Here is a 57671-nt window from a genome sequence, read left to right on the forward strand (position 1 = left end):
GCTGCTCCAATGAAAACAACAGATGAAAGTATTAGGCTAATGATAATTTCAAAAATTAGCTGGATAAAAAAACAACAAAATAAGTTCCAATCACAATTGCGACAATCTCAAAGAGAATATGTATCTGGTGAAAGTCATTATTTGTGGGGAACTCGTTATTTGTTAAATGTGATCTATCATAAAGGTGCAGCAAAAGTTATAATACGGAACAAGAAATTCATTGATTTATACGTTAGAGACGGGACATCAAGGGACCAACGTGAAAGAGTTATGACGAATTGGTATCGTGAACAAATTAAAGCTGTTATTCCTGACATCATACAAAAATGGGAACCACTAATGAATGTAGCAGTTGATGAATGGAGAGTAAAGGCTATGAAAACAAAATGGGGTACTTGTAATGTCAATGCTAAACGTATTTGGTTAAACCTTCATTTAGTTAAAAAGCCCCCACAGTGTATTGAATATGTAGTTGTTCATGAAATGGTACATTTAAAGGAACGTACACATAATTCACGGTTTGTTTCTTTAATGGATAACTATTATCCTAATTGGCGTACAATTCGAGATGAATTGAATATGTTTATGTTAGATTTTGTTGAATCATTTAAAGAATAAAATATTATGTATTCGGTTTAGTAATAAAGATAAGTCAATGTTACTTTAAATTAACTACCTTTATCGAAAAGGTAGTTAATTTTTTATTTCAGCTCAACACAAATGAATGAATCGCCTGTTTTTTCAATTCAAAATCAACATGTGTATATATTGAAGTTGTTGCTAAAGATTCATGTCCTAATAATTCTTGTAAGGTTCTTAAATCAACCTTTTCTTTTGCTTCTTGTAAAAGAAGTGTAGCAAAGGTATGTCTTAAGTGATGAAGTGAAAAGCGGGTAGGAGGTAATCCTGCAGCTTCTAATGATCTTTTAAATAAAACATGTAAACCTCTTGGATTGAACTTTTCTTTTCTAGAATTTAAGAAAATTGGCTCTGTAGAATGCGTTTGATTTAAAAGTAATGAATCATGATATTTTTTAAATAATGGAATAACAATCGGATGAAGAGGTAAAAGACGTTCTTTTTTACCTTTCCCAAAAATTCTTATTGTTTGCTGATGGAAATCAATTTGCTGCCATGTTAAATCAACTAATTCTTGTCTACGCATTCCAGTTGTTGCAAATAACTTAAAGATTAATTCATTTCTTAATGAAGAGGGGCGATTATCTGATTCCAAATACTTAAAAAGCATCTTTAATTCGATTAACGTCATATAAACAGGTAACAACTTATCATGTTTAGGTGCTTCAATTCCAGCGGTAAAATCCTTTTCAATAAATTGGACCTTCATAGTAAACCGACTAAAAGACTTTAAACTAGAAATACGTCTTTGAATAGTTCTAGGTTTTACATGTTGTCTGGTTACTTGATCCTGAATAAAGCGACGTATTAAGATTGGTGAAAGATCATCTAGTATTTTAGAGCGGTTATTTTCATTCAGAAAATTTAACAAACATTGAAAATCATGGTGATAACTATCTATAGTACATAAAGAGTAATTTTTCTCAACTTGTAAATACAGTAGAAACTCATCAAAAGCATCAATTAACTTCAAAATTAAAACCTCCTATAAAAAGTAATAATAAAATTATAGTCAACAAAAAAAAGGGAAGTTGACCATAGCATTTATTATGTGAACACAGTACAATGAAGCTGCTTATGATTATGTTTGTTGCTAGTTTACATAATATATATTATAGGAAGTTGTAATAAAATCACTATGTTTCATCTCAATTAGCAAGTATTCTTAGTGTTTTGAGACGAAACGAGAAAAATCATCAATTTCAGATCAAAAAAATGAATTAAGTCTAATTACTAACTAATTCATTAAATAACAAATTCTATATAGTAATTGAATCATTTAACGAATGAGTAAAAATGAATTATAAAAATTCTTCAATAAAAAAATCAAAATTGTTTTAGTTAATTTGTTTTAGTTTTTACAACAATTCATACTTTTTATTGTTTATTTCACTCACTGATTGTGTTGATTTTTTATATGATTTCAATTTCCGTTACAGCATTAAAAAAATTTATGTTTTAAACCCCTTAATAAACTCTAAATCATATATCCTTATTTTTACTAATACTCTTTTTTAAAATTTTTCATGTGATTTCCCTCACAATATATTTCAATAAAAAACATCACGATTTAAGCGATGTTTTTTTAAAGTTAGTTTCTTATCGATCCGTTTCAGTATATGTAATTCCTAAGTATCTTTCTGTTCTTGTTTCAAATTCTACATTTACATATACCCCAAATTCCCTACTTCCATCTTTTAATCTTAACCATAGTTTGAATTTTTCTACTGAGACCACTGGTGTTTTTCGTTCTCTTCCTATGTGTAAATAATCTATTACATCGGATTGCGGGTATCGTTGGATTGTTTTTTCAACTGCAATTTTTCCCCATTTTGCATATGGAGGCTCATAAACTGGTTGTGCAGCAGCTGGGTTTACTTTGCAAAAAATACTACAAAATAAGAATGAGAAAATGAAAATGGCTCTAAATGTTCTTTTCATAATACCTCCTCCTTTTTGCTCCTTTCCTTACTATTCGACCCGTCTACTCTATCTATCCGTTTCTTGTTTGTGCAATTTATATCAGTTTTTACGCTTTTTACTAATAAAAAGAAATTTTTTACAAATAGTAATCCTATATGTATTTGATTAAGGAGGATTTATTTTGCAAAAGAATTTTCACTTTAAAACTGCATTTATTATCTTATGCATAATATGTATTTCACTGATTACTTTAAATATTTACTTACCAAAAAAAGAAGTTGATGCCTTTAGTAGTCAAGTACTCAGCCGTGGTTCAACTGGCGATGATGTTAAGGAGCTTCAAGAGCGACTTATTTTTATAGGGTTTCTGGACGATCAAGCTGATGGAGTTTTCGGCTGGAATACATACTGGGCTCTTCGTAATTTTCAAAAGAAATTTGGTATGAAAGTTGATGGTGTCGCAGGAACAAAATTAAAAGAAAAGCTGACAAAAGCAACTAAGAATTATAAAGGTAGTACGGCCAATAATACATCAAATAATAATGCTTCCAACAATAAGCCGGCTAAGCCGAATACAAATAAACCTAATAATTCGAATGCAAAACCAAATAATAAACCAATTGCGAATGCACCAAACGGTTATACAGATAATGACATTAAACTAATGGCAAATGCTGTATATGGGGAATCACGTGGTGAGCCATATATCGGGCAAGTTGCTGTTGCTGCAGTCATTTTAAACCGTTTAACAAATGCATCTTTTCCTAATTCAATCGCAGGTGTTATTTATCAACCAGGTGCTTTTACGGCAGTAGCTGACGGTCAAATTAATTTAACACCTAATGCTCAAGCTAAAAAAGCAGTAATTGATGCAATAAATGGCTGGGATCCAACGACTGGTTGTATTTATTATTACAATCCTAAAACAGCAACAAACCAATGGATTCGTGGCCGCCCTATTATTCTTACAATTGGTCAACATATTTTTTGTAAATAATTGTAGTGAGGTGTAAATATGAAAGGTAGTTGGATTGTTGCAGGTGCTTTAGTAGCCGCTCTAATCGGAACTGGTTATTGGGGATATACGCAAAATCGCGAACTGAAAGAAATGAATTTAAAAGCCGAAAATAATTATCAAAGAGCTTTTAATGAACTAACATTTGATATGGATTTATTACACGATAAAATCGGTACGACATTAGCAATGAATTCAAGAACGTCTCTCTCCCCTGCTTTAGCAGATGTGTGGCGTCTTTCGATTCAATCTAAATCGGATATTGCACAACTTCCACTAAAATTTGTGCCTTTTGATAAAACGCAGGCCTTTTTAACTGGAGTAGCAAACTTTAGCTATAAAACAGCGGTTCGAGATTTAAATAAAGAACCTTTAACTGCAAAGGAATATGAGTCTTTACGTAATATTTATTCAACAGCTGAAAAAATTCAAGATGGACTAAGGAATGTACAAACAAACATCATGGATAAAAACTTAAGCTGGATTGATGTTGGTCAAATGTCTGAAGAAAGAAAAGCACCACGAGACAATAGTATTATAGATGGTTTTAAACATATAGAACAAGTAAAAGCAACTACAGACAATGATTTCGGTCCAACGTTTTCGAATGGTCAAGAAGAATCTAAAGGTTTAAAGAAGTTAACCGGTAAAAAAATTGATGAGAATGAAGCTAAAAAAATTGCACAAGACGCTGTACCGCTCAAAAATGTTACTAAAATTCAAGTGACTAGAAGCAAAACCGATAATAATCGATTTGAACCTTTTTACTCAGTTTCTATGGCTCATAAAAACCCAGTAGCTGATACATATATGGAAATAACAGAAACTGCAGGTTTGCCAATCTTCTTTATTACAAATAGACCAATAGCTAAACAGCAAATCAGTTTAGACGATGCAGTGAAAAAAGGTTTAAGTTATTTAAATTCAAAAAACTATAAGAACATGGTATTATATGATAGTTCACAATACGATACGATTGGCGTACTTCAAATGGTTAAATCAATTGATGATGTGCGCATCTATCCAGAAGCAATTCAATTAAAGGTTGCATTAGATAACGGGCAAATCATCGGTTTCAATGCTAAAAACTATATTACGTCAAACCATGTACGTAAAGTCCCTACTCCTAAGCTTACACTTGAGCAAGCACGAGCAAAGCTGAATAAAAATGTAAAAGTTGAAGAAGAACGATTAGCTGTCATATTAAATGATTTTAATAAAGAAGTTCTTACTTATGAATTTTTAGGTACATATAATCACGATACATATGATATCTTTATAAATTCAACGACTGGTGATGAAGAAAAAGTTAAAAAACTTTAAGTAATATCATAAAAAGCACAGGTTTAGTACTTCCTGTGCTTTTTTATGTACAAAATCATTACCTATACTTTAATTTTTATCGAGTTTAAATTAAAATATCTTCAAATATTGAAGCACTACAATACTAACTCCTAAAAAAATAACATAATAGCCAAAAATATTCAGTGATTGTTTTTTCAATAAATTGATCATCCAACTAATGGCTAAATAACCAAATAGGCTTGCGGCTAATGTTCCAAGAAATAGTGGGAAAAACGCAATTTGCTCAGCGTTTCCACCAAGTAGATCTTTACCTTGGAATACGATGCCACCTAAAATTGCAGGAGTTGATAGTAAGAATGAAAAATAAGCTGCGCTTTTTCGTTCCATTCCTTTAAATAATGCTGCAGCGATTGTTAAACCCGATCGTGAAACCGCTGGAAATATAGCAAGTGCTTGAAATGAGCCGATAAATAAAGCATCAACCCATGTAAGCTCCTCCATTGTTTTCTTCCCTTTTCTCCTTTTATCAGCAATAAATAAAATAATACCAGTAAAAATAAATTCCCATCCAATCGTTTTACCCGAAACAGAAATCTCATCAAAAAAATCTTTAAATAATAAACCTACAATTACAGCGGGTAATGTTCCTACAAATAGTAATAAAGTTAATTTTGAAAAAGGTTTTTTGATCAAACCTTTCCATTCTTTACTGTAAAAAACAAACACCGCTAATAAAGTACCAATATGCATTAACGTATCTAATAATAAGCCTGCCTCATCTAATCCAAATAAATGTCTACCAATATATAAATGACCGGTACTACTAATTGGGAGAAATTCAGTTAACCCTTGAATGATGCCTAATATTATTGCTTCAAAGTTAGACATAAACAATTCTCCTTTCATTCAAATTAGTAAATTATATGCAAAAAAAATTCAATTCTTGTCCAAATTATTAAAAACAATAAAAAAGCATCATGTTAGATGCTTTTTGGATGGTAATCTTGAAAATAACTTACTAGTAGGCTCTTCTTTTAATTGATTTGAAATATAGTTTGTCGCGTCTAGTAGTTTTACTTCGTCAACATCAGTTTGAAGATCAAGTCGATGTAAAAATGATATTAAATCTTCCGTTTCAATCATTCTATTTTGTTCATTAGATGGAAAACAACCTCCGAATCCTCCATTTGCTGATTCAAACCGCTCAATCCCATATGAAAGTGATGTATGGATGTTAGAGATGCCGTTCCCAAAAGTATTATAAAATTGCATCGAACAACGCTCTTTCGGTATTTTTATTAATAAATCCTCTAAAAATAACTTAACTTGTTTAGGTTTTACTTTACCTACCGTATCTACAAATGATAATTCCTCCACGCCATCATCTAATAATTGCAATGCCAAGTCGATTGCTTTTTGATGACTTACTTTTTCATCATGACAGCCAAATACCGTAGTAATATAAGCACGCGTAATCTTTTCATAATCTTTCGTTACTTTTGTCATCTCTTTAATATCTTTCAATGATTGATTGATCGAGCAATTTTTAACTTTAGCATTATATGACTCACTTGTTGCGATAAAAAAGTTAATTTCATCCGCATCTACAACAAATGCTCTCATTAAACTTCTTTTATTTGGTACTAATACTCCATATGTTAGGTGATGATCTCTTTTTAGTTTCAATACTAATTCGGTAGCTTCACTAAACTGTTGTTTATTCGGAAAATTCATTAGAGTGGAAACTTCGATGTGATGTAATCCACTATCAATCAGATGGTTAATCCATTGTAATTTTTGGTCAATAGATAATCGTGATCCATATTGAAAATTAATACGAGGTCCAATTTCTTTTATATATACAGACTTTGGCAGATTCAATATGATCGACTCCTATTCTACTTTTTATTTTTTTAAACAAGCACCTCAGTAAATATCCTTGTATAAATTCTATTGAGTCGAAAGTTATTTATGATAGACAAAGTAGAATCTTTAAAATAAAAAAAGCTCTCGATAAAAATATCAAGAGCTTTTTTGAAAGCACGTCTTTAATTCTTAACTAAATAAATTAGTGAAACTTCCATTTTTTGCATAAATAACCAAATCCAAAGATACAAACTCGGTATTTTATGGAAGAATATACATTTATTTGGAATTTTATACTTCTAAATCTTCGCCTTCTTCAATTACATGGAATAATAGATGAACTAAATGATGAATTGAACTAGAAGCATCCAGTTCAACTTCCTCTTCTTCAGAGGTTTCATCAACGAATTCTAAATCATTTAAATATAAAGCCATAAATTCATAAAAATCTTTCATTGCAAATGAATAGCAAGCAACTGGATCTTCATCTTCTTCATTATATTGAAGAACTAAATGAGATACATTTCCTTCATTATCCTCTGAATCTAAAAACACAAAAAAGCCTATATTCGTATCGATTTCAAATAAATGTCTAGTTCCACCTTCAGTAGACTTATGGTATTCCTCGTCATTCAATTTTTGGATTAACATATTATCTACATTATCTTCTTTGTGAAATGTTACATTAAAAGATTTCATCATCATTCTCCTTTTATATATAATTGATCGACGCATGTCTTCATTATGTAACATTCCCTATTTTATAGCAATTATTTCCATAATTAAAAAAATCAATATACGGGAAATCTACGACTAAAAGGAGTGGGTTTAATGAGTAGAAAAAATAAAATCTTAGTTCCTGAATCTAGAAAAGCATTAGATGCTCTAAAAGCTAAAGTTATGCATACATCTAATCCTGAAGATGCTAAGTTCGAAGCTGCCGAAGAAGTTGGAGTTCCTTTAACGAAAGGATATAATGGCAATTTAACCTCTCATGAAAACGGTAAGGTTGGTGGACGGATCGGTGGGAATATGGTGAAAGAATTAGTTAGAATGGCGCAGGAGAATTTGAATAAACGGTAATGAATTAAACTTACTTTTTAAATGAAGGTTCTTTTTGAAAAGAGGTCATTTTGGTGATCTCTTTTCTAGAAAAAGTTTCTGATATTACAATACACAAAGAAAAATTAGGAAATGTATTCCGTATGTTTTTATAAAATTAACTACATCATTATTTCTAAGTGCTAATTTACGAGTTTTTTACCTCTATCCTATTAAGTTTGAATAAAAAAAAACCTGTATCCAAAAAAGGAAACAGGGATTTTTTTACGATATAATGTCTATATAAAAATGATTAGAAAAGTCCATGAACAATATATTTCAAAAAATCAGTAAACCCTTCTCCTACACCTGTAAAAACCATCTGGTGATAAGCATTGGTCATGCTTAATGCAACTGATATAATAATAAGGATGGGGACTATAATCATTACTTCCTTTTTCATATATACAACACCCCTTAACGTCACATTTGATTTTTAATTTTCTAACTTATATAGAAATTGTATACAATGTGTATGTATTATTCAATTGTGAATTATTTCCAATTAGAATTATTATTTTGAACTATATAAAAAATCAGATTGTAAGAAGTAGCTTGCTTTAGCAATCTTTACAATCTGATTTTATTTTAATCTTTTAGAACTTGAAACTGAATCTATTTTCTAAATTCAATTGTATTTTATATTTGATAGTTAAAATAAAAAAATAGGAGTGTGCATAGCACGCCCCTATTTCAACTGATTAATCATTTAGAAAATGTATTTTTGTTTTTATGCTAGTCGTTTTTCCATTTCCTCAAATTGCGTTTCTACTTTTGGATTTGAATTTGAAGTTAATAGACTAACTACAATAACTGCTAGTAAGCTGAAAAAGAAACCTGGAACCATTTCATATAAGTTAATCGCTTCTTTAATCGCATCCACGCTGGTCCAAATGATAACAGTTGCTGCCCCTACTACCATGCCTGCAAGTGCACCCCAGCTAGTCATTCTTTTCCAGAATAAACTTAATAAGATAGCTGGTCCAAATGCAGCACCGAAGCCTGCCCAGGCATTACCAACGAGATTTAGAATCGTATCATTCGGTGTCAACGATAAAAGTAATGATACGATCGCAACGATTAATACAGCGATTCTACCAATACGAACTAGCTCTTTATCAGATGCATTCTTTTTACCAAAGATACGATAAAGATCTTCAGTTAAAGCACTTGCAGTTACTAAAAGTTGAGAAGAAATAGTACTCATAATTGCTGCAAGGATAGCAGATAACAAGAATCCCGTAATTAGTGGATGAAATAATGTTTTTGAGAAAAAGATAAAAATTGTTTCTGGATCATCTAATGTTAAGTTGTTAACTGAAATGTATGCAATTCCAACTAGTCCTGTTAATGTTGCACCAACAATTGTAAATATCATCCATCCCATTCCAATACGACGCGCTGGCTTTAATTCCTTTACAGTTGAAATCGCCATAAATCGAACAATAATATGAGGTTGTCCAAAATAACCTAATCCCCAAGCAAGTAAAGAAACAATTCCAATAAATGAAGTTCCAGTAAAGATATTTAATAACTTAGGGTCTATATTTTTTATTTCATCGAAAGCAGGCTTTACTCCACCTACATCTGTAAAAGCAACAAGTGGTACTAAAATTAATGCAATAAACATAATTAGACCTTGAACGAAATCTGTTAAGCTTACAGCTAAGAACCCTCCAAATAATGTATAGGCAATTACAACCCCAGCTGTAACAATTAATCCTACTTTATAATCGATTCCAAAAGCTGACTCAAATAATGTACCTCCAGATACGAAACCAGCTGAGCAATAAAGTGTAAAGAAAATGATAATAACAACAGCTGAAGTAATTCTTAAAATTCGAGTTGAATCTTGGAATCTTTTTTCAAAGAAATTTGGTATTGTAATTGAATTATCGGCTACTTCAGTAAATACTCGTAGTCGGGGTGCTAAAAGTAAATAGTTTAAATATGCTCCAATCGTTAATCCAATAGCAATCCATGCAGATGAGATACCAGTTGCATACATTGCACCAGGTAATCCCATTAACATCCATCCGCTCATATCGGCTGCACCAGCTGAAAGAGCAGTAACAGCAGGTCCAAGACCACGATCACCAAGCATATACTCGGATAAACTATCAGTAGATTTTTTATAAGCGTAAAAACCTATTGCTAACATAAAAATAAAGTAAATAGAAATTGATATGAGTACTTGCGAATCCATTTTATCCCTCCGTTATAGAAACCTCTTACAATCTGATTTTATTTTAGTCTTCGTCCTTTACATCTATATCTTCAGGAATGGGTTCGTTATAATAATCAGCAATCATTTTTTTTGCTTTTTCCATTTGTTCTAAATGATGATTAAATTGCTCTTTATAGATTAAATATTGTTCACCATCATGGACTGCTCTTATTTTTCGTTCTTTAATTAATTGGTGAATATAAGATTCATCAAGATCTAAATATTCCGCTGTTTCTTTAATTGTTAAATACATTTTGTTCTCCTTGCCTACTCATTCTTACATTATCTTACTATTGATTTGAATATGTTTTTGTGATTGTTTTCCTTATACAATACCTAATACTCTGTTGGTGTTCCCTGATGAAAATACATTTTCCATTGACCGTCTTTAAACTTCCAAATTGAACTACGTAAGGAATGTTGTTTTTTTATTTCATTAAATATTCGGTAAGTCACTAGTGTAATTTCCTCTGATAATGGATGAATTTCAAAATCACTTAATGTCATTTTTACGATTCCAATGCCATTTTCTAATTGATCATTTTTATATAAAACCCTACCTGAACTCCCGAATTCAAAAAATTCATCAGCTAGTAGATTTTTTAGTTCAATTTGTGAGGAGCGAATTTCAGGTTTAAGTAATTTTTCTTCTAACAAACGAAGATGCTCTTTTAAAAAAACTAAGTCGACCATCATTCGCTCACCTTCTCCGTTTTATTTAAATTGATTTTAATTAGTAAGCTTTACCCCAATACACCATTACATCCGTTTTCTTTCCACAGCATACACATGTATCAGCAAGTTGTTCTTGTTCAAATGGAATACATCTTGAGGTTAAGCCAACTTCTTCTTTTATTTGTTCTTCGCAGGCTAGATCCTGACACCACATTGCTTTAATAAAGCCTTGTTTTTCTTCACTGATTTGTTTTAGCTCTATCATTGAAGTAGCTTCATATGTTTTTTCTGTACGATTGTTTAAAGCTTTTTCGTAAAGAGATGTTTGGATTTCTTCAAGTAATTTTGTAATATTTTCTTCTAAAGCATCTAATGAAACAATCGTTTTTTCTCGCGTGTCACGTCTTACTAAAACCACTTGATTCTTTTCAATATCTTTTGGACCAATTTCAACACGAACTGGAATTCCTTTCATTTCATATTCGTTAAATTTCCAGCCTGGCATTTTGTCAGAAGTATCAATTTTTACTCGAGCAATCTTTGAAATACGGTTTTTTAATTCAGTTGCTTTTTCAATAACGCCATCTTTATGTTGAGCAATAGGAATAACCATGACTTGAGTTGGAGCTACTTTTGGAGGTAATACTAATCCGCTGTTATCACCGTGAACCATAATTAAAGCCCCGATTACTCTTGTTGTCATACCCCAAGAAGTTTGATGTACATATTGTCTTTTAGAGTTTTTATCTGTGTATTGAATATCAAATGCTTTTGCAAATCCATCTCCAAAGTTATGTGATGTACCACTTTGTAATGCTTTCCCATCATGCATTAAGCTTTCAATTGTATACGTAGCTTTTGCACCTGCGAATTTTTCTTTTTCTGTTTTTTGACCTTTTATAACAGGTATTGCTAAAAAGTCTTCTAAGAAATTAGCATAAACATTTAGCATTTGAATTGTTTCTGCTTGTGCTTCTTCAGCGGTTGCATGTGCTGTATGACCTTCTTGCCATAAGAATTCAGTTGTTCTTAAAAATGGTCTTGTTGTTTTTTCCCATCGAACAACAGAGCACCATTGATTATATAATTTTGGTAAGTCATTATAGCTTTCAACTGTTTTTGAGAAATGCTCACAAAATAGAGTTTCTGAAGTAGGACGAACTGCTAATGGTTCAGCTAATTCATCATGTCCACCATGCGTTACCCAAGCAACTTCAGGTGCAAATCCTTCTACATGATCAGCTTCTTTTTGTAATAAAGATTTTGGGATAAATAATGGCATATATACATTTTCATGATCAGTTTGTTTAAATTGAAAATCTAATTCTTTTTGGATATTTTCCCATAGTGCATAACCATAAGGTCTTAAGATCATACAACCTTTCACACTTGAGTAATCGACTAATTCTGCTTTTTTTACGATGTCTGTGTACCATTGTGCAAAATCAACATCCATATCTGTAATTGCTTCAACAAATTTTTTTGTAGTCATTTTCTCTACTCCTCATCATTTTTAGAAAATAAAAAAACGCGCGAGAATAATCTGAAAGGGACCATTCTCGGCGTTACCACCCTAATTACTATATAGATCCTACGAAATAAGCAGATGATAAACAAAAAACGCCATGAATGATCAAAAGGGACCATTCATGGCGTTACCACCCTACTTATTATGTAGAAGCTCTACATAATCTCTTAACATCTTTAACGGGAAAACCGCTGTAGCCTACTTTTATTTCGGTACAGAGACTCCAAGGCTGGTTCAGTTTACTCACTTTAGGAATTTGCACCAACCATTCCCTCTCTAAAAAGCTTATAAACTTACTATTCCTTTTCTAAGTCGCTTATTAATTTAAAGTTATAATACGTGAACAAATTGTATCTGTCAATGTGTATTATACCCATTTTTTTAAAATTTCTTATATTTCTTACTATATTGCCTCATTTTTTACTTCTTTAGTTCGTTTCTTTGGTAAAGGTACTTCAGATAGCAGCATGCCACCTACAATAAAAGTCCCACCGATAATTGTTTGGATCGATAATGTTTCATTTGCAAAAAGTACTGCTGTAAATGCGGCGAAAACTGGTTCAAAAATAAAAATTAATGCTGCTTTCGTTGAAGAAATATGTTGTTGAGCAAACATTTGAACCCAAAACGCGATACTCGTACAGAATACTGCAGTCACAATCACTGCAAAAATAAATGTCGGGTTCACCCACAGTTCTTTCGAAAATGAAACGGAAGTATCTTCAAAAATTAAAGAGAAAATCGTACTACTAATGCCAACTGTTGCTAGTTGAATCGTTGTAAAGGTGATTGGATCCATTTGCTTTGTATACTTTCCTGATAAAATAATATGGAATGCAAAAGCAACCGCCCCTATAAGTGTAAGTACATCGCCAAGATTTACTGAGAATGAATCACCTAAAGTTAAGAAACTTAATCCTAGTAATGCAATTAAACATGCGATTATGGTAGACCAGTTGGACCGCTCTTTATAGACTAAATATAAAAGAACAGGTACTAATACAACACATAGCCCAGTAATAAAACCTGATTTTGATGAAGTTGTATACTTCAATCCAAATGTTTGAAGTAAATACCCTAAAAACAACATGAATCCAATACCACTAGTAATAACGATTTGTTTAACCGTTAATTTAGTTTTTTGTTTTCTTTTAACTAAAAATGGCAAAAGGACTAAAGTTGCGAGGATAAATCGAAATGCGTTAAATGCAAACGGTTCAACGTATGCAATCGCATTTTGGACTACTACAAATGTTGTGCCCCAAAGTAATGTTACGATAATTAATGAGATGGTAGCTATTTTATCTATTCTCAGGTCTCTCATCCCCTCTCCATATAGTTGGTCCCATAAAATTGCAAGTAAAGAAAACTCGCTAAATGACAAGCCTAATTGGCGACTCGTTGAAATTAATACTCTGCTACCAATTTATTTCCCACTTAACGAAAAAAAGATGTGAAATTACCACATCCGAGTACTTTAATTTTTATTGGTACCACATTAAATTATATCTTTATTTTATCATAGTGTGTAATCAATTTGTCTCATAACTGTAAAATTTCTCTATCTTATGATAATTTTTATGGAAATTTTGACCAAAACTTGATTAGTTCTTGATTGACTCAACGAATCCTCATCCATATACTTAAATACAGAAAAATAGGAAAAGGTGATTGGATGGATTTTGAAATTACATATTTATCGTTTTATGTTGTTACTGTAGAAGGTAAAGGTGAACAATCCGATAAACGATATAAACATTTCCAAACATTAGATGAATCAATGTTTGAAGAAAGCGCATTGAAAGGCTTTTTAGAAGGTGAACTTGAAAGAATAGTCAATCGAAAAGTTGAAAAACATCCAAAATCTGATTCTGTACCTACAAAATTAGGTCACTTTATTGTCGAAGAAGGCCATTCTTTAGACTCAAATCCAAATTATAATTTATTCCAGCGAATAAGAGATGCAAAATCAATTGAAGATTTTAAAGCAGCAAATGAAACGTTAGTCATAAATTACATTGATACAAGTGCAGTTCGCGGTGGAGCATTTCTAGTTATTCAAGCGAAACTAAGAAAATATTTTGATGATCCATTCTTATTTGTACTAAAATGTGATTTTGAACCAAAAGTAGCCTCCATTTCTGATGAATCTACTCTCATTAAAACAGTTGAAATGGCGATTACAACAAAAAATATGAAATCGATTCAATACCCTTATATGGAAGAATTAGGGATGATCTCAGAGAGTGAATTAAAAATCCATCAAGCATCTCACGCAAGATATTTTGAAGACTTTTTAAAATTTGTTTCCTATTCTGAATCAATGCCTGAAATTGTAAAATCTCAAGTAATGGAAATGGTTTATGACAAAATTGAAGACGTTTTTGAAGAGGAAAGTGTTGAAAGACAACAATTCGATGCAGCAATGGAAGTATGGGCAGCAAGCCCTAAACGTGAAATTCAAGAGCATTTTACACCTAATGAAGTAATCGAAGCAGCTGCACAAATCGTGGAACATACACCAGAAATTGAATTATCTTTTAAAGCGGATCACTTTTCTGTAAAAGGATTACTTGCTGATTTTGGTGATAGCCTCCATATTGCGAAAGTAAACGGTCGATATGTCGTAATTTTAGAAGCGGATACATTGCAATTTGAAAAGGGATTTTCACCGATTGAGTTTTTGAAGCCAGATGAATTGGATGATGTAATTGAGCGAATTGGTCAGAAAGTAAATACTCCAGGATATTAAATTATCGAATAACTCATATAAAAAATTAAAAGACAGTCAGCTATTACTAGCTCACTGTCTTTTCGTATACAACTAGATTACTTAGGGTGTCAACTTCTAAGTGAATACCTTTAGAAAGTTGGTAAAAACTTTTTTCTACTATAATTTTACTTTGCCACCGATCTATAAAATCTTCTAATTCCTACTCTCATCTTTAAATGTGTCTTCTTAGATTTTTTAAGTTTTCTATCTTAATATAATATATGTTAACTAAAATAAAAATTTAGTTGACATATAATTTAAGTTTCATTATTATGATAATTGTTATCAGAAAATTAACAGTAGGAGAATTAAAATGAAAATCAAAGAAATTACATTTGTAGCAATGTTTGCAGCAGTTATGGGTGTTCTTGGACAAGTTCCTCCGATTATGTTATCCTTTACGCCAGTTCCAATTACTTTACAAACACTTGGTGTTCTTCTAACTGGTGGTGTTTTAGGTGCAAGATTAGGTGCACTAAGCCAAACTATCTTTTTATTACTAGTTGCAGTTGGCATGCCGCTTCTACCCGGTGGTCGTGGTGGTTTTAGTGTATTTGCAGGACCAAGTGTTGGTTATTTAATTTCTTGGCCTATTACGGCTTTTGTAATTGGGTATTTATTATCTCGTTTTAAAACATTAAAATTAAAACATGTCTTATTGATTAACTTGACTGTTGGAATTCTATTAATCTATTTAATTGGGATCCCAATTCAAGCGGTTATGATGGGAATTCCTGTTATGACAGCAGTTAAATTAAGTTTAGTTTATATTCCAGGTGATCTATTGAAAGCGATTCTTGCTTCAATTTTAGTATTCAAACTAAGACAACAACCAGTTTTTTCTAGCTCATTGACAAAAAACTATTCAAATCAATCGACAGAAAATATGTAAAACTTTTGGGACACTCTTGTTGTGTCTCTTTTTTATAGAGGTGATTTAAAATGGCAAATATTACAGAAACCTATCAGAAAAACGCTAGATTGTCACCTGACAAAATTGCGATACATACGAATAATAATCAAATCAGTTATAAGGAATGGAGTCAATTAATTAATCAGACGGCAAATTGGCTACACTCTTATCTATTAAATTCGAAAACAATTGGTATCCTTTTACCAAATGGTATCCAGTTCTTGCAGATGTTTACAGCAGCGTCTAAAGCGGGTTGGATCGCTGTTCCGTATGATATGAAATGGAATGTAGCGGATTTGGAAAAAAGGGTAAAGCTGTCGAATCCTTCTATTATTGTTACAACAAAAGAAATGTACAATAAGATTCATTCGATCCATCCAAATCTGAAGATTTTAGATGATATCTTACAAGAAATTGCTCAATTTGATCCCTTACCTTCTATGGAAATAAATGAAAACCTTCCTTTCTATGTCGGATTTACTTCAGGTACAACCGGTAGTCCGAAAGCATTTATCCGTTCTCAAGATTCATGGGTTGCTAGCTTTGATTGCAATCGCTTCGACTTTGGATTAAATGAAACGGATCAAATTCTTATACCTGGAGCCTTGATTCATTCTCATTTTTTATATGGTGCAATCAGTACTTTATATTTAGGAGGAACAGTTATTCTTTTAGAAAAGTTTTCTCCTATAAATGTAATATCACGAATCAATTCTTTCCCTATTACGACTATTTATGTTGTTCCGACGATGATCGAAGCATTAATAAGAGAAGGTATTCAAGTCGATCAAGCGATTAAGATCCTTTCGTCTGGTGCAAAGTGGACCGAAAAATCTAAAATTGAATTTCGTCATTTGTTTCCTGCTATAACAATTTACGAATTTTTTGGGGCTAGCGAATTAAGCTTCATTACCGTTTTGTCGGATCGAGATGGTGTCCATAAGGCAAAAACGGTTGGAAAGCCTTGTTATGGTGTGGAGTTACAAATTCGTCGACCAGACCAAGAGTTAGCTAAACCAAATGAAACTGGAAAAATATATGTGAAAAGTAAGTATTTAATAAATGGATACTTTGAAGAAAATGAAAAAACCATTTATTCAATTCAAGATAATGACGGCTGGGCTACTGTTCATGATATGGGCTTTATTGATGAAGACGGTTTTTTAACAATAAACGGGCGTGAAAAAAATATGATTTTATACGGAGGTATTAATATATTTCCTGAAGAAATTGAAAAAGTTATTTCTCTTCATCCAGATGTTGAGGAGGTTGCAGTTGTTGGTCTTTCAAACCCGTATTGGGGCCAAATTGTTGCAGCAGTGATCAAAGGTAAATCAAATTCGGTTGAGTTAAAAAGATTTTGTAAGACACACTTATCAGCATATAAAATACCACGTAAATGGTTTTTTCAAAATGAAATGCCGTATACGACTAGCGGGAAGATCGCACGCGCAGAGCTAATTAAACAAATCGAAATGCAGGTGACTAACAATTAAACGAGCTGTCATTGTCAAAGCAAAGCGAACACCTATCGGAAAAAAAGGTGGAATTTTAAGAGATTTTCTACCACATGAACTTACTGCCCCTCTGTTTAAGTATTTGGCAAAGGGGTTAGATGAAAAGATTGATGACATCATTATAGGAAATGTTGTTGGCCCAGGGGGAAATGTCGCTCGGGTTTCTGCATTAGAAGCGGATCTTCCTCTAACAGTCCCGGGGATCACAATTGATCGGCAATGTAGTGCTGGTTTAGAAGCGATTCGTATGGCTTGTTACTTAGTCCAAGGTGGTGCTGGTAATTGCTATCTTGCTGGAGGAGTTGAGAGTTCTAGTACCTCCCCATTTCCTGCTAGAGCTAGATTTGCACCTGACAAGATTGGTGATCCTGACATGGGGATTGCAGCAGAAAATGTAGCTGAAAAATACGGTATCTCAAAAGAAGCTCAAGATCAATATGCATTATTAAGTTATACACGAAGCTGGGAATCTCAATATAATGGACACTTCAATGAAGAGATTATTCCAGTTGGTGATTTCGACCAAGATGAAGTATTTTACAAAAAAAGAAAAATGGAAGAACTTTTAAAAAGAGCAAAACCTGTCTTTAAAAAGAATGGTACGGTCACAGCTGCAAATAGTTGTGGCATTCATGATGGAGCCTCGGCTGTACTAATCATGGAAGAAAATGAAGCGATAAAAAACGGTTTAAAACCAGTATTACGATTTGTGGATAGTCAAGTTTCTGGTGTTCATCCTAATTATCCAGGTGCAGCACCGATCCCTGCTATTCGAGATTTATTAAGTATAAACAATTTAACAGTTTCAGATATTGAACTTTTTGAAATAAATGAGGCTTTTTCTTCAAAAGTATTAGCCTGTTCAAAAGAACTTTCCATCCCTACTTCCAAGTTGAATTGTAATGGTGGAGCATTAACGATCGGTCATCCATATGGGGCTTCTGGAAGCATCATGGTCACGAAACTTTTTTATGAAGTACAAAGAAGAACAAATTTAGAATCAAATTATGTAGTCACTGCAATTGGAAGTGGTGGTGGAATCGGATTAGCTGTCTTATTCGAAATCGTAAAACAAAATTAAAAAATGATAATGTAATAAAAAGTATAAAGAGAGGTAAACGTATGAAAGTAATTGGTTCAATTGATCTACATACACGCTGTAAACATTACCATACAGCAAGAGATATCATTGCCATCAAATTCAAATGCTGTGATACATACTATGGATGTTATTATTGCCATGAGGAAAACACTAATCATGAACCAAAAGTCTGGGGTAAAGATGAATGGCAAACAAAAGCAATTCTTTGTGGTAATTGTCATGAGGAATTAACAATTCAAGAATATCAAGATTGTAACTATAAATGTCCTAAATGTGAATTTGATTTTAATCCAGGGTGTAAAAACCATTACCATTTGTATTTTGAATGAATAGAAACTACTCGAATAATTTATGTATACGGAGCTGAATATGCAGCTCTTTATTTTTGTTTAATCTTTGTTTATATCCCTTAATATTGTAGCTTCATCTTCAGTTTTCTTGCCATTTTTTACTTTTTTATCTATTATTTCATGTAAAAGAAAAAGGATGCCAGTCGGCCTCCTTGTTTAATGAACATTATTAAACTTTTATGATTGTGTTTGAAGAGCAACTCTCAAACCTAACCCAATATAGACTAACCCAATCGCTTTCCCCATCCATTTTGGTCCTTTTGTTTTTTTACTAAAGATTTTTTTACCGATTACACTTGATAAAAGCACTAGTAAAGTTGTGTATAAAATACTAAGTAATACAAATGTCAAACCAAGAGTTAAAAGTTGAATGAATACCGGATGTCCATTATGTTGAACAAATTGAGGTAAAAAGGCTAAGAAAAATAGTGCAGTTTTAGGGTTTAATACTTCTATTAGCACTGCTTGACGAAAAGAAAGTTTACTATTTACTTCTTTTTGTTCTGTTGAATTTTTACTGTTTTTCGACTTTTTTATGATTGCAGTGATTCCTAAATAAAATAAATAAGCCGCACCTAAATATTTGACGATTTCAAAAGCAAATGCAGATGTCATTAAAATTGCAGAAAGTCCAAATACGGATGCACATGTATGAATTAAATCACCGACAGCAATCCCAATACCTGTTAAGATACCATTCCATTTCCCACCTTTCATTGTTTGGGATAATGTTAAAAGTACAGCCGGACCTGGTATTAAAAATAGCATTAATACAACTAAAATAAATGAAAACATGATCATCATCTCCTCTCGTTATGTATTTTTAGAATATTATACAACATAATTTTGCAGTAATTGCCTTAATTGTCATTTATTTCAAAAAAAAATAAGCCGATTTTCTCATTTGGAAATCGGCTTTTGTATTCAACAATTATAATATTTCAATATATCCTTCTGTTCCATTAACACGAATTCTTTGCCCATCTTTTATCAGTTTGGTAGCATTCTCTACACCTACCACTGCTGGTAAGCCATATTCTCGTGCGATGACCGCTCCGTGTGTCATTAGTCCACCAACTTCAGTGACCAGTCCTTTTATTGCAACAAACAATGGTGTCCAGCTTGGGTCAGTAAATGAAGTAACTAATATGTCACCCTCTTCTAGGTTTGCATCTTCCATATTTAAGATAACACGTGCTCTTCCCTCGATTACACCTGAAGAAACAGCTAAACCTACAATCGCTTCAGGTGGAAGATCTTCCCGTTTGTATTCACCTACAATGATTTCACCATCAGATGTTATAACTCGTGGAGGTGTTAGTTTAGTATATAATTTGTACTCGTTTTTTCGTTTATTAATGATTTGATAATCTAGTTTACTTGTGCGAACGACTTCGTAAAGTTCTTCAAATGTAAGATAAAATATATCTTCTATTTCAGAAATGACATTCGTTTTAACGAGTTGTTCAGCTTCTTTCAATAAAGCTAGCTTATACACAAAATAGCGACTAATCATTCCATATTTTGGATATTCACGATATCCAATGAAATTCCTGATTAGACTAATAACTTCCTTTATTTCTTCTGCTTTTTGTTTACCATCCGGTAATTGCAACAATTGTTCTACAAGCTCTTTTTCTTTTTGCAATGCTTTTTCTAGCCCTTGTTCAAATTTTCGTCTACTTTCATGCGGCTTAAAGTTTTTAATGTTACTAAGAATCATTGATACGAGTATAGTTGGTTTTTCGCTCCAACGTGTTCTAGTTAGATCAATTTCACCAGTACAACGCATTCCATATTTTCTCAGATAATCATCAATTGCATATTTTGTTTCCTGTCCACCTTCAAATTTAATCAATTCATCCAAAAAGTTATCATCTTCTACATGTTGCAAATAATTGATTACTTCTGGATAAGGACGAATTACATCGGCAACATCCATTAGTGCTAGACCCATTTCTGAAGTAATATTATTCGGTACAGATTGAGAAATCGTATCTCCTACATTCTTCTCATCTAACCATTCATTTATTTTTTCATTAATCCATTCTGTCGCATTCATAGCAGACATAAAAACTGCCGAACTTCGCGGGTCAAATAATAACTCCCGTAATTTCTGAAGATCTTCTGAAATAAAATCCATTAAATCTGATCCTGATTTCTTTTGTATGTTTTGTTTTAATTCTTCGATTGATGCTTCATTTTTCTTAATCAAATCAGATACAATTGTTGGATCGTTTTCAATTAGTGCTTTAAAACTCGACGACGATTGTGCTTGATCATTTCTAGTTGGGTTCGGCGCTTGATTAGCAGGAGATGATTCGATAAAATCCTCTCGCCCTACAATCTTTAATAGAGCGTCTTTTAAGAGCGGATCAGATTTTCCAATGGCTTCTATAAACATTTTTCTTCTGTCTGGTGAAGCAAGATGTTGAGAGATATCTACAAATAATCTACCTCCAGCTTTACGCATAGGTGCTCTAGACGTTAACATCCAAAACGACAATCCCAATGGTTTAATTGGATCGGTCATCATTTGTTGATGTCCGACAGACAGATAGACATGATCTTCTTGATCATCCACTTCAGGAATTGGATATAGAGTTGTGATTGGACGACTTTGAACAATATAAAATATACCTTCTACTAAACACCATTCGATATCTTGTGGACATCTGAAATAATCTTCTATTTGTCTACCAATTTGTGCTAGTTGTAAAATTTGTTGATCAGTAAGTGTTTGAGTGATTTGTTTTTGTGGATCAATCTGCTGTGACTCAGTGCCGCCTTCTTTCAGACCATAAATAGCCAATTTTTTTGTTGTGATTCTCTTATCAACGATTTTATTATTTTGTACCTTATAACAATCAGCCGATACTAAGCCAGAGACTAGTGCTTCTCCAAGTCCAAAGCTTGCATCAATGGATACTATCTTACGATTAGAAGTAATGGGATCAGCAGTAAATAATATCCCTGAAGCCTGTGGGAAAACCATTTTTTGAATAACAACAGATAGATAAACTTGCTTTTGGTCAAATTCATTTTGCATACGGTAGATTACTGCGCGATCTGTAAATAAAGAAGCCCAACATTTACTGATATGTTGTAAGATATTTTCCTTACCGATAATATTTAAATAGGTGTCTTGTTGGCCAGCAAAAGAGGCATGTGGCAAATCTTCAGCAGTTGCACTAGATCGCACAGCGTATGCAAGTTCCTCACCGAATTTGGAGAGATAGGTAGAAACTGCATTCACAACATCGGTAGGGATCGCTACTTCCAATATAATGTTTCGAATCCTCTTGCTAATCTCACTAATTTGATCTCGATCTTTTACATTTAGCATATTTAGTTGATTCAACAAAGCATGATATGATTCGTTATGTTCGATGGCTTTTTGAAACCCCACTGTTGTAATACAAAATCCTTCTGGTACTTTTATATCTGGAATTTTTGATAATTCGCCTAAATTTAACCCTTTACCGCCAACGAGTAAAATTTGGTTTTTATCTATCTCCTGGAAATCGAGAACTAAAGAATTCATTCCACATCTCTCCTATCTTTTAATGTCTATTGATTTTATCAGTAGAAAATAAGAAGATAAAGTCTATTTTGGCCATTTTTTTTATGGTATAATTAAAGTAGGAAAAGTTCGTCAAAAATTAGCAAATGAATATACTTATATATAATAAAAAAAGCACAGACATTAATCTGTGCTTTTTTCTATTCTATTGATGCTGTTGCTTTTCTTCCAAATTGTTTATTATATAATTCTTTGTATAATCCATTTTGCATTAACAACTCTTCATTTTTGCCTTCTTCAACTATTTGACCATCCTTTAACACAATGATGTGATCCGCGGCCATAATGGTTGAAAGTCGGTGAGCAATAACAATGGACGTTTTATTTTTTAATAAACCTTGTATTGCACTTTGAATATAAAACTCAGATAAAGTATCTAATGAAGAAGTTGCTTCATCAAGAATAATGATTTCAGGATTTTTTAATAATACACGAGCGATTGAAATTCTTTGTTTTTCGCCACCTGAAAGTTTGATACCTCGATTACCTACAATTGTCTCATAACCATTTGGTAAATCCATTATAAAATCATGAATATATGCAGCCTTACAAGCATTCGTAACTTCTTCATCTGATGCATCAGGACTTGCATATAGTAAATTTTCTTTTATCGTTCCATTAAATAAGTAGCTATCCTGTGTAACAAGTCCAATATGAGACCGTAATGATTCTAGTGTAAATTCTCTAATATCACGACCGCCAATTTTAATTGTGCCTGAAGTATAATCATACAAACGAGGAATTAAATTAGTAATGGTTGTTTTACCAGCGCCACTAGGTCCAACTAATGCAGTCATTGTACCGGATGGGGCAATAAAGGAAATATTGTGCAAAGCTGTTTTATCTTTTTGATAAGAAAATGATACATCGTTAAATTCAATATCTAAATGAGTAACATTCATTTCAGTCGCATCATCACGATCTTTAATTGTTAATTTCATATCGAAATATTCAAAAATACGTTCAAATAACGCGATTGAACTTGTAATATTGACATAAAGATTTGTTAATTGTCCAACTGGTCCGTATAAGCGCCCAAGTAAAGCAACAAAGCTAATAATAGCCCCAACTGTAATCTGATCGTGAATAAATAAATATCCACCATATAAATAAATGAGCATTGGGCCGATGCTAGTAAAGGTTGATAAAATCATCATAAACCAGCGACCTGCCATAGATTCCTTTATTTTAAGATTAGTAGCCAGTACATTAATGTCATCAAAATTTTTAAATTCCCGTTGTTCCTTTGTAAAAAGCTTCATTAATAAATAACCACTAATATTTAATGTTTCTTGTATAATATGATTTTGCTCACTTGTTTTTTCCTGTGTCTGTTTTGCAATACTCCAACGAACATTCCCCATTTTACGAGTCGGTAAAATAAATAATGGTACAATGATTAATCCTAGTATTCCAAGCCTCCAATTCACTATTAACAAAGTGGCGGCTGTAGAAATTAGAATGAATAAATTATTAGCAAAACTCACAATCGTATTATCAAACACAGCTTTAACACCTGAAATATCACTCGTCATTCGAGTGATCACTTCACCTTGCTTTACATTTGAAAAGAATTGCAGTGGCATTTGTTGTAAATGAAGATACATTTGGTTTCTCATATCATAAATAATTTTTTGAGAAACATAAGCATTTAAATAATTTTGCCATACACCCAATAACCCTGAAATAATCGTAGTACTAAGTGAGGCAAGTACTAGATAGATTAGTAGACTTAAATCTTTATTTGGTAAGGCAGTATCAACAATACGTTGAATGATGATAGGCGGTAAAATGCCTAATACCGAGGTAACTAATAAAATAAGCACAATAAGTGTTGTTTGTTTCCAATATGGAATAAAATATTTTGCAATTCTAAATAGTATTGCTTTTGATATATTTGGTTTTTGTGCGTTTTCATCAAATTTCATTCGCCCAAAACCATGGGGACCCATCGGAGGTCCACCACCCCATCCTGACATAATTAAACGTCCTCCTTATTTCGAACAATTAGTTTGTTCATTTGATAAATCAGTTAAAATTTTTTTTTGCATGTCTATAAGTATATTAAGCTCATCCTCTGAAAATTGTTCCAGTGAATTTGCCAAACTCTTATACGCTTCTGATTCTTCGCGATAGCGTTGACATAATTCTTCACCCTCGGACGTTAAAAATAATTGAGTTTCTCGGCGATCAATAGCTGACGTTTCTCTTTTTACATAATTTTTCTTCTCCAACTCATCAATACTAAGACTTACTCTGCTTTTAGCAGTTCTAATTCGTTCAGTTAGTTCTTTTTGTGATAGCCCTTCATTATTGCGAATTGAATTGAGGATAATTAACTGTTGGAAGGTTATTCCAAGTTTAGTTGCAGTTTGTAAGTTTATTCTTTTTAGTTGGCGCGCAATTGAAACAAACGAATTTGTTAAATCAATTGCTTGTTGAAAATCTGGCATCATTTACCCCTCACATTAGTTTACTTTATAAACGGTTCACTTAGTAAACTAATAATAAAACTTTATTGCTCAATTGTACAATTAAAAATTATTAATAAAAAAGACAATAGGATATTTTCTACTGCATTTCTTAAATTATTCAGTAATTTGGTTTATCATGATCAGAATGAATGAATGGAAATTAGGGATAGTAGATAACACTCCAATTAATGATTCAGTAAAGATGCACTTTATGCTAAAATCTATTCCCCCAATAACAATTTTTCAACAGGACATGACAGATGAAGAACAGAATATTATGGGAAAAACATATTGCTTATTGGACAAAAAAACAAAACCAGGGAATTGCTCTAGTGTTTGGATCGGTTCGAAATCTTTCTTCACCTCATGGAATTGAATTGCGATAATTGAAGTTGAAAATGCAGCGAAAGTCCCAAAACTTATCGAAGAAGATCCAGCCGTGATTGGTGGGATTATGTCTACGGAATATTATCCGATGCTCGCAGTACTCCCTAAACAAATTACATGACGTAGTTGTTGAAAAAATTGAACTAAATTAAAAAAAGCAAACGGATCAGTGATGAACTGTCCATTTGCTTTTTTAATTTCATTTAATGATTACATCCACTATATAATTTTAGTCACTCAATTTAAAGTATGTATTCTTAAAAAAGACCTGCTTCTTTTGCTGCTTCAAAACTACCTCTTGTAAATTCAGCTGGATCCAAATTAACATTCTCCCATTGCATATACATTAAACGTGGTTTATCAAACAGCCAATGGTTATGAACTGCTGTCACGATAATTCCTCTTTTTCGTAATGCTGTCATTAATGGGTTAATCTCTTTCTGACGTACAACAGATTCGCCAAGGTTTAAACTATTATCTTCAAAAGATAACATGAAAGGAAGTGCTAATGGAGAACGAGTCCTACGACCTAAAATAGTCGCATTAATATCACGAAGACGCATAATTACGTATACAGGTGTAGCTTGAACGACTTCCTCCCCGATCATATCCGCAAGCCTTTGACATTCTGACATATTCATCACTCACTTCATTCTCTTTATATTTTACTCAGTATCTTATGAAGAAAATGAAGGGCGAGTGCCTATGTTAATCCTTAAATTATCATCGTAAATAGCTTCTACCATCCAATAATTTCTAATTAAAAATAAGGAAAATCCTTTAATTTCCAATTTAATATGTGAAAAGACCTATTTTTTTAGCAAGACAATTTGATTATCTTATTTTAAATTGTTATTATATAAACATTAAATGTGTTCAAGCACATAAGGAGGAAACAAAAATGGAACATGGTAAAGTAAAATGGTTTAATGCAGAAAAAGGTTTTGGATTCATCGAGCGTGAAAATGGTGATGATGTATTCGTTCACTTCTCAGCAATTCAATCTGAAGGATTCAAATCATTAGATGAAGGTCAAGCAGTTACTTTTGATGTAGAACAAGGACAACGCGGACCACAAGCTACTAACGTTAAAAAAGCATAATAAAAATAAAAACCCTCTATTCATTGAATAGGGGGTTTTTTAACGTGGAGTTCGGGTAAAGAAATGGTTTAAAGTATTATAGCCTATAAAAAATGATTATACAACATTCACTTGATAGCTTTTTATTAATCCTATAAATAATTTGGAATTTAATTGAAATAACTTGGAAAATGATACATATATGATTGAAGAATAAGCTAAGGACCTAGATGGATTAAAAGGAGTGCACTAAGTTAAATGATTCACTCTTTTTAAGCGGAATATTTAGATATGCATCACATTCAAATAAATTGGCTGCTTTTTCGTCGTTGAACAAATTGAAGATGAAAAAGAACTCAATTTCAGTTCTTAAACTTAAATAATGGTTTATTTTTAAATTAGCAACATTATTTTATTAATGGAATTTAAAAGGAGGAACAATATCATAGATGGAACGGGCCTAATGCCTTATATATGGGGATTCTTTTCATACACGATTTGAAAACTTGAAATTTTATAACTTCATTAATGTAAGTGATTTGAAAAATTTTTACCCAAATAATAGTTCTTTGGCTTGAATTTCATTTATTCCTTTAACTAACTCTAGTTCGCTTATAAAAATTTTACTAGCGTTACCTAACATTTGTTTTTCACTTGAATTAAGTGATTTTTCTTTATCTATACGCATTAAATCACGTACTACTTCTGCGCCTTCTTCAATATTACCTGTTCTCATTTTCTCAGTATTTAGTTTAAATCTTTGTTTGTATGAGAGAGAACGATCAGATTCTCCATAATGAAAATTTTTTAATATATTGTCGAGTGTATTTGAATCAACGACCATTCGAATTCTTGAATTACTCATTTTTGTAATTGGAATCATTAATTCCATCTTATTAATTAGTAATCTTATAATAAAATACTGTTTTATCTCACCTTGTACTTCTTTTTCTTGAATAGATTCGATTATACCTGCTCCTTGCATCGGATAAAAAATGTTATCACCAACTTCAAACATAATCTACACCTCCATTTAATTACTAACCTATCTAAGCATAACACTTATTATTTTTTTGTCAAAATAAATATTTTATCAGTAATAAATATTCCATGTCAATAAGTAAATGAATTTTTTAGTTAGTGTTTTTAATTTTATCATTAATGACTAATTCTTAAGTTAAAATTGATCATAAAAAATAAGTATTGCATTACTATTTAAGAAAATTTGCTTATCTTTACTTTTAATGTTACTATTAAATTATATCAATGTGTGTAATGCGCACTAGGAGGAAACAATAATGGAACATGGTAAAGTAAAATGGTTTAATGCAGAAAAAGGTTTTGGATTCATCGAGCGTGAAAATGGTGATGATGTATTCGTTCACTTCTCAGCAATTCAATCTGAAGGATTCAAATCATTAGATGAAGGTCAAGCAGTTACTTTTGGTGTAGAACAAGGACAACGCGGACCACAAGCTACTAACGTTAAAAAAGCATAATTAAAAAAGTCCGATTCTATTTGTAGAATCTGACTTTTTTTATCTAAAAAAATAAAAATAAAAACCCCCTATTCATTGATTAGGGGGTTTTATAAACGTGGAGATCAGGTAAAGAAATGGTTTAAAGTATTATAGCCTATAAAAAATAGATATACAAATTTTATTCAAAAAGAATACTCTTAGCAATTATCCTCTTTTCGTTATTATGTTACTATTTAAGGGAATTAGATACATTCGAGTCTATTTCCAAATTATTTTGTTTCCCAATCGGTTTCGCAGCTTTTGAAAGCAATCCAGAAATCGTTACGGCAATAAGTACAAAAATCAGAGCACGTAGTAACCCTACATGTTCACCAATAATTCCTAAAAATGGTGGTCCTACTAGAAATGCAAGGTAACCAGCCGTCGATACTGCACTTACTCTTGCAGCTACTCTATGAGGATTGTCACCTGCAGCGGACAGTCCAACTGGGAAACCAAATGCTGCCCCAAGTCCCCAAAAAACAATACCGATCGTTGCTACCTCGAAACTACTGCTCATTATAACAATAATCAGTCCAACAAAAGCCAATAGTGCTGATGCACGCAAAACGATAACTCGACCAAAACGGTCTAATATTTTATCACCTATTGCACGTCCAAAAGTCATTGAACCGACAAAAATGCCATATGCAATAGAACCCATAGCTGGCGTAACATTGTAGCCATCAACCATAATAAGTGGTAGCCAGTCATTAGCAGAACCTTCAACGAAAGCCATTCCAAGTACAATAATTCCAATCATTACTGTACGCCTCTCTTTCCAAACAGCCATATATTCCTTCGTTCTGTATACTTTAACAGAGTCACTAGCAACTTCTTTACCAGTGTCAGCAGGTATGAAACGGTATAAATACAAAACAGTTAGAACGATCATCAAGACTGTCAGTGTCAAGTGAATAGGTACAGAGATACCCGACTTAGTCATTGCTGAACCAACTAATGCGCCAAGAAGCGTACCCAAGCTGAAAGCAGCATGAAAACCGGTTAAGAGCGACTTTTGAGCAGCTTTCTCAACTACGGTTCCTTCTACATTCATCGCTACATCGCATATTCCTTGCCCAAAACCAAAAACGAAAAGTCCTAAAAATACTATCATACTATTTGGCAGCCATGAACCACTGATTCCAACAATTAAGAGTCCGAAAGAAACTACTAGCAGACCAAAAAACATGACAAAACGTCCACCCTTTTGAGCAATAAGAATACTAGCACTTGTCAATCCGATTATCGATCCTACGGAAAGCCCAAATATGATTACACCCATCTCTGCTGTTGTAGAACCAAGAGCATCCCTAATTGCAGGCGTGCGAGATACCCATGATGCGAATGCAAATCCAGTCAGTGCAAAAATGAAATAAATTGCGACCCGCCATAATTGTATTTGGCGGCTATTTAATGAAGTATCCATCCTTAACCTCCTAGTTATTAAATTAAAAACTTTTTAAACGCGTTTAAAAAGTATAGAAAAGAAATACTTATTAAACATATTTAAAAAGTGCCGAATCAAATACTAATTTAAAATCTTTAATATATTATACAGTCAACTCAATAAGATTCCCTTCAGGATCTTTAATAACACTCTCATAGTACCCATCACCAGTCATACGAGGACCATTAATAGGGGAATAACCTCTAATTTTAAATTTGGCACTCATCTGATTGACGGCTTCTTCACTTCCTAAGGAGATTGCAATATGAGCCCAACCAATTTGATCATCAGGATTCGTCATAACAATACCCTCTTTACGCATAATCTCTAAACGTGCACCAGATTCAAAAGTAAGAAAATAAGATTCAAATTTCTTTTCACTATTATGATATTTATTGTTTGACTTACAATTAAAAAAAGTTTCGTAAAACTCCCTCATTCCTTCCAAATCCTTAACCCATATAGCAACATGTTCAATTTTCATTAATTTATCACTCTCCAATATTATTTTTTTCTAAAATTTTAGTATGAAATGAGGATCACCACCCTAAATGACTATCTTTTCAATATTCAATCAATCATAAGTTTAAGACAAAGACTTTGTAATCCAACTAAGTAATCTTGTTTCCAATCACTCGTCGTAAGTACAGGAAGATGTTCAGACGGAACATAATTTGAGCTAGCCATTCGAATTTTATCTAATATTACGTTTTCAACTTCATCCTTACAAAAAATGATGATATGAGGGTTAATAATCGCTACAAATGAAGCCACTAGCCTACTGATTGCATCAATTTCATAATCCTCACATATGACTAGGTTTTTAAGCTCTTTTCCATTAACTAATGCCTGCCCAAAATTTCTTTTATCATACTGAGGTACAAATGAAACCTCGCCTGAGAAAAAAGTACTACCTCTAACAACATCACCGTTTACCATAATTCCTGCACCTGGACCGTTTTGTCCTGAATACAAATAAACTAGAGATTGTTTATCTTTTATCTCTCTATTATTATGAAAACCTAAAACAGCTGCATTCATATCGTTCTCAACTATGACAGGGATCGAAAAATGTTCTTCATAATATTCTTTTAAATTAATGTTTTGAAACTGCTCATATCCTGGTATATAAAACATTTTCCCATTATCAACCGCTGCTGGTACTCCAATCGACATTGAACTGATTTTTGGATATTTACTTATTATATTTTCTAGGGTTTTCGTTAAGAAATGTAAACTATTATCTATTAATGCACTGGGCACTTTTCCTTGTTCCTTTATTTCACCTACACAATTAAAAATTTTATAGTTCGTTTCCGTTTTTTCTAAAAATACTACTAATCCTAACATATGTTCAGGATTGTAAGAATATCTTTTTGCCCTTCTTCCACCACTTGAGTTATCTAATCCAACTAAAAGAACTTCACCTTCTTTTTCCATATTTGTTAAAAACTTACTAATTGTCGGAAAACTAATTTCTAGCCTTTCACTTAATTCAACTTTAGTTGCACTTCCTAGCTTTAAAAGTGTTGTACGAATACCACGAAGCACCATTTTCTTCATCGTGCTTGGAGTTGCTAAAAATTCATTCACTAAATTCACCGCCTTAAAAAACTTATTAAACGTATTTAATAAGTTAATGACCTTAATTTACCATATACTCTTTATTAAAACAAATGAAATCGAATAGTTTAAGATTTATAGATTTTGATTTTTCAGTAGTACGAAAAAAATAAGAGTAGCAAAAAGCTACTCATAAACTTTAACAAAGCATTATTTTAAGAATGTACTGGGCATTACAACAAGAACTACCTCTCCACGAGCACAAAGAACATCATTTGCGAATAATTCTGTATGAACTTGCCATTTTTTCGGATGGATTTCTTCAACTGTACCAATTGCTTTTAGTGGGATATCTTGTGGGGTTGGTTTAAGATATTCCACATTGAGCGAAGCGGTTACAAATCTAGGTGGTACTGAGCCATCTCCTATCTCGTTCCCATTTTTACGGTGTAAAGCAAGTGAAGCAGAACCTGTCCCATGACAATCAATTAACGAAGCGATTAATCCGCCATAAATAAAACCTGGAATTCCCATGTACTTTGATTCAGGTGTAAAGATCGTTACCGTTTTATCACCTTGCCAACCAGTGCGAAGATGATGACCATCTTTATTTAATCGACCACATCCATAACACCAAGCGAAATCTTCTGGGTAGATATCTTGAATTGCTTTTTCAATTACTTCTTCCATCATTCATCCTCCTTAATAAGTTTTTAAATAAAAATTCATCATAATATGAACAATCGTTCAATCATATTGTACTTTAAATATATACAAGGACTTTCTAATCCACAATAGTTTCCTGATAATTCCGTTAATATTAACTATACTTTTAAAGTAAAGTAATATTTTTCAAGTTTACAATTAACTAAAAATTAACTACACAAGTAGAATTACTGGCGAAACAACCTCTTATTGTTTTATCATTTTTTGGATAATTAGTTGAATAATTTTATTATTTTTTCATATGTATCTTCATAGTTCAAATTAGTATAAAATTCATTATCTAATTCATTAAGTTCATCACTTTTTTCACCCAAGACAAAACATTTAATACAAAAAAAGAATACTATTACACAAAGTCCCCAAATAAAAAAGAGGAAAATTCCTCTTTTTTTTATTTGACATCCAAAATTTATATTGTTTTCATCACATCAATTACTTTATCAATATCATTTTTTGTAATCCAATAATGTGTAGCAAAACGCATTATGCTGTCTTCTTCTGGCGCAAAAGTGATGATTCCATTCTCTTTAAAAATTCGTTCAATTTCTTCAGGACTTCTTCTCATATTTGTCATTTGGAAGAATACTAAATTGATATGAAGTTGAGATGTATCAACATTAATTCCTGGGATTTCACTTAGTTTATTGGCTAAATATTGAGCATTTTCATGATCTTCGTGTAAACGCATTGTCATTTTTTCTAATGCGATTATTCCAGCGGATGCTAAAAATCCAGATTGTCTCCAGCCTCCACCTAGTAATTTACGTTTCTTTTTTGCTTTTTCAATAAATTCTTTACTTCCAGCAAGTATTGAGCCTACAGGTGCACAAAGTCCTTTTGATAAGCAAAACATTATTGAGTCACTATATTGAGATAATTCTTTAACGTCCGTTTTTAAATAAGTAGCAGCATTAAAAATTCTTGCGCCATCTAAGTGCACAGGAATATTTGCCTCTTTTGCTATGCTATAAACTTGCTTCATATAGTCGATATCAACTACAGATCCATTTGAATAGGCATTTTCTAAACAAATTAATGAAGTTTCTGGATAATGGATGTCATCAGGTCGGATAGAATGTTTAATTCGGTTAATATCCATTTTTCCATGATTTGTTTGTAAAGTTCTTAAGTGAACTCCTGCAATAATTGAAGCAGCTCCTACTTCATGTTCGAATATATGACAATCTTCTCCAAGAATGACTTCAGTACCACGATCACAATGTGTAAACAATGCCAGCTGGTTACCAAATGTTCCACTTGGTACAAATAAAGCAGCTTCTTTTCCAACCATAGAAGCAGCTAGAGTTTCTAATTTTTGTACAGTTGGATCATCCCCATAAACATCATCGCCGACTTCGGCTAAAAACATAGCTTGTCTCATTTCATCTGTAGGAGTTGTTACAGTGTCACTTCTTAAATCGATAAACTTCATTTTTTATTCCCCTTTTTTACTATTTTCAGAATTATCTAAACTAGTTTAATAGACGCATCGATATTTGATTTCTAATACAAGTACCCACCTCATTGTCGGAAATTGGCGGGTAAATTTAGTCATTAAATGAGTTATTTTTTTCAAATTCCTTTAAACCCATAAGTAAAAGCTTTTCAGTAATATCCTCAATTCCAGTATGATGATCTAGTGCAATTTGTTTAATCTTTTCTTTTATTGAATCTTTCACAAAAATAGTTAGTTGTTCTTGATTACTCGTAAACACAATAAAATCTGGTCTAGTAGAAAGCTTACCATCAATTAAACAGTTTTGTAAAATTTCAAAATCTTGTTCAATTTGAGCATCAAGATATGGTAATTTAATTGGTTTTATTTCGACCTTAATAGAGTTGTCCTCTATATAAAGATTCATATTTTGATGTCCAATGTGTTTATAAAAAGAATCGATAATGCCAAAAATCGGGGCACTAATTGACTGAGGAATTGGAAATTGAAAAGAAATTATGCCTCTTTTCGTACTATGACTGGCTTTTTTCATTTCATAAGCTTTTCTAAAACCACGGTTTGTTAGTTCTTCTTTATTTAAAAGTTCACCCATATTCGTTTTTGCTACGATTTCAGATGACTCATTAAGCTCGATAATTCGGGCTTTTTCGTTCGAGTTGGGAATTTCATATAGTCCAAATAAGTAAAATCCTAAGTCCTTTGTAAAAAAAGATTTTTTTCTTAATGCATTTTTTTGTGAGAATTTTAGATTTTCAATTTCTTCTTCTGGAATAAATACAGTTAGTCTACCTTTAAAATTTACTTTACTTGCGTTAATTTTCCCAGCTTTTATATATTGGTGGACTGCTCCTTTTGATACTCCTAATATATTAGCTGTTTCAAGAACAGTTAGTCCTACCGGTTTTACTGTTTGGGACTTTAAATGATTAAGATCCTCTAGGTAAAACCTCATTATCCCATCGATTTGCCAATCTTCATAAGCGAGATTCAGTTTCCCAGCCTTTACATAATTGTAAATCGTTTGTTTCGAAACACCTAACAGCTCTACAGCCTCATTTGTTGTAACAATCTCTTTCGTTTTTTGATCTTGTTCTAACATTTGAATTCTTCCTTTTTCGTTTTTTTATAGACTGATTATATCATAATTATTTCCAACAAATGATTAAAAAGTAATTAAATAGATACAATTGAATCGATTAATTTATAAATAATAAATTATACGTACTTTTTTTAAAGTAGAATAATAGTGTATTTTTCTACCTAAATCATTTTATGAGTTTTAATATTTATAAAAAATACAAGTTAATTTTTTAAATGGAAAAAGTATTCGAATTAATACTATAAATAGATTGATTTATGTATAATAGAGAATGAGGTGAGTAGTATGTTAGTAAAATCAAACCTACTTATTACAAATTCAGTAAATTTACCAAGTACGAATCTAAATGAATCCAACATTATTGAGTATTTAATAGATGAAACATACTTTCCTATTCTTCTACAAACAAAGTTTGAAAATGAAAAAAATCATCGTATGATCTATGAAGATTTTACCGATTTAGATATGATCTACTACTTTGTTCATCAAAGAAAAGATATTCAAAAATCGAAACAACGAAAAGATAGTACAAAGATGGAATACATACGAGAGTTAATGCAGTTTTTTCGATATTTGATGAAGAGTGAAGAATTTTTGCGTCAGGATGTAGAATCTTATATAGAGACTTCATTTTTTAAAAATTTAAAACAAAGACATATCGATTCATATCAACAATGGCTATCTACTTATCAATATGGTTCCAACAAGCAACAATATCGTGTTACAACTCTTTCAAGAAAACTTGTCATATTAAAAAGCTTTTTCAAGTTTTTATTTGATAGTCATTATGTTCAAGTACCTTTATATACTCGAATATTGAATGCCAAAATTACAAAGGATGATTTACCAAATCGCGATTTAGAAGAAAGTGAAGTTAAAGCATTATTGAATTTTTATAATGGAAATATTTTAAAAACGACTATAATCAAATTACTAGCTACAACTGGTATGCGAATTCGGGAACTAGCAGAGGCAAATTGGGGTAAAGTTACAAAGGATTCAAACGGCTATTGGTTAGAAATTGTTGGAAAAGGAAATAAAAAACGTGAAGTTAAATTATTAAATCATGTATTCGTAGATTTATGTAAACTAAGGAGTCGACGTGGTCTATCAAATCTCATTTCAAAAACAGATTCAAGTCCATTCTTTCCAAATAAACTGAATCAACATTACTCGTTTAAATATTTATCAAAATATGTAATAGAAATCATAAAAGATTCAGAGTTACCTTTTGTAAAAGAACATAATCGATCGAATAATATTAGTCCTCACTTTTTTCGACATCATTATGCATGTCGTTCAATTGAAAAAGGTGCGAGCATTTATCAAGTTAGCCGAAGTTTAGGTCATGAAAGTATTCAAACGACTGAACTTTATTTAGCAAAAATGATGAATCGAACTCAAAATGCAAGTAATGTTTGGGATGATGAAAATTATTAATAAGAAAAACCCCATTTTTATAAAAGGGGTTTCTTTTTATACTTTTCTTTTGTTTACATAATATTATTATAAAAAACTTACGTGAAACAATTTAGAAAGTAGGAAAATAATAATTCGTGTCAAAAAGAATCAACTTTAAAGCTTTACAATTACCTCTGTTCCATCTTTTAATTTCGTATCAACAAGGATTAGTCCACTGTTTTTTGGAAGCCCCTGTAGTAATGGCTTCAAATCTTTTCTATCAATTTCAGGGAAATTGAATTGACTGCCATTTTTTTTAATAGCTTTATTTATTAACCGATTAAGAAATTTAGATGTGATGATCAAACTAGCTAAATTTAAAAATGCATAAGGAACGGGTATGGAGAATCGCTTACCTTCTATTTTCAACTTGACCTTTATCATACTCTACTCGATTACAACAAAAACTTTATCGCCGTTAGATGATGTGATGTCAACGATTTGTCCGACCATTTCGTTTTCGATTGCTTCGATTAGCAGATCAACGTTAATATCTTTTACATATTTTTCTGCTTCAGGAATTTTTTCAGCAATATTTGTACCTACTTTTAAAACAGCTTTTACAAGATTAATCGGTACATTAACATTAACATTATCTCCTACTTCAGAGTTCACACGAATTTTTAATATTTTATTTCCATATGGTTCTTTTTTTAAAGATACGCGTTCTGGCTGATCTTTATCTTGTAAAATATTAATTAATTCACTTGCCTTATCCTTATCAATTTTTCCTTCTTCCATCAACGTTAGGATTCTTGAAATCTCGTCTTTCATTATAAGTCCCCCTCTTTTAATAATTGAATGGCTTTCTCTGCAGTTATTTCGCCTTTTTCCAATAATGTTACAATTTTTGATTTATCTATTTCTGGTTTCTTTTGAGTGGAATAGCCAAGATTTGAGATGATTTCATCTAATTTTCCTCTGACGGTCGGATAAGAAATTCCTAGTTCCTTTTCGACCTCTTTGATATTTCCACGACATTTAAGAAAAATCTCAATAAAATGAAGTTGTTCTTGGCCAAGAGCCGCTAATCTTGATACTTCAAATTCATTTTCAATCGTTGTCTGACAATGGTTACAATGTAGCTTAGTAATTTTAAGTGCCCTGCTGCAAACAGGACAATTAGTGAGTAAAGGATACGACATACTGTTCTCCTTTCTTTTATTTAATCATATCATACACTATATATTTAATTTTTTAAACAAAAATTTAAAATTATTTATAAATATTTATAGTTTTATTAAATTATTAAATATTTATATTAAGAAATTTAATTTACCAAACGCAAAAGTTTAATTTTTATATAATTATTTACCTTTTTATTCAATAATTTAATTTGTATATTAAATAATTTTATTTTTGAATCATAAAAGTAAAAAAAGACCCTAAAGGAGTCTTTCTAAAATCTTCTATGAGCTTTAAAAATCATATTTTTTGTCTGTTTATTCTCTGTCATCATCGACCAATACTCTCATTTCAATCAAAAATTCTTCTTTTTGATTCGGAGAATAATTAGTATGAATTAACGACTCATATATATCGCTTTTAATCGTTATTTGATGTTTGTCTATATAGTTAATAAGTCTTTTTAAATTTGTAAAATAATCATCAGATGATACGCTTTTATATGTAATGCATATGTATTTTCCTTCGGGGATGATTGAAAGCTCGGTATCCGGTAATAGTAGTTTAGTTTGTTTTTTTGTTAAAACGGGTGTAAATAAATATTGATATGTTACTTCACTAACATGTGTATAGGACTTATATGGCACAATAGCTCCATAACCATTGTTCCTAAAACCCTCTGTAGATGCAGCAAATTTCTTTAATTTACTGTATGAAGCATTTAAAATATTTTTCGGGTCAATCCCATTAGCTTTCGTCTGAATGATTTGCATTTCTTCTTCATACGAAAAAAACACTTCACCAAATTGTGGATAATCCTTTTGTTTTTGTAAACCCTTTTTTGCGTTTGCGATGATTTTTTCAATTTCGATTAATGAAGCTATTTTTTCTCTTACAATTTTTTCTTGTTCTGTTAAAAAGGAGAAAAATTCATCTCTCTGTAGTCCCTGTACTTCTTTCATCTCTTCTAATGGAGTACCAATATATTTGAGTGATTTGATTAAATCGAGAAGATGAATTTGTGAGTCTTTGTAATATCGATAATTCGTATCTGGATCGACATAAGCTGGTTTAAATAAGTTGATTTTATCATAATATCGGAGTGCTTTAATCGAAATATTAACTAACTTGGATACCTCTCCTATTGTATAAAGTTTTTCCTTCACTTTAATCACCTCCACAATCTTATTTTAGCAAAAGAAGCATAATCTTTATTCGTAAATATAGAATACGCTTTTTTGAATTATTATGCTGTTCGATATACTGGCATTTTCCAAGCAATTGTTAAACCAACACCACTTGCTAATAAGACTGTTGCAAAATAAAATGGATAGTTTAAGTCTAGATCGAATAGGATTCCACCTATTATTGGTCCTATTACATTCCCAAAACTAGTAAACATTGAGTTCATCCCACCTACAAAGCCTTGTTCATTACCTGCAATCTTAGATAAATAGGTTGTAACAGCTGGACGCATTAAATCAAAGCCTAGAAATACTGTAATCGTCACTAGTAAAATCATAAAATATGAGTTAACAATTGTCATCATAAACACTAGAATTGTAGACAGGATTAAACTAGATCGAATTAATCGAATTTCTCCCATCCATTTTGTTAATCGATCAAATAATGCTATTTGAGCAATCGCACCAACAATCCCACCACCAGTAATCATGATTGCTATGTCTTTGGGTGTAAAACCAAATTTATGATTTGTGAACAATGAAAATAATGATTCAAAAGCTGACAAACCAAATTGTGAGATCAAAATAACCATGAACGAAATAAAATACATCGGAGCGAAAATACGTTTAAATCCTGGTTTTTGTCCTTTTTCTTCAATACTGTCTTGATTTCGTTCTGGCTCAGGAAGGACAGTAATCGATAAAACGCCTGCGAAAATCGCCAATCCTGCTGCAGAGAAAAATGGTATGCGTTGGCCAAATTCTGCTAAAATACCTCCAACACCTGGACCAACAATAAAACCTGTTGAAATAGCAGCCGACATATAGCCGAGTGCTTTTGCTCTTGTATCCACGGTTGTAACATCTGCTATAAATGCTGTTACAGCTGGCATAATAAATGCCGCACTTATTCCGCCTAGCATACGTGATATAAATAGAACCTCAATCGTTTTACCCATTCCGAATAAAAACTCTGAGATACTAAAAATTAATAATCCAGTAATAATCATTTTTTTACGTCCGAACTGGTCTACCCAGCGACCTGCAATTGGTGAAAAAAATAATTGTGTAATAGCAAATGCAGCTACCATATAGCCCACAATTGTACCAGATATATTTAACTCATTCATAATTGAAGGTGTAACTGGAATAACTAACCCAATTCCTAAAAAAATAATGAATAAATTCATTAATACTAAAAATAACATTATGTTTTGTTTTTTCATCTTAACTCAACTCCTTATAAAACTCTACAAAACATAATGTAAAGCCTCCTCCGAGGGGAGAGTCAATTGTTTTTTTATCATTTTTGATTCTTTATTTGAATTCTCTTTCAATTCATTGAAATATAAAAAGAGCCTCTTTTTAGAGAAGCTCATAGTTATTCGGACAGTCTATCTAAAATGATTGATAGCCTTTAAAATGTTCATAAATCTAATGGTAATCTTATTTAACGTGACGAGTTTTTTGAAACATTCCGAGAATGCTCGATGTGACAAAACCAAGGATTAGAGCGAAGGTTATATGTGGGTATAGCCCAACATTGTCGTCTGGTCCCATGCGATGCCAAATGTCGTTTGGTAACGTTTTCCAAATATACCACAAGCATGATGTTACGATAACTGTAATAATTGGGATAGTGAGGCGTTTCCCAAGTGATGAAGCAATAAACATCATTAAAGCTAAACCAAGAATCGGTGTACTACCAAAAAACCATTGAAGTATATGAAAATCGATGTTCTCCATCCATATCCCTCCTCATTTTAATTGTATGAGAAGATTTTGTTAAAAAGTAACGAAATACCTTTTAAGTTAGAAATTCAGATGGCATTTCTTTATCAATACATAAATAAAGTCAAGGCCAAATGGCCTTGACTCTATTTTACGATTACTTTCCCTACCATACCTACATTGAAATGGTACTTACATGTAAGATCATATGTATTAGCTTGTTTTGGTAACACTGAAATGGTTTTTTCAGTTCTTGGTTGAACTTCTACATCAATGTTGAGCATTTTCACAGTAAAAGTATGTGGTTTACTCCCTTTATTTTTTAATAATAAAGTTGTTTTTGTACCATTTGGAATCGTAATGTTTTTCGGGTTAAAATAATCATCATTTAACTCTACTACGATTGTTTGTGCTCGATTATTTGCATCTGAAACCTCAGATTCAGCAAAAGCTTTGAAATTACCTGCTGTTGCCATTAACACAATCGTTACCAAAAAAACAATTAGCCCTGATAGCCTATTTTTTATTAACACTCGCATTCCCTCCTTTCCTATGCAATATTCTTTTCCATTTGATGGAATATTATCACGATTTTTTATTTGATCGAAATAAAAAAACTGTTCTCATACAGAAAACAGCTTTTAAAATATATTTTCTGAATTTTAAGAGTATAATAGAGTATTGCAATTACTTCTATGTTCACCTTCAAATTCTAATCAAAAAAATATTATCCAAAGTAGTGAGAAAGGAAGTTTAAGTATGAATAAAACTAAACCAACTGAAGTAACAGTTGATGGTTTCTTTAGACGTCAATTAAATCATTTTTCTACACCATTTGGAAATAAACCAGGAGAACTTCCTGTTGAAGCATGTCGATATTGTCTCATTTGGTCAGCTGCTTGTCCATGGGCCCATCGTTCTGTTATTGTACGAAAAGTTTTAGGCTTAGAAAATGCAATCAGTTTAGGAACCGTCAGTCCAATGCGTCCAAGATTGCCTCATGTGGATTGGGAATTTTCTTTGGATACAGGACGAGTTGATCCAATATTAGGCGTTCGCTATTTGAGTGAAATCTATCATAAATCAGATCAAAACTATTCAGGACGCCCAACAGTACCTGCAATTATCGATATTAGCTCGGGTAATGTTGTCAATAATGACTATTTTAGGCAAACAAATTATTTCGAAACAGTTTGGAAGCCGTACCATAAAAGGAACGCACCAGATTTATACCCAGTTTCCATCCGACAAGAAATTGATGCGCTAAATGGAATCATATTTACTGATGTAAACAATGGTGTATACAAATGTGGTTTTGCACAATCTCAGAACGCTTATGAAGATGCTTATGAAACTTTATTTAATAGATTAGATGAGTTGGAAAAGCGATTATCCAAACAACGTTTTTTATTTGGTGATAAAATTACTGATACTGATGTAAGGTTATATACAACACTTGTTCGGTTTGATGCTGCTTACTTTACAGCTTTTAATACGAATCGAAATTTAATACGCGAGTATAAAAACTTATGGGGCTATGTACGAGATTTATATCAAACACCAGGGTTTGGGGATACAACTGATTTTGATGCGATTAAACGACATTACCATTTATCAATTACCATTTCACCCGATAAAGAAGAACCAAAAGTCTTACCAAAAGGTCCAGAACTTACGATTTGGAATTCGAAGCACAATCGCGAAGATTTAAGTGGACAAAAAGAAAAGTTCCTCATTCATTAAGGCATAAGGAGTTGCAATTTAAATGGTCAAAATAGATATTTGTAATGCTGAAAAAGAGATGTTTCAGTCAATTCGAGAACAAAGAATTAACGCTTATTATGAATACGTCAACTTGTTACCTGATAAACATTGGAATGCTTTAAAGAAGTCCCTCTTATCGAATGTTGATGAACAAGAAGGTGTAGAATTAATTGTTGCCACGGTTTTAGGAAAAGTTGTCGGTAGCGTCGCCTTATTCCCAGCCAAAATAAATGCCTATGGAGATTATATAGACGAACTTGATTATCCAGAAATCCGAATGCTTGCTGTAGAATCAGACTGCCGCGGTCAAGGAATTGCTTCTGCGCTAATTTCAGAATGTATTAATCGCACGAAGGTAAAAGGATTCGATGCAATCGGATTACATACCGGTGAATTTATGAAAAATGCCATAAGTTTATATGAAAGAATTGGATTTAAACGTTTACCAAAGTTTGACTTTGAACCAGCAAATGATGGGATAATCGTCAGAGCTTATCGACTGAGAATTTAAACCTTATTTACTACTCTTTAGTAAATTTAATTTTATACAGTAAAAGGGCTGTCCGAAGTTTTCCAATTTCAAACAGCCCTATTAAAATTTTCTTATTACTTGAATGAATATTTGTTATAAAACAGTTTACGTGATAAGAATATCATCTATTTAATTTGTGTTATTTAATTAGAGATATCGTCTTCACTTCAGAATACTATCTTAGTATGATTCTTTTTAATATAAATTTGGAGTGTATTAATTGTCAAAAATAGATGAATCAAACATTTTAATCGAGCCTTGGAACGAAGCAGATCTTAATTTACTTCTGTCATCGAATACGAATAATATGATGAAATATCTTGGTGGTCTTGAAAGTTTAAACCAAATTATGAGTCGGCACAAGCATTATCTTGAAATGAGTCGACTAGGTACAGGACAAATGTTTGTAATTATTTTGCTTCCATATAGAATAAAAATAGGAACTGTTGGCTATTGGGACCGCATATGGGATGGTAAATTTGTTTATGAAATTGGTTGGAGTATTTTACATCAATTTCAATGTAAAGGTATAGCAACAATTGCAGTAAAAAAAGCTATTAAGAAGGCCCAAAAAGAATCGAAGCATAAATATATTCACGCTTTTCCTTCCACTAATAACATTCCTTCTAATAAGATATGTGAAAAATTAAATTTCAAGTTTATTAAAAAATGTAATTTTGAATATCCAATTGGTAAATTTATGGTATGTAATAATTGGCGACTAAAGACAAAGAAGAAAAAATGAAGTTAAGTCTAAAATGGCTTAACTTCATTTTTTGAACCAAATTCCCAATCCGACTTGTAAAGTCTGTCTAAAATTCTAGTATTCTAACAATTTTTTTCAATAGAGTAAGTAGGTGATTCGATACAAAAAAAAGCCGATTCCAATAGATATTGGCTCAGCTTTATGGATATTTTATTCAAAATAAAATAATGAATCGTGAGAAGTATTTGTCTGATAGTAATTTACTAAATCTTCTACAGAGATTCCTCTAATTTCAGCGATATCATTAAAACTCATATCATAATGATAGGATAGTTCATGTAAAGATAATGCTGGATTATTCGCTAATAATTCATAATCAGGTATATTGTCAAATTGTTGTGACATACTCTTCACTTCCTTTTACAGTTTCTTACTATCCTTTCCTAAAATTTACAAATTTAGTCAAGATTCGTAAAAGATTTGAAAAGTACATAAAATGTTTAGTTAGGTAGGTCTATGATTCAAACAATTTTTACACGCTAGGAATTGAAAATATTGCTTTCTCGATAACTTGTATTGCAGTTTCGTGGATTTGGTTTTTGTCACTCGCTATAGCAGGAAGAACGGCAGGAAAACTAGATTAATCTGGTAAATGTATGTTTGTTGTTAATAAAATATAAGCAATCATCATTTGGTGTATTGCTATTTACCAAATTAGAGGCTTAACAGATGAATTAAAAAATGCATGTCAAAGGAGTAATCTTGAATCCTGCATTTTTATTTATTCTATATAATTAGAAAAAGTGTAATGAAGACAATGTTAAAAAAGCTTCTATTAACCTCAACAATTTCTCTTTTTCTTCATTGTTTAGCATTGAATTAGCTTTGCGTATGAGGTTCATACCTTCTATCCAATCATTTTCATCTATTGGCAAATATCCACCTATTTGAAACAATTCAATAACAGGAACACCGAGTGGATCTGCCAACTTTCGAATAATTTCTGTTGACGGAATACCTCTTTTGCCATTTTCAATTTGTGAAATATATGAATGGGATACATTTGCTTTTGTTGCAAGGCACTTTATTGATAGATTTTTTTGTAATCGTGAATGTCTAATAAATTCAGCAAATATTTTTGAACGATCCTCATCATTTTGCTCTTTATAGACGACATCAAATTTTAGATTACTATTTATTTTTTTCTGTGAATTGAATACTTCTTCTGATAAATTTCGTAAAGGAGTTTTCAATCTTTCAGGTGCATTAATAATATAAGCACACCAAATTAAATCTTCAGCATTTCCACCAGTCACTTTTGCAATCGCTCTAGTTAATTTTTCTTCTGGTGGAGTCAATTTCGCATTTTGTAATTTGCTTAAATAGCTTTTGTCTTTTGAAAAGCCCAACTTATTTAATTCTTTGGCTATTTCAGTCAAACTTAAATTTGAATTTTTAATATATTGCTTTAATAATTTGTAGTACATGCTCACACCTTTTTCTTATTTTGCTCTATTTTTATTTTTATGTGTACTACATGGACTTTGACACCGTTCTAATTTGGGTTAATTTGGAAATATTTATATTCATGAGGAAGTACTTAGAATCTAACCGTTCCATAAGGTAAAAAGAACTAAACCCACTCTTTTAGCTGAGTGGGTTCTTTATAATCTAATATATAATTTTTTTCGATCTTCTTTTTAAATGTTTTTTCTCCATTACAAAAATAATATTTACCCAACCATCATATAAGTGGAAAATTTTTTCTGCGGTGGGACTTCTCCATTGATTTTTGCTACAAATAAATAATAATTTAATTGTTTTTCACTAAATAAATATGAGCCAAATGATGTTCGCTATGCCAAGCGTATAAAGCTAAGATGAAATCTATACTAATATTAATGTTAAGCTCAGGGTGATAACAAGTGCGCTTAAACTCTTCCTCTGTTAGTGATTCAAGTAAAACTGCGTAACGTTCGTGAATACCTTCGATTATTTTTAAAGAACTATGAAAATCAAAATTGGAATCACTTAATGAAATCCACGCATTTTCATCATACGCTTTGATTGTAGGATTTTCTTCAGTTAAAGCTAGTTTAACTCTCATGAGGCTATTCATATGGCTATCAGCAACATGATGGATAACTTGTTTTGGTGTCCAACCACCATTACGATAAGGTGTGTTTAATTGTTCTTCTGTAAGTGATGTGATTGCTTCTTTATATTTAATCGGAGCATCTTTTAGTACTTTAATATATTCTTTACGTTGTTTTGGAGTGTAGCTTGGTGGTATGGTAAATCTGCCAATCGGATATTTTAAATTTTCCATTTCAAGTCCCCCATTTATTAGCTATTTATAAAAAACAACAAAGCCTTTCAAAGACTTTGTTGTTAAATTTAGAATTAAAGTGTATTGAATGTTTCAGTTAATACTGGAACGATTTGTTTTTTACGAGATACAACACCTTTTAATAAAGCAGTGTTGTTTTCTAACGTTACATTGTATGCTTTTTCAACTGCATTAGTAGCAGTACCTTTTGCAACTGCGATTGAGTCATTTGTTAAAATATCAGTTACAACAAATAAGAATAAGTCTAATCCTTTATTAGCAACGATACCTTCAAGTACATTTTCTAATTCTGTTTGACGAGAAAGTACGTCATTTGTATCAACTGCGTTTACTTGTGCGATTTCTACTTTATAATTACCCATTTGGAATTCTTTCGCATCAAGTGAAACTAAAGACTCAATTGATTTATCAGCTAGGTTTGCACCTGCTTTTAACATTTCTAGACCATATTCCTCTGCATTTACACCTGCGATTTCTGCAAGTTCTTTTGCAGCAGCAACATCTTGATCAGTACAAGTTGGAGATTTGAATAATAATGTATCAGAAATAATTGCTGAAAGCATTAGACCAGCAACTTCTTTTTTAATTTCGATATTATTTTCTTTATACAATTTATTTAAAATTGTAGCAGTACATCCAACTGGCTCACAACGGTAGTATAAAGGATCGCTAGTTTCAAAATTAGCTATACGGTGATGATCAATAACCTCAAGGACACGAACTTGTTCGATATCATCAGCACTTTGTTGACGCTCATTATGGTCAACTAAAATGACATTATTTGTTTCAGCTGCAACTTTTTCTACTAAACGTGGTGCATCAGATTTAAATGTATCAAGTGCAAATTGTGTTTCTGCACTTACTTCACCTAAACGAATTGCTTCAGCATTTTCACCTAATGCTTTTTTTAATTCTGCATATGCAATAGCAGAACAAATTGTATCTGTATCTGGGTTCTTGTGACCAAAAACTAGTACTTTTTCCATTAAAGATTCTCCTAACTATATCTTGTTTTTCATTTTTTTTATGTATTTTAATGCCAAGAATTGGCTTTAATATAAAACGCTTCAATAATAATACCATATCAAAATAAAAAAAAATAGCCAAAAAGGCTATTCTTTACAGTTTGCGGTCAAAGTCAAAAAAACCTGCCAATTAGACTGAATGAAAACGCTTAATTTTCGGGCCACTAAGCCTATTCAATCAATTTCAAACAAGCAACAATAGAAACAAGTCTTTTCAAACAATAGTCTAGTTAATCTTTGGCATTTTTATATGACATTGTTTCTGTAATCGGTTCACTTTTTGGTAACCAATCAATTGGAATATCATCTGCTATCTTTCGATCTTCAAGTAATAATTCGTCAAAATTATTTTGATTCGAATCAATCGTTTTGTTCTTTTTTGATTTGCTCATCTTTTATCCCTCACTTAGTCCTTAATGATTTGGCTTTAGTTTGTGTAAAAGACGGCTTGGTTAATACTTATTTTATGTTTTTTATAATAATTTCAGGTATGGATATATTTTTACGTGGTTTTATATTTTCAATAATGATTTCAGCTATATCGTCTGGATTCATCATTTTGGAAGTTTTATCTTCATCAAAAATACCGGCCCAAAAGTCTGTATTCATTCCACCCATATATGCTGCAAATACTGAGATTGGTGTTCCTGTTAATTCAACAACCAAACTTTCAGTAAAGCCTTTAACTCCGAATTTACTTGCGCAATAAACTGATTCTGTTGCTTTTCCAATTAGACCTGCAGTAGAAACAATATTAACGATTGTTCCACTATCTTGTTTTTTCATTTGTTTTAAAACTTCTTGTGAACAGAAAATAGTTCCCTTTAGGTTAATATCGATCATATTATGTACTGCTTCTTCAGTTAATTCTTCCGCAAGATCAAAAATTCCAACACCTGCATTATTAAATAAAATATCAACTTTTCCGTATGTTTGAATAATTGTATCGAAAACTCTTTTTACATCTTCATGTTCTGAAACATCTACAGTATGTATTGAATAATTGTTAGGTAATTGTTTACCAATTTCTCTAAGTTTATTTTCAGTTCTTCCTAACAAACAAATGTGAGCTCCGTTTTCAGAATACTTTTTAGCTATTGACGCTCCTAATCCACTTCCTGCGCCTGTAATGATAACAACTTGATTTCCCAATCTAAAACCAACTTTCTTTATAAAATATTTATCCGAATAATTTCATTATAGCTATTAAACCAAAACATGATACAATTGTAAAAGTGTTTGTTTAGGAGGTCGATCAATTGAATACTACTAAAACGGATAAAATATCACGCTTTTTTAAACTACTACTTCCGATTTTAATCACTCAAGTGACATTATTTTCGATGTCATTTTTTGATACAATCATGTCTGGTAATAGTAGTCCAGGAGATTTAGCAGGGGTTGCGATAGGTGTTAGTATTTGGACCCCAATCAGTACGGGGTTAACTGGCATTTTAGTCGCAATTACAACAATGGTAGCAAATTTAAATGGTGCAAAACAGGATGAAAAAATAACACCTCTTGTTATGCAAGCACTTTATTTGGCTGGGATTATTGCAATTGTCATTATTATGATTGGTATATTTTCAATTCATCCAATCTTAAATCATATGAATCTTGATCCGAAAGTTCATCGTGTTGCTCTTCATTTCTTATTCGCATTATCATTTGGAATTTTACCTTTATTTCTATATACAGTCATTCGTCAGTTTATTGATGGTTTAGGTAAAACAAAAACTACTATGGTCATTACTGTTATTTCAGTACCAGTTAATGTAATTTTGAACTATTTCCTTATCTTTGGTAAAGCTGGTCTACCACGTTTAGGTGGTGTTGGTTCTGGTGTAGCGTCTGCAATAACGTATTGGATTATTTTTGGAATTGCTTTATATATTATTAAAACTAAAAAGCCATTTAGCAGCTTCAATCTATTTAAAAAACTTCCTCCAATTTCATTTGGAACTTGGAAAAGTATTTTAAAATTAGGAGTTCCAATTGGACTTAGTATCTTTTTTGAAGTAAGTGTGTTCTCGGTCGTAACATTATTATTAAGTGAGTTTGATACTGAAACTATTGCTGCACATACAGTTGCAATGAATTTTGCAAGTCTACTCTATATGGTACCATTAAGTATTTCGATGGCTTTAACAATAGCTGTTGGCTATGAAGTTGGGGCGAAAGAGTTTCAAAATGCAAAAGAATATAGCAAAATTGGTTTAGTAATGGCAGTTTCAATTGCTTCATTTTTTGGGATCATCATCTATTTATTCCGATATGATGTAGCTGGATGGTATACAAATGACCCATCTGTACAAATTTTGGCAGGCGGATTCTTAATCTTTGCAGTTATGTTCCAACTATTTGATGCAATTGCAGCGCCAATTCAAGGTGCATTAAGAGGTTATAAAGATGTGAACGCCACGTTAATTATGATGATTTTAGCTTATTGGGTAATCGCATTACCAGTTGGGTATGCACTTTCTAATACGAATCTTGGCGCAAAAGGATATTGGGTTGGATTAATAGTTGGTTTAGGAGTGTCAGCACTAACATTATCTTTCCGATTAGTACAATTACAAATAAAAAAACTAAAGTTATCTGAAGCATAATGAAAAGGATGGGAAGCACGATTGCTAACCCCATCCTTTTTTGTATTTTACTCATCTTGTATGGTTATATTTTGATGATCATCATCATCAAATTGATCAAGCAGTTCGCTTGGGATATGTTTTGGGATAACATCGGGTGGAAGTTCACCATCCATACCTAAATAGTAATGTCGAATAGGCTTTAGTTCGTCATTTAATTCATAAACTAAAGGAATACTTGTTGGAATATTAAGCGAAGCAATTCCGTTAGCGGAGACTTGATCTAAATATTGCACGATCCCTCTCAACGTATTTCCATGTGCAGATATAATAACCTTCTTGCCAGCTTGCAAGGCTGGTGCAATTTCTTCATCCCAATATTTTAATACTCTTTTTTCAGTATCCTCCAGATTTTCAGTAAGCGGGAATTCACCTTTTAACAAGTTTTTATAACGAGGTTCATTTATTTCATATCTTGGATCATCAGGTTTTAGAGCAGGTGGTCTAACATTCATAGATCTTCGCCAAATATTAACCTGTTCTTCACCATATTTTTGAGCTGTTTCGGATTTATTCAGCCCCTGGAGTGAACCGTAATGTCGTTCATTTAATCTCCATGTTTTATAAACAGGAATCCACATCATATCAATCTCATTTAATATAATCCATAATGTACGAATTGCTCTTTTAAGTACTGATGTATAGGCAACATCAAATGTAAATCCATTTTTCCTTAAAATGATACCAGCTTCTCTTGCCTCAGAAAGCCCGCTCTTTGTTAAATCAACATCCGTCCAACCTGTGAACCGATTTTCAACATTCCATAAACTTTGACCGTGTCTGATTAATACAAGTTTAATCATATGACTCTCCTTTAAAAACAATTAAATATGATATAGTTTGCTGAAATGTTCATCATTTGATTCACAATTGATTGGAAGTGCACAATCTTATGTACTTAAAATTCTTGACTAAAAACTGTCATACTTCACCTGGTGGTTAGCATTTCTTTTATTTTAAACTCTTTCACTATTTGTTTATTCGATTTATTTTTATTAAACTCAGTTCGATTGGGAAATAAATTTTATTTTTAAGTACAATATTCCCCATTGAATCAAATAGATTTTCAATTAGTAATACGAATAAATTATTCGTTGAACATAATTCATAGTTTGAAGAAGGAAGGACTGATTCTGTAAATTTTATTTCGATTGTTGATGAATGTATTAACTTATAAATATCTTCTTCAAGTATTTTTAGGACTCCCTGCTGATCCCCTAGGTTCATTTGATATAGGGAAGCTGTCTCACTTGGGAACATTGTGTAAGCATGGGCGACTATTTTATTTTTAGCTTTATACCATCTATTAAACCTGATTAACACTGCCGAATCTTGATTAAAAATCTTTTTAACATATTCATAATCATCCGAAAAACTAACTTCTAAATAAGCATCTACATCATCAATTGTTTCTGTACAGCATTGATAAACTGAATTATCTATTTTTTCTAAACCAACACTTCTTACATTCACATTTTGTTTGATAAAATTACCTTGTCCATGGATTGTTTCAATATAACCGTCCTCTTTTAGTAAACCCAATCCCTGTCTTAAAGTCATTCTACTAACATTCATCATCTTAGAAAGTTCTGGCTCAGAAGGAAGCTTACTTCCAATCGGATAAACTCCCTCATTAATTAATTTAAATAATTTTTCATAAACCCCTACGTATAGAGGTAATTTTTTTTTATTTTCTACGGACATAACAACACTCCTTATGCTTATTATATCGAGTTATGAATTATTCGCAAACTTGTCTATTGAAGTGGAAACGGGAAACATAATTAGTTTTACTTTTAAATAAAGTACCTAGAATTTTATAAGTATAAATACCTAAGTGTATTTAAGTTGCTATTGATTTATCTATTTTATTGAAATATAATTTAGTTGAAAATTAATAGACAACTAATTATACAACTATACTTCATAGTATTAATTTATCACTATTTCGAAAAATGTTTTTTTTATTTTGTAAACGGAAACATATTAGGAAAGAATGATAACGTTAAGAGAAATTAACATGCGAAATGAGTAAGAATAAATGTTGTATGGATTAGTTAAATAAATTATTAGTATAGAAATGGAGAGAAAATCATATGACAACGCCACATAATACAGCTAAATCAGGAGAAATTGCAAAAACAGTTTTAATGCCAGGAGATCCATTACGTGCAAAATATATAGCAGAAAATTATCTAGAAAACCCAGTGCAATTTAATACAGTACGTAATATGTTTGGCTATACAGGAACTTATAAAGGAAAACAAATATCTGTCATGGGATCTGGTATGGGCATGCCAAGTATTGGAATTTATTCATACGAATTATATAAATTTTATGATGTAGAAAATATTATCCGTGTTGGTAGTGCTGGAGCTTATACAGATGAACTAAATATACACGATATTGTGCTTGTAGATAGTGCTTGGAGTCAATCTACCTATGCAAAGACTCAAGCAGGCGTTGAAAGTGATATTCAGTATCCTTGTGAATCATTAACAAACAAAATTGAAGATACTGCAAAGCAGATCAATACTCCTATTGTTAAAGGAAGAATACATTCTAGTGATGTTTTTTATTATGAAAGTTCAGTTCCAAACTTTGTTAATTTTTATAATGAGCATAAGTGTATTTGTACAGAAATGGAAAGCTATGCACTATTCCATAATGCGAAAGTCTTAGGAAAAAATGCAGCATGTTTACTTACTATTTCAGATTCTTTAGTTACTCATGAAGAGATAAGTGCTGAAGCAAGACAAACATCATTCGATCAAATGATGAAACTTGCATTAGAAGCTTGTTTGTAAAATAAAATTGATTGAAAATAGTGTCTCCTTTTTTTCAAAGTATTGAATATCAATGTAGAACAAAAAGTCGATTTCCGTTTTTGCGAAAATCGACTTTTTTATTCTAATGTCACTTAAATATTTGAGAATTGAATAATATTTAGATTTAAATGCTAGTACTTATACTTCTATTTAATTGCTTTACTCACTTTTAATTTTTTTCCTTTGACCGTCGCATTCTCCATAGCTTGTAAAACTAGTGATCCTTTTCCATTCAGAATATCAACATATGACATCTGATCATGAATGCTTATTATGCCAATATCATCTACTGACACTCCAGGGATTTTTGCGATTGTTCCAACAAAATCAACAGCACGTATTTTCTTCTTTTTTCCTCCGTTGAAGTAAAGTTTCATAATATCTTGATTAATTCGGGCTGTTTTATTATTTCTTACTACTCGCCTGCTGTTAAGTTTTTCTTCGAAGATTGCTTTTCCACTAACAACCTCTTGATGACTAGGAGCTTCAATAGTAGGTATTTGAAATCCGATGTAATTTTCAATTGCTTTAACGAACTTTCCTTCAAACTGTGTCGAAAACGTAATTGCTTTTCCTTTATTGCCAGCACGGCCAGTTCTTCCAGTACGGTGCACATAGCTCTCTTTTTCCATAGGAACGTCATAATTGATGACTAATGTTACATTATCAATATCAATACCTCTAGCAGCTACATCTGTTGCCACTAGATAGCGAAAGTTCCCTATTTTAAATCCGTCCATTACAGCAAAACGGTCTTCTTGTTCCAGTCCCCCATGGAGTCTTTCACATGAATAATTAGCTTTTTCCAGTTCACTATACACAGTATCAACATTTTCTTTCGTTCGGCAAAAAATAAGACAGCTATCAGGGTTTTCTACAACCGTAAGGTCTTTAAGGAGTGAAATTTTTTCTTCCTCTTTCACTTCTATTAAAAAATGTTCAATTGTATTAGCCGTTACACCGGTTGATTCAATCTCAATATGAATCGGATCTTTCATATATTCATGGCAGAGTTTTTCAACATCTTTTGGTAAGGTTGCAGAAAAAACCATCGTTACCCGATATAAATGCAGCTGGTTAATGATTGCTTCTACCTCATCGATAAAACCTTTATTAAGCATCTCATCAGCTTCATCAATGATAAGATATTTTATTTGATCTAGATCGAGGGTCTCTCGTTCAAGATGGTCCATAACCCTTCCAGGTGTACCAACTACTACATGTGTTTTTTGTTCCAATTCTACCTTTTGTTTAGTAAACGGTTCTTTACCATATAAGGCCACCACTTTTATACGTTTAAATCTTCCAATATTCGTAATATCTTCACGGACTTGAGCTGCAAGCTCTCTAGTTGGAGTTAGAATTAAAACCTGTGGTTTTTTTTCCTCCCATTCGATCATTTCGCAAATAGGAATACTATAAGCGGCCGTTTTGCCACTTCCTGTTTGAGATTTTACGACTAAATCTTGATTTTCCATTGCCAATGGTATAACTTTACTCTGAACTTCAGTTGGAGTCTCGTATTTTAATACAGCAAGTGCTCTTTTAATTTCATCACTTAGATGATAGTCCGCATAATTTTTTTTAGTCATTTCTTAACCTCGTTTTTGTTTTTTTTCGATATATGTATAGATTTCTCCCAAAGAAAAATCATATTCATTAATTGAATATGATTCATTATACTTGAAAAATGCAAGATAAAACGGTTTTTATTATTTATTTTAAAAAGTAACAAATTGAAATAGCATTGATTTTAAGGATTACTTCTTTTATGAACGACTGCTTTAATTAGATTTACGTTTAATTATTTCAGTGATTTTTTAAAATTAAGTCTCTGTTAAAGTAATTTGTTGATTTGAACAAAAGAATATGATCACAAAATTGATATCATCCCCTTATATTAGACATGTGAAAAAGCCGTCTACTATATAAGAAATAGGAGTAATCTAGAGAATTATAACCCCAAAAAGGCTCATCTCACCGAAGAACCTTTTACAATTATTATCCCAAAGTACCTTGTATATTTTTTGTTCTTGTTCAACTCCAATATGTTAATCTACCATTAAATGTTATATTACCAACGATTCCATAGCTTTAACAAATCGCTCTGTGATTTGCTGAGGACGAGTAATAGCTCCTCCAACAACTACAGAGTATGCACCATATTTTAGTGCAGTAACTGCCATTTCAGGGGTATTAACGTTACCTTCAGCAATCACTGGTACATTAACCGTACTAACAACTTGCTTTAAAAATTCAAAGTCATTATGATAAAGTTTTTTTCCTTCTGTCTCTTCTGTGTAGCCGTATAAGGTCGTACCTACACAGTCGAAACCTAATGCCTCAGCTGTTAAACACTCTTGGAGTGTTGCACAATCTGCCATCCATTTTTGATTAGGGAACCTTTTTTTTATTTGTTCCATAAAATTTATTAACTTTATCCCGTCAGGACGTAAACGATTTGTGGCATCAATGGCGATTAAATCAGCGCCACTTTCAACGAGTTCTTCAACCTCTTTCATTGTAGGAGTAATGTAGACCTTTGAATCTTTGTATTCTCGTTTAATAATTCCAATAATTGGCAAGTCTATATAACTTTTAATCGCTTTTATATCTTCAACTCCATTAGCACGAATACCGACGGCTCCTCCTCTACAAGCAGCATCAGCCATCCTTTTCATAATTTCAGAACTATATAATGGTTCATCCTCTAATGCTTGGCAAGAAACAACCAACCCGCCTTTTATTTGTGTCAACAACTTATTACACCTCTTTTATTTTATAATTTATTACAATCCCGCACTCAAACATTCGATTCCATGGAGCAAACGTAGCAACATTTTCAAGTTTGATATCTTTAAAGCTAAATAGAATTTGATTATTAAATCTCTTTAATAACCTCTCGTCACGCTCTTGATTAACAAGCGGAGCTAACTTACCTAAGTCAAAATAAGTTAAATTATATTTTGGAAGGAAATCAGCAACCATCTCCATTCGAATTTCTGCCTGGTAGAAGTAATCATCTAGGAGATGATAGATTAGATTTTTCTTAATTAATAAAGAGTCACCTTCCTTGCCTAACACGCCTTGGCAAATTGTTGTTCCAAGTGAATTGCAATTTGTATTCCAGCCTTTGTATGAGACAAGTTTGTCTAAAATTTTCTCTTCATCTAACAACGTAATTAATTCGCGATCTCCGCCATTTGCAAAAGCTGAGTCTGCTACTATAACTTTTTTGCCAGATAAAATAAAAGATTTTATTTGATCTACAAACGACAACATATTTCGAAAGCTTGTATAAGTAATATCCTTTTTAGATTGCTCCCACGATTCCTGAATTACACGCCCTGGAGTATTATATGCAAGAATTAGGTCTGCACCTTCAGCAGTATCGACTAATTGACAACCTGCTGCTAAAACATGTGCTTTCAAGCTTTCGGCATAAGGTCGGTCTTCATACATCGGAATTAACTGCGGTCCAAGTGTACTGCTCCAAATTGGAAAAATCTTTGGTCGCTGGTTCTTCCACGCATTGTAGGCTCTAGATAGTAAAGTTGCTCCTACTTCATCAGCTCCAGGATACATATGTACTTTTTTATGCAAACGAAGATTTTCACGCATACTAGCTACATCACTTTGATCCATCGCTGTATACCCAAACTCAGCACTATCATCTTGAGGAATAGATAAGAACGTCAATACTCCTTCATGTACAAGCTCGAGCATCTGAAGATTAATGGCCAAGTTAAATTGACGTCTAGTTTCATAATCTTTTATAAATTTTTCAGGTAGTATTTCGATAATGTTGTCCAATTGTTTTTGCTCGTCCTGTGATAACTCTTCACGCTTTTGCTTATCTATTAAATAAGCACGTAAAAAAATCTCTTGTCCCCAATGCTCATAATATTCAGGTTCCTCGTCACTTGAACTATATTTTGGGGTACGCATGATTAAATTGGATGCATAGATTTCAAGTTTTGGATAGTCCCTGCGAAGAGCACGTAAGCGTTCCACCCATACTGTTCTTATATTTTCTTCTAAGTAATGTAATCTCGAGGGAAGTAAGCCACCATAAATCAACATATCAATGCTTAATATGAATGCGTCTACCTGACCGGAGATCCTTCTAATCCAAGTCCAAAGACCTTCTGTATCTCCTGCTTCCTTCTTTTTTCCAAGTAATTCTAAATTAGGCATTATTAATTCAACATCTGTTGAAGAACTTGCAATCATTTGGACATAGGTAACATTACATGGACGTTCGTCGATTGGTATATAAGCAATTTTCATGTTATATTTCCTTTCTTGTTATTTTGTATTACTGTAAAACTAAAAAATTAATTACTTCAAACAGAACTGTAAATAGCAACAAATTTCAACTTTTCCTCTTCATGAACTGGATGCAGACTATGTGCATGTTCTTGATATGCCTTAATCTCTTTAATTCCACCTAAGTGATGGTATAAAGCAAATCCACTAGATGGAGGGCAAACATTATCTTCTAATCCTACTCCAACCAATGTGGGACATACCACCCAATCTGCTAAATTCATACAATCAAAATAGCTTAATGTTTCATAAACAAGTTTACTTGTTTCATGTAACGGATCATGTACCTTAAAATAATGATAAACTTCATTATATGGCCCCTCAGTGGATATGCGAACTGATCGTACAAAATGGGTTAAAAATGGTACATCAGATAAAGCTAGTACTATATCTTTTTGTAAAGCTGCTACAGCAATAGCTAGTGCCCCACCTTGACTTCCACCCTCGACAAATACAGACTTTTTACCTGAAATCTCTCTAACAACATCCACACTTCGAAAACAATCCATATAGACATAGGCGTAATAATAATTATTGGGATTCTCAATGCCCAGCGTCATCCAGCCAGTTGAGCCACCATGTTCATATTGATTTTTATCAGGGGATTTGACATTTTGCCCACGTACCCCAACCATTAACACCGGAATCCCTTGAACAACATACTTAAAGGCGTAATGCACTTGAAGTGTATTCCAATTATACCCATGGAAAATAACTGATGCTGTTGCACTAGGTTTCACATTTTCAGGGCATACAAAGACACCATGGATACGGGAATTACGAAACCCGTCAAAGTAAACATCATATACATGAACCCCAGGGACATAATAAACTCTTTTTATCACTTCAATATTTAATGCATATTTTTTATTTTCTGCAATCTTGCTATCCCAAAAATCGGTAAAATCGGCCATCTTCGTCTGTTTTGGTTTATAAGTCCGCAGTTCATTCAGTGGCAGATCAAAAAGGTTCATCTTCTCACTCCTTATCCAACTAAAAAAGTGAAAGGGATACCTATAAATAGCATCCCATCTAAATTAGATTAAAACGAATTACTGATTTTCTGTTCTTCTATATACTGCTTAACCTGTAATTCCTTTAGAATAATATCTAATAAGAAATAGACAGAGACCTCTCTTATTAAATTGCTTTCCCCTTCTATCACTTGTGTAGCAGGAATCATCAATCGTATATCAGGTAAAAGTGATAAAGGAGAATCCTGTTGGCTTGTGATCCCAATAGTAGGACACCCAACCTTCTTAGCGAAATCTATTATTTTTACGATTTCTGGTGAATACCCAGATACACTCATTCCAATTACGACTGTATCCTTTGTTAACGAAAACGTGGACATTTCCATTTGATAGCTTGATATAAATGAATTTGCTGAAATTCCCAGTTTCATCAACTTAAATTTTAATTGTTCAGCAATTAAAGCCATTTCATTCAATCCGTACAAATATATTTGCTTAGATTGGACCATTTTACCGATCGATTTTTGAATATCCTTTACTTGATGTAGAGAATTAAATTTATCTAGCATATCTATATAAGTTTGTTTAACCTCAGTTAGGCTTGTAAGTTCCGATTGTTCATGAAGACGCGTGCTCACCGAGGCTTCTTTTGCCAACAAGCGTAAGTTATTATAAGTACCAAACTCTAGCTTTTGACAGAATCTCGTAATCGTTGCTTCTGAAACATTAATTTGACGTGAA

General features: G+C 32.1%; 61 protein-coding genes and 1 other annotated feature (2 of these 62 running past the window's edge). Of the genes, 18 read left to right on the top strand and 43 right to left on the bottom strand.

Features of this window, described 5'->3' with window-relative positions:
- On the top strand, positions 1-618 hold the 3' portion of the coding sequence (locus MY490_RS11390; protein ID WP_248265822.1) for a M48 family metallopeptidase. Its footprint begins 108 nt before the window's first position; only the last 618 of its 726 coding nucleotides appear in the window; its start codon lies off the left edge, out of view; it ends in the stop codon at positions 616-618.
- Between the two features lie 88 nt (positions 619-706).
- On the opposite strand, the gene MY490_RS11395 is transcribed toward MY490_RS11390, so the two are convergent.
- Together MY490_RS11395 and MY490_RS11400 are read right to left on the bottom strand one after the other, a co-directional pair.
- Positions 707-1612, bottom strand: a complete 906-nt coding sequence (locus MY490_RS11395; protein WP_248265823.1) for a tyrosine-type recombinase/integrase — start codon at positions 1610-1612, stop codon at positions 707-709.
- Between the two features lie 626 nt (positions 1613-2238).
- Positions 2239-2580: a DUF3889 domain-containing protein gene (locus tag MY490_RS11400; RefSeq protein ID WP_248265824.1), complete on the bottom strand. Its 342-nt coding sequence runs from the start codon at positions 2578-2580 to the stop codon at positions 2239-2241.
- 163 nt (positions 2581-2743) lie between these two features.
- Here MY490_RS11400 and sleB point away from each other — a divergent pair, with 163 nt between their 5' ends.
- On the top strand, positions 2744-3559 hold the full coding sequence (sleB, locus tag MY490_RS11405) for a spore cortex-lytic enzyme (RefSeq protein ID WP_248265825.1): 816 nt from the start codon (positions 2744-2746) through the stop codon (positions 3557-3559).
- An 18-nt stretch (positions 3560-3577) separates the two neighbouring features.
- Entirely contained in the window at positions 3578-4900 is a 1323-nt protein-coding gene (gene ypeB / locus MY490_RS11410; RefSeq protein ID WP_248265826.1) for a germination protein YpeB, read from the top strand.
- A 90-nt stretch (positions 4901-4990) separates the two neighbouring features.
- Here the strand turns inward: ypeB and MY490_RS11415 are convergent, their stop codons facing one another.
- From MY490_RS11415 to MY490_RS11425, 3 genes are all read right to left on the bottom strand, one after another.
- The gene (locus tag MY490_RS11415; RefSeq protein WP_098233615.1) at positions 4991-5770 is read right to left on the bottom strand and encodes an undecaprenyl-diphosphate phosphatase; all 780 of its coding nucleotides are present in this window, start codon (positions 5768-5770) and stop codon (positions 4991-4993) included.
- Positions 5771-5857: 87 nt separating this feature from the next.
- A complete protein-coding gene (locus MY490_RS11420) occupies positions 5858-6763 on the bottom strand; it encodes a beta/alpha barrel domain-containing protein (protein ID WP_248265827.1) in 906 nt (301 codons plus the stop codon).
- A gap of 276 nt (positions 6764-7039) precedes the next feature.
- A complete protein-coding gene (locus MY490_RS11425) occupies positions 7040-7447 on the bottom strand; it encodes a cytosolic protein (protein ID WP_098861219.1) in 408 nt (135 codons plus the stop codon).
- A 132-nt stretch (positions 7448-7579) separates the two neighbouring features.
- Between MY490_RS11425 and MY490_RS11430 the strand changes: the two genes are divergently transcribed.
- Positions 7580-7831 carry an alpha/beta-type small acid-soluble spore protein gene (locus tag MY490_RS11430; protein ID WP_097977309.1) on the top strand — a complete coding sequence of 84 codons (252 nt, stop codon included), beginning with the start codon at positions 7580-7582 and terminating at the stop codon, positions 7829-7831.
- A gap of 271 nt (positions 7832-8102) precedes the next feature.
- Here MY490_RS11430 and MY490_RS11435 read toward each other — a convergent pair whose 3' ends face one another.
- From MY490_RS11435 to MY490_RS11460, 6 genes are all read right to left on the bottom strand, one after another.
- Positions 8103-8252 carry a hypothetical protein gene (locus MY490_RS11435; protein WP_248265828.1) on the bottom strand — a complete coding sequence of 50 codons (150 nt, stop codon included), beginning with the start codon at positions 8250-8252 and terminating at the stop codon, positions 8103-8105.
- Between the two features lie 327 nt (positions 8253-8579).
- On the bottom strand, positions 8580-10055 hold the full coding sequence (gene putP, locus MY490_RS11440) for a sodium/proline symporter PutP (protein WP_248265829.1): 1476 nt from the start codon (positions 10053-10055) through the stop codon (positions 8580-8582).
- A 43-nt stretch (positions 10056-10098) separates the two neighbouring features.
- Complete coding sequence (locus tag MY490_RS11445) at positions 10099-10329, bottom strand: excisionase family DNA-binding protein (RefSeq protein WP_248265830.1); 231 nt, start codon at positions 10327-10329, stop codon at positions 10099-10101.
- Between the two features lie 83 nt (positions 10330-10412).
- Positions 10413-10769 carry a nuclear transport factor 2 family protein gene (locus MY490_RS11450; protein WP_248265831.1) on the bottom strand — a complete coding sequence of 119 codons (357 nt, stop codon included), beginning with the start codon at positions 10767-10769 and terminating at the stop codon, positions 10413-10415.
- Positions 10770-10809: 40 nt separating this feature from the next.
- Positions 10810-12243: a proline--tRNA ligase gene (gene proS / locus MY490_RS11455; protein WP_248265832.1), complete on the bottom strand. Its 1434-nt coding sequence runs from the start codon at positions 12241-12243 to the stop codon at positions 10810-10812.
- 143 nt (positions 12244-12386) lie between these two features.
- Positions 12387-12598, bottom strand: a binding site (T-box leader).
- Positions 12599-12682: 84 nt separating this feature from the next.
- Positions 12683-13603: a DMT family transporter gene (locus tag MY490_RS11460; RefSeq protein WP_248265833.1), complete on the bottom strand. Its 921-nt coding sequence runs from the start codon at positions 13601-13603 to the stop codon at positions 12683-12685.
- Positions 13604-13954: 351 nt separating this feature from the next.
- Here MY490_RS11460 and MY490_RS11465 point away from each other — a divergent pair, with 351 nt between their 5' ends.
- The 5 genes from MY490_RS11465 (at position 13955) to MY490_RS11485 (ending at position 18913) form a co-directional block, all read left to right on the top strand.
- A complete protein-coding gene (locus MY490_RS11465; protein ID WP_248265834.1) occupies positions 13955-15031 on the top strand; it encodes a DUF3900 domain-containing protein in 1077 nt (358 codons plus the stop codon).
- Between the two features lie 334 nt (positions 15032-15365).
- Entirely contained in the window at positions 15366-15944 is a 579-nt protein-coding gene (locus tag MY490_RS11470; protein ID WP_248265835.1) for a biotin transporter BioY, read from the top strand.
- Positions 15945-15994: 50 nt separating this feature from the next.
- On the top strand, positions 15995-17461 hold the full coding sequence (locus MY490_RS11475) for an AMP-binding protein (protein ID WP_248265836.1): 1467 nt from the start codon (positions 15995-15997) through the stop codon (positions 17459-17461).
- The gene (locus MY490_RS11480) at positions 17457-18563 is read left to right on the top strand and encodes an acetyl-CoA C-acyltransferase (RefSeq protein ID WP_248269365.1); all 1107 of its coding nucleotides are present in this window, start codon (positions 17457-17459) and stop codon (positions 18561-18563) included. Before MY490_RS11475 ends, MY490_RS11480 begins: the two co-directional genes overlap by 5 nt.
- A gap of 41 nt (positions 18564-18604) precedes the next feature.
- A complete protein-coding gene (locus MY490_RS11485; protein ID WP_248265837.1) occupies positions 18605-18913 on the top strand; it encodes a CHY zinc finger protein in 309 nt (102 codons plus the stop codon).
- A gap of 198 nt (positions 18914-19111) precedes the next feature.
- Here MY490_RS11485 and MY490_RS11490 read toward each other — a convergent pair whose 3' ends face one another.
- From MY490_RS11490 to MY490_RS11505, 4 genes are all read right to left on the bottom strand, one after another.
- The gene (locus MY490_RS11490; protein WP_248265838.1) at positions 19112-19729 is read right to left on the bottom strand and encodes a LysE family translocator; all 618 of its coding nucleotides are present in this window, start codon (positions 19727-19729) and stop codon (positions 19112-19114) included.
- Between the two features lie 136 nt (positions 19730-19865).
- Complete coding sequence (gene ppsA / locus MY490_RS11495) at positions 19866-22478, bottom strand: phosphoenolpyruvate synthase (RefSeq protein ID WP_248265839.1); 2613 nt, start codon at positions 22476-22478, stop codon at positions 19866-19868.
- 179 nt (positions 22479-22657) lie between these two features.
- Positions 22658-24496, bottom strand: a complete 1839-nt coding sequence (locus MY490_RS11500) for an ABC transporter ATP-binding protein (protein WP_248265840.1) — start codon at positions 24494-24496, stop codon at positions 22658-22660.
- A gap of 15 nt (positions 24497-24511) precedes the next feature.
- Positions 24512-24970, bottom strand: a complete 459-nt coding sequence (locus MY490_RS11505; protein WP_248265841.1) for a MarR family winged helix-turn-helix transcriptional regulator — start codon at positions 24968-24970, stop codon at positions 24512-24514.
- A gap of 281 nt (positions 24971-25251) precedes the next feature.
- Here MY490_RS11505 and MY490_RS22140 point away from each other — a divergent pair, with 281 nt between their 5' ends.
- Positions 25252-25377, top strand: a complete 126-nt coding sequence (locus MY490_RS22140; RefSeq protein ID WP_282439790.1) for a hypothetical protein — start codon at positions 25252-25254, stop codon at positions 25375-25377.
- Positions 25378-25635: 258 nt separating this feature from the next.
- Here MY490_RS22140 and MY490_RS11510 read toward each other — a convergent pair whose 3' ends face one another.
- The gene (locus tag MY490_RS11510; RefSeq protein ID WP_248265842.1) at positions 25636-26013 is read right to left on the bottom strand and encodes a DUF1259 domain-containing protein; all 378 of its coding nucleotides are present in this window, start codon (positions 26011-26013) and stop codon (positions 25636-25638) included.
- A 266-nt stretch (positions 26014-26279) separates the two neighbouring features.
- Between MY490_RS11510 and MY490_RS11515 the strand changes: the two genes are divergently transcribed.
- Complete coding sequence (locus MY490_RS11515; RefSeq protein ID WP_025568372.1) at positions 26280-26480, top strand: cold-shock protein; 201 nt, start codon at positions 26280-26282, stop codon at positions 26478-26480.
- 529 nt (positions 26481-27009) lie between these two features.
- Here the strand turns inward: MY490_RS11515 and MY490_RS11520 are convergent.
- Positions 27010-27477 carry a CarD family transcriptional regulator gene (locus tag MY490_RS11520; RefSeq protein ID WP_248265843.1) on the bottom strand — a complete coding sequence of 156 codons (468 nt, stop codon included), beginning with the start codon at positions 27475-27477 and terminating at the stop codon, positions 27010-27012.
- 280 nt (positions 27478-27757) lie between these two features.
- Here MY490_RS11520 and MY490_RS11525 point away from each other — a divergent pair, with 280 nt between their 5' ends.
- Positions 27758-27958 (top strand): cold-shock protein, encoded by a 201-nt coding sequence (locus MY490_RS11525; protein WP_248265844.1) that lies wholly within the window; start codon positions 27758-27760, stop codon positions 27956-27958.
- Between the two features lie 211 nt (positions 27959-28169).
- On the opposite strand, the gene MY490_RS11530 is transcribed toward MY490_RS11525, so the two are convergent.
- From MY490_RS11530 to MY490_RS11555, 6 genes are all read right to left on the bottom strand, one after another.
- Positions 28170-29408, bottom strand: a complete 1239-nt coding sequence (locus MY490_RS11530; RefSeq protein ID WP_248265845.1) for an MFS transporter — start codon at positions 29406-29408, stop codon at positions 28170-28172.
- Between the two features lie 124 nt (positions 29409-29532).
- On the bottom strand, positions 29533-29913 hold the full coding sequence (locus MY490_RS11535; protein ID WP_248265846.1) for a VOC family protein: 381 nt from the start codon (positions 29911-29913) through the stop codon (positions 29533-29535).
- An 86-nt stretch (positions 29914-29999) separates the two neighbouring features.
- Entirely contained in the window at positions 30000-31022 is a 1023-nt protein-coding gene (locus MY490_RS11540) for an ROK family transcriptional regulator (RefSeq protein WP_432707002.1), read from the bottom strand.
- A gap of 180 nt (positions 31023-31202) precedes the next feature.
- Positions 31203-31682, bottom strand: a complete 480-nt coding sequence (locus MY490_RS11545; protein ID WP_248265847.1) for a PaaI family thioesterase — start codon at positions 31680-31682, stop codon at positions 31203-31205.
- A gap of 445 nt (positions 31683-32127) precedes the next feature.
- Positions 32128-33150 (bottom strand): low-specificity L-threonine aldolase, encoded by a 1023-nt coding sequence (gene ltaE, locus MY490_RS11550; RefSeq protein WP_248265848.1) that lies wholly within the window; start codon positions 33148-33150, stop codon positions 32128-32130.
- Between the two features lie 115 nt (positions 33151-33265).
- Positions 33266-34273: a helix-turn-helix domain-containing protein gene (locus MY490_RS11555; RefSeq protein WP_248265849.1), complete on the bottom strand. Its 1008-nt coding sequence runs from the start codon at positions 34271-34273 to the stop codon at positions 33266-33268.
- A 285-nt stretch (positions 34274-34558) separates the two neighbouring features.
- On the opposite strand from MY490_RS11555, the gene MY490_RS11560 reads away from it, so the two are divergent.
- Positions 34559-35713: a tyrosine-type recombinase/integrase gene (locus MY490_RS11560; protein WP_248265850.1), complete on the top strand. Its 1155-nt coding sequence runs from the start codon at positions 34559-34561 to the stop codon at positions 35711-35713.
- 135 nt (positions 35714-35848) lie between these two features.
- Here MY490_RS11560 and MY490_RS11565 read toward each other — a convergent pair whose 3' ends face one another.
- The 7 genes from MY490_RS11565 to MY490_RS11595 form a co-directional block, all read right to left on the bottom strand.
- Positions 35849-36103: a hypothetical protein gene (locus MY490_RS11565; protein ID WP_248265851.1), complete on the bottom strand. Its 255-nt coding sequence runs from the start codon at positions 36101-36103 to the stop codon at positions 35849-35851.
- Between the two features lie 18 nt (positions 36104-36121).
- A complete protein-coding gene (locus MY490_RS11570; protein WP_098861249.1) occupies positions 36122-36508 on the bottom strand; it encodes a hypothetical protein in 387 nt (128 codons plus the stop codon).
- Positions 36508-36879, bottom strand: coding sequence for a DUF2089 domain-containing protein (locus MY490_RS11575; RefSeq protein ID WP_248265852.1), 372 nt, complete (start codon positions 36877-36879; stop codon positions 36508-36510). The genes MY490_RS11570 and MY490_RS11575 overlap by 1 nt, the downstream gene beginning before the upstream one ends.
- Positions 36880-37176: 297 nt before the next feature.
- Positions 37177-38025, bottom strand: a complete 849-nt coding sequence (locus MY490_RS11580; RefSeq protein ID WP_248265853.1) for a MerR family transcriptional regulator — start codon at positions 38023-38025, stop codon at positions 37177-37179.
- An 80-nt stretch (positions 38026-38105) separates the two neighbouring features.
- A complete protein-coding gene (locus MY490_RS11585) occupies positions 38106-39269 on the bottom strand; it encodes an MFS transporter (RefSeq protein WP_248265854.1) in 1164 nt (387 codons plus the stop codon).
- A 220-nt stretch (positions 39270-39489) separates the two neighbouring features.
- On the bottom strand, positions 39490-39789 hold the full coding sequence (locus MY490_RS11590) for a hypothetical protein (protein ID WP_248265855.1): 300 nt from the start codon (positions 39787-39789) through the stop codon (positions 39490-39492).
- 131 nt (positions 39790-39920) lie between these two features.
- Complete coding sequence (locus MY490_RS11595) at positions 39921-40313, bottom strand: cupredoxin domain-containing protein (RefSeq protein ID WP_432707003.1); 393 nt, start codon at positions 40311-40313, stop codon at positions 39921-39923.
- A 220-nt stretch (positions 40314-40533) separates the two neighbouring features.
- Between MY490_RS11595 and MY490_RS11600 the strand changes: the two genes are divergently transcribed.
- From MY490_RS11600 to MY490_RS11610, 3 genes are all read left to right on the top strand, one after another.
- Entirely contained in the window at positions 40534-41517 is a 984-nt protein-coding gene (locus tag MY490_RS11600; protein ID WP_248265857.1) for a glutathione S-transferase family protein, read from the top strand.
- Between the two features lie 22 nt (positions 41518-41539).
- Positions 41540-42049, top strand: a complete 510-nt coding sequence (locus tag MY490_RS11605) for a GNAT family N-acetyltransferase (protein WP_248265858.1) — start codon at positions 41540-41542, stop codon at positions 42047-42049.
- A gap of 241 nt (positions 42050-42290) precedes the next feature.
- Positions 42291-42815: a GNAT family N-acetyltransferase gene (locus tag MY490_RS11610; protein WP_248265859.1), complete on the top strand. Its 525-nt coding sequence runs from the start codon at positions 42291-42293 to the stop codon at positions 42813-42815.
- A gap of 171 nt (positions 42816-42986) precedes the next feature.
- Here MY490_RS11610 and MY490_RS11615 read toward each other — a convergent pair whose 3' ends face one another.
- The 6 genes from MY490_RS11615 to MY490_RS11640 all read right to left on the bottom strand — a co-directional run bounded on the left by MY490_RS11615 (position 42987) and on the right by MY490_RS11640 (position 47303).
- Positions 42987-43181 carry a hypothetical protein gene (locus tag MY490_RS11615; RefSeq protein ID WP_248265860.1) on the bottom strand — a complete coding sequence of 65 codons (195 nt, stop codon included), beginning with the start codon at positions 43179-43181 and terminating at the stop codon, positions 42987-42989.
- A gap of 389 nt (positions 43182-43570) precedes the next feature.
- Positions 43571-44263 (bottom strand): helix-turn-helix transcriptional regulator, encoded by a 693-nt coding sequence (locus MY490_RS11620; RefSeq protein ID WP_248265861.1) that lies wholly within the window; start codon positions 44261-44263, stop codon positions 43571-43573.
- A 326-nt stretch (positions 44264-44589) separates the two neighbouring features.
- Positions 44590-45105 carry a YfiT family bacillithiol transferase gene (locus MY490_RS11625; RefSeq protein WP_248265862.1) on the bottom strand — a complete coding sequence of 172 codons (516 nt, stop codon included), beginning with the start codon at positions 45103-45105 and terminating at the stop codon, positions 44590-44592.
- Between the two features lie 74 nt (positions 45106-45179).
- The gene (locus MY490_RS11630; protein WP_248265863.1) at positions 45180-46112 is read right to left on the bottom strand and encodes a manganese-dependent inorganic pyrophosphatase; all 933 of its coding nucleotides are present in this window, start codon (positions 46110-46112) and stop codon (positions 45180-45182) included.
- 269 nt (positions 46113-46381) lie between these two features.
- Entirely contained in the window at positions 46382-46543 is a 162-nt protein-coding gene (locus MY490_RS11635; protein WP_248265864.1) for a hypothetical protein, read from the bottom strand.
- Between the two features lie 67 nt (positions 46544-46610).
- A complete protein-coding gene (locus MY490_RS11640; protein ID WP_248265865.1) occupies positions 46611-47303 on the bottom strand; it encodes an SDR family oxidoreductase in 693 nt (230 codons plus the stop codon).
- A 107-nt stretch (positions 47304-47410) separates the two neighbouring features.
- Here MY490_RS11640 and MY490_RS11645 point away from each other — a divergent pair, with 107 nt between their 5' ends.
- The gene (locus MY490_RS11645) at positions 47411-48760 is read left to right on the top strand and encodes an MATE family efflux transporter (RefSeq protein WP_248265866.1); all 1350 of its coding nucleotides are present in this window, start codon (positions 47411-47413) and stop codon (positions 48758-48760) included.
- Positions 48761-48807: 47 nt separating this feature from the next.
- Here the strand turns inward: MY490_RS11645 and gpmA are convergent, their stop codons facing one another.
- Together gpmA and MY490_RS11655 are read right to left on the bottom strand one after the other, a co-directional pair.
- Positions 48808-49602, bottom strand: a complete 795-nt coding sequence (gene gpmA, locus MY490_RS11650; RefSeq protein ID WP_248265867.1) for a 2,3-diphosphoglycerate-dependent phosphoglycerate mutase — start codon at positions 49600-49602, stop codon at positions 48808-48810.
- Between the two features lie 166 nt (positions 49603-49768).
- Positions 49769-50503, bottom strand: coding sequence for a GntR family transcriptional regulator (locus MY490_RS11655; RefSeq protein WP_248265868.1), 735 nt, complete (start codon positions 50501-50503; stop codon positions 49769-49771).
- 392 nt (positions 50504-50895) lie between these two features.
- On the opposite strand from MY490_RS11655, the gene deoD reads away from it, so the two are divergent.
- Positions 50896-51606: a purine-nucleoside phosphorylase gene (gene deoD, locus MY490_RS11660; protein ID WP_248265869.1), complete on the top strand. Its 711-nt coding sequence runs from the start codon at positions 50896-50898 to the stop codon at positions 51604-51606.
- Between the two features lie 167 nt (positions 51607-51773).
- Here the strand turns inward: deoD and MY490_RS11665 are convergent, their stop codons facing one another.
- The 5 genes from MY490_RS11665 to MY490_RS11685 form a co-directional block, all read right to left on the bottom strand.
- A complete protein-coding gene (locus MY490_RS11665; RefSeq protein WP_248265870.1) occupies positions 51774-53219 on the bottom strand; it encodes a DEAD/DEAH box helicase in 1446 nt (481 codons plus the stop codon).
- 477 nt (positions 53220-53696) lie between these two features.
- Positions 53697-54386 carry an N-acetylmannosamine-6-phosphate 2-epimerase gene (locus tag MY490_RS11670; protein WP_248265871.1) on the bottom strand — a complete coding sequence of 230 codons (690 nt, stop codon included), beginning with the start codon at positions 54384-54386 and terminating at the stop codon, positions 53697-53699.
- Between the two features lie 4 nt (positions 54387-54390).
- Positions 54391-55917, bottom strand: coding sequence for a DUF4127 family protein (locus MY490_RS11675; RefSeq protein WP_248265872.1), 1527 nt, complete (start codon positions 55915-55917; stop codon positions 54391-54393).
- A 56-nt stretch (positions 55918-55973) separates the two neighbouring features.
- On the bottom strand, positions 55974-56930 hold the full coding sequence (locus MY490_RS11680) for an acetylxylan esterase (protein WP_248265873.1): 957 nt from the start codon (positions 56928-56930) through the stop codon (positions 55974-55976).
- Positions 56931-56998: 68 nt separating this feature from the next.
- A protein-coding gene (locus MY490_RS11685; protein WP_248265874.1) for an ROK family protein crosses the window boundary here: on the bottom strand, positions 56999-57671 show its final stretch. It continues 1013 nt past the right edge of the window; only the last 673 of its 1686 coding nucleotides appear in the window; the start codon falls outside the window, past its right edge; the stop codon is at positions 56999-57001.

It is taken from the genome of Gottfriedia acidiceleris (assembly GCF_023115465.1).
Taxonomy (GTDB): Bacteria; Bacillota; Bacilli; order Bacillales; family Bacillaceae_G; genus Gottfriedia; species Gottfriedia acidiceleris_B.

Coding starts and splice junctions, on each gene's coding strand:
- MY490_RS11400 (WP_248265824.1), bottom strand. CDS start 2,580: ATGAAAAGAACATTTAGAGCCATTTTCATTTTCTCATTCTTATTTTGT.
- ypeB (WP_248265826.1), top strand. CDS start 3,578: ATGAAAGGTAGTTGGATTGTTGCAGGTGCTTTAGTAGCCGCTCTAATC.
- MY490_RS11415 (WP_098233615.1), bottom strand. CDS start 5,770: ATGTCTAACTTTGAAGCAATAATATTAGGCATCATTCAAGGGTTAACT.
- MY490_RS11425 (WP_098861219.1), bottom strand. CDS start 7,447: ATGAAATCTTTTAATGTAACATTTCACAAAGAAGATAATGTAGATAAT.
- MY490_RS11430 (WP_097977309.1), top strand. CDS start 7,580: ATGAGTAGAAAAAATAAAATCTTAGTTCCTGAATCTAGAAAAGCATTA.
- MY490_RS11435 (WP_248265828.1), bottom strand. CDS start 8,252: ATGAAAAAGGAAGTAATGATTATAGTCCCCATCCTTATTATTATATCA.
- putP (WP_248265829.1), bottom strand. CDS start 10,055: ATGGATTCGCAAGTACTCATATCAATTTCTATTTACTTTATTTTTATG.
- MY490_RS11445 (WP_248265830.1), bottom strand. CDS start 10,329: ATGTATTTAACAATTAAAGAAACAGCGGAATATTTAGATCTTGATGAA.
- MY490_RS11450 (WP_248265831.1), bottom strand. CDS start 10,769: ATGGTCGACTTAGTTTTTTTAAAAGAGCATCTTCGTTTGTTAGAAGAA.
- proS (WP_248265832.1), bottom strand. CDS start 12,243: ATGACTACAAAAAAATTTGTTGAAGCAATTACAGATATGGATGTTGAT.
- MY490_RS11460 (WP_248265833.1), bottom strand. CDS start 13,603: ATGAGAGACCTGAGAATAGATAAAATAGCTACCATCTCATTAATTATC.
- MY490_RS11465 (WP_248265834.1), top strand. CDS start 13,955: ATGGATTTTGAAATTACATATTTATCGTTTTATGTTGTTACTGTAGAA.
- MY490_RS11470 (WP_248265835.1), top strand. CDS start 15,366: ATGAAAATCAAAGAAATTACATTTGTAGCAATGTTTGCAGCAGTTATG.
- MY490_RS11475 (WP_248265836.1), top strand. CDS start 15,995: ATGGCAAATATTACAGAAACCTATCAGAAAAACGCTAGATTGTCACCT.
- MY490_RS11485 (WP_248265837.1), top strand. CDS start 18,605: ATGAAAGTAATTGGTTCAATTGATCTACATACACGCTGTAAACATTAC.
- MY490_RS11490 (WP_248265838.1), bottom strand. CDS start 19,729: ATGTTTTCATTTATTTTAGTTGTATTAATGCTATTTTTAATACCAGGT.
- ppsA (WP_248265839.1), bottom strand. CDS start 22,478: ATGAATTCTTTAGTTCTCGATTTCCAGGAGATAGATAAAAACCAAATT.
- MY490_RS11500 (WP_248265840.1), bottom strand. CDS start 24,496: ATGTCAGGATGGGGTGGTGGACCTCCGATGGGTCCCCATGGTTTTGGG.
- MY490_RS11505 (WP_248265841.1), bottom strand. CDS start 24,970: ATGCCAGATTTTCAACAAGCAATTGATTTAACAAATTCGTTTGTTTCA.
- MY490_RS22140 (WP_282439790.1), top strand. CDS start 25,252: ATGAAGAACAGAATATTATGGGAAAAACATATTGCTTATTGGACAAAA.
- MY490_RS11510 (WP_248265842.1), bottom strand. CDS start 26,013: ATGTCAGAATGTCAAAGGCTTGCGGATATGATCGGGGAGGAAGTCGTT.
- MY490_RS11515 (WP_025568372.1), top strand. CDS start 26,280: ATGGAACATGGTAAAGTAAAATGGTTTAATGCAGAAAAAGGTTTTGGA.
- MY490_RS11520 (WP_248265843.1), bottom strand. CDS start 27,477: ATGTTTGAAGTTGGTGATAACATTTTTTATCCGATGCAAGGAGCAGGT.
- MY490_RS11525 (WP_248265844.1), top strand. CDS start 27,758: ATGGAACATGGTAAAGTAAAATGGTTTAATGCAGAAAAAGGTTTTGGA.
- MY490_RS11530 (WP_248265845.1), bottom strand. CDS start 29,408: ATGGATACTTCATTAAATAGCCGCCAAATACAATTATGGCGGGTCGCA.
- MY490_RS11535 (WP_248265846.1), bottom strand. CDS start 29,913: ATGAAAATTGAACATGTTGCTATATGGGTTAAGGATTTGGAAGGAATG.
- MY490_RS11545 (WP_248265847.1), bottom strand. CDS start 31,682: ATGGAAGAAGTAATTGAAAAAGCAATTCAAGATATCTACCCAGAAGAT.
- ltaE (WP_248265848.1), bottom strand. CDS start 33,150: ATGAAGTTTATCGATTTAAGAAGTGACACTGTAACAACTCCTACAGAT.
- MY490_RS11555 (WP_248265849.1), bottom strand. CDS start 34,273: ATGTTAGAACAAGATCAAAAAACGAAAGAGATTGTTACAACAAATGAG.
- MY490_RS11560 (WP_248265850.1), top strand. CDS start 34,559: ATGTTAGTAAAATCAAACCTACTTATTACAAATTCAGTAAATTTACCA.
- MY490_RS11570 (WP_098861249.1), bottom strand. CDS start 36,508: ATGAAAGACGAGATTTCAAGAATCCTAACGTTGATGGAAGAAGGAAAA.
- MY490_RS11575 (WP_248265852.1), bottom strand. CDS start 36,879: ATGTCGTATCCTTTACTCACTAATTGTCCTGTTTGCAGCAGGGCACTT.
- MY490_RS11585 (WP_248265854.1), bottom strand. CDS start 39,269: ATGAAAAAACAAAACATAATGTTATTTTTAGTATTAATGAATTTATTC.
- MY490_RS11590 (WP_248265855.1), bottom strand. CDS start 39,789: ATGGAGAACATCGATTTTCATATACTTCAATGGTTTTTTGGTAGTACA.
- MY490_RS11595 (WP_432707003.1), bottom strand. CDS start 40,313: ATGCGAGTGTTAATAAAAAATAGGCTATCAGGGCTAATTGTTTTTTTG.
- MY490_RS11600 (WP_248265857.1), top strand. CDS start 40,534: ATGAATAAAACTAAACCAACTGAAGTAACAGTTGATGGTTTCTTTAGA.
- MY490_RS11605 (WP_248265858.1), top strand. CDS start 41,540: ATGGTCAAAATAGATATTTGTAATGCTGAAAAAGAGATGTTTCAGTCA.
- MY490_RS11615 (WP_248265860.1), bottom strand. CDS start 43,181: ATGTCACAACAATTTGACAATATACCTGATTATGAATTATTAGCGAAT.
- MY490_RS11620 (WP_248265861.1), bottom strand. CDS start 44,263: ATGTACTACAAATTATTAAAGCAATATATTAAAAATTCAAATTTAAGT.
- MY490_RS11625 (WP_248265862.1), bottom strand. CDS start 45,105: ATGGAAAATTTAAAATATCCGATTGGCAGATTTACCATACCACCAAGC.
- MY490_RS11630 (WP_248265863.1), bottom strand. CDS start 46,112: ATGGAAAAAGTACTAGTTTTTGGTCACAAGAACCCAGATACAGATACA.
- MY490_RS11635 (WP_248265864.1), bottom strand. CDS start 46,543: ATGAGCAAATCAAAAAAGAACAAAACGATTGATTCGAATCAAAATAAT.
- gpmA (WP_248265867.1), bottom strand. CDS start 49,602: ATGATTAAACTTGTATTAATCAGACACGGTCAAAGTTTATGGAATGTT.
- MY490_RS11655 (WP_248265868.1), bottom strand. CDS start 50,503: ATGTCCGTAGAAAATAAAAAAAAATTACCTCTATACGTAGGGGTTTAT.
- deoD (WP_248265869.1), top strand. CDS start 50,896: ATGACAACGCCACATAATACAGCTAAATCAGGAGAAATTGCAAAAACA.
- MY490_RS11665 (WP_248265870.1), bottom strand. CDS start 53,219: ATGACTAAAAAAAATTATGCGGACTATCATCTAAGTGATGAAATTAAA.
- MY490_RS11675 (WP_248265872.1), bottom strand. CDS start 55,917: ATGAAAATTGCTTATATACCAATCGACGAACGTCCATGTAATGTTACC.
- MY490_RS11680 (WP_248265873.1), bottom strand. CDS start 56,930: ATGAACCTTTTTGATCTGCCACTGAATGAACTGCGGACTTATAAACCA.